This window comes from Roseomonas elaeocarpi (assembly GCF_042433915.1).
Taxonomy (GTDB): Bacteria; Pseudomonadota; Alphaproteobacteria; order Acetobacterales; family Acetobacteraceae; genus Roseomonas; species Roseomonas elaeocarpi.
On the sequence record NZ_JBHLUN010000008.1, the window covers coordinates 237,100 to 291,932 of the forward strand.

Here is a 54,833-nt window from a genome sequence, read left to right on the forward strand (position 1 = left end):
CGTGGACGAGGGCGCACTCCGGCAGATCCTGCACGGGGTGGTGGATGCCCTGCCCTCCCCGCGGCGCGCCGGGGCAACGCGGGACGCGGCATGAAGCGGGCGCTGCTTTTCTCGCTGCTGCTCCTGGCCGTGCCGGCCGCGGCGCAGGACACCCAGCCGGCGCCGCCGCAGGACACGCAGTGGATCCCGATGCGCAATGCCAAGCTGCAGGCGCTGGACAAGGTGACGGCGCGCGTGACGGTGCTGGAAACCCCGGTCAACAAGCCGGTGCAGTTCGGCACGCTGACGGTCACCGTGAAGGCCTGCGACGCCCGGCCACCCGACGAGGTGCCGGACGCAGCGGCCTATCTCGAAGTGGCCGACAAGCTGGCCAAGCCCGGCACGCCGCTCGCCTTCCACGGCTGGATGCTGGCCAATGCCCCGGCGGTGAACATGCTGGAGCACCCGGTCTACGACCTGCGGATCCTCGAGTGTAAGTAACGCCGCGCGGGGTTTCCCCGCACGGCGCGACGGCCCGGGCCTTCGGCCCAGGCATCGGGAGGGCCGGAGCCCTCCCCTAGGGTTCAGTTCTTCGCCTTGTCCACCAGCGCGCCCTTGGTGATCCAGGGCATCATGCCGCGCAGCTTGGCGCCGACTTCCTCGATCTGGTGCTCGGCGTTGCGGCGGCGGGTCGCCTTAAACGAGGCCTGGTTGACCTTGTTCTCCAGCATCCAGTCGCGGGTGAACTTGCCGCTCTGGATGTCGTCCAGCACACGCTTCATCTCGGCCTTGGTTTCGGGCGTGATGATGCGCGGGCCGGTGACGTACTCGCCGTACTCGGCGGTGTTGCTGATCGAGTAGTTCATGTTGGCGATGCCGCCCTCGTAGATCAGGTCCACGATCAGCTTCACCTCGTGCAGGCACTCGAAATAGGCCATCTCGGGGGCATAGCCGGCCTCGACCAGCGTCTCGAAGCCGGCCTTGATCAGTTCGACGAGGCCGCCGCACAGCACGGCCTGCTCGCCGAACAGGTCGGTCTCGCACTCTTCCTTGAAGGTCGTCTCGATGATGCCCGAGCGGCCACCACCCACGGCGGAAGCATAGCTCAGCGCGATCTCCAGCGCGTTGCCCGACGGGTCCTGATGCACGGCCACGAGGCAGGGCACGCCGCCGCCCTTCTGGTATTCGCCGCGCACGGTGTGGCCGGGGCCCTTGGGCGCGATCATGAACACGTCCACGTCGGGGCGCGGCTCGATCAGGTTGAAGTGGATGTTCAGACCATGCGCGAAGGCGATCGCGGCGCCCTCGCGCAGGTTGTCGTGCAGGTGCTCGCGGTACAGGTCACCCTGGTTCTCGTCGGGGGTGAGGACCATCACCACGTCGGCCCACTTCGCGGCCTCGGCCGGGGACATGACGCGGAAGCCGGCGGCCTCGGCCTTCTTGGCGGAACCGCCCGGGCGGAGGCCGATCACCACGTCCCCCACGCCGCTGTCGCGCATGTTCATCGCGTGGGCATGGCCCTGCGAGCCGAAGCCGATGACGGCAACCTTCTTGTTCTTGATCAGGTTCACGTCCGCGTCGCGGTCGTAGTAAACGCGCATGATCCGCGTACTCCTCCTCGTGGTGGAAAATTCAGGCCGAAAGGCTGCGGGTGCCGCGCGCGATGGCGACGGCGCCGGTGCGGCTGACCTCGGCCAGACCCAGCGGCCGCATCAGCTCGACGAAGGCGTCGATCTTCTCGGCGGAGCCGGTCATCTCGAAAACGAAGCTCTCGTTGGTCGCGTCGACCACGCGGGCGCGGAAGGCATCGGCCAGGCGCAGCGCCTCCATCCGGTGCTCGCCCGCGCCGGCGACCTTGATCAGCGCCAGCTCGCGCGCGAGGTGCGGGCCTTCCAGCGTCAGGTCCGCCACCTTGTGCACGGGCACGAGGCGGTCGAGCTGCGCCTTGATCTGCTCGATCACCATGTCGGTGCCGGTGGTCACCACGGTGATGCGCGACAGCCGCCGCCCATCATCCACCGGCGCCACGGTCAGGCTGTCGATGTTGTAGCCGCGGCCGGAAAACAGGCCGATGACGCGGGCCAGCACGCCGGCCTCGTTCTCGACCAGCACGGCGATGGTGGCGGAGCGCTGCGGCTCCGTCTGGGTCGCTGACATCGCTCTCGCTTCCCTCAGACCAGCACGCGGCCGGCGTCGGTCACGGCGGCCGCGCGGCCTTCCTGGCCCGGGCCCAGGATCATCTCGTTGTGCGCGGCGCCCGACGGGATCATCGGGAAGACGTTCTCCTTCGGGTCCACGGCGATGTCGGCGATCACCGGGCCGTCGATGCGGATCATCTCGCGGATCACGTCATCCAGCTCATCGGCGCTGGTGGCGCGCAGGCCGCGGCCGTGGAAGCTTTCGGCCAGCTTCACGAAGTCCGGCAGGGCCGCGGAGTAGCTCTCGGAATAGCGCGAGCCGTGTAGCAGCTCCTGCCACTGGCGCACCATGCCCATGTACTCGTTGTTCAGGATGAACACCTTCACCGGCAGCCGGTACTGCGCCAGCGTCGCCATTTCCTGGATGTTCATCAGGATCGAGGCCTCGCCGGCGATGTCGATCACCAGCGCGTCCGGGTGCGCGACCTGCACGCCCGAGGCCGCCGGCAAGCCGTAGCCCATGGTGCCGAGCCCGCCCGAGGTCATCCAGCGGTTCGGCTTCTCGAAGCCGAAATACTGCGCGGCCCACATCTGGTGCTGGCCGACTTCGGTGGTGATGAAGGTGTCGCGGCCGGTTTCGCGCGTGATCTCATACAGGCGCTTCACCGCGTGCTGCGGCTTGATGATCTTGCCTTCCTGGACGTAGCGCAGGCACTTCGTCGCGCGCCACGCGTCGATCTGGCGCCACCAGGCGGTCAGCGCCTCGCTGTCCACCCGGCGCTCATCCGCCTCCCAGGCTTCGATCAGGTCACGCAGCACCGCGCCCGCGTCACCCACGATCGGCACGTCCACGGCCACGTTCTTGTTGATGTTGGACGGGTCGATATCGGCGTGGATCTTCTTGGCGGTCGGGCAGAAGGCATCCAGGCGCCCGGTCACGCGGTCGTCGAAGCGCGCGCCGATGTTGAGCAGCACGTCGCAGCCGTGCATCGCGAGGTTGGCCTCGACCGTGCCGTGCATCCCCAGCATGCCCAGGAAGTTCGGGTCGCTCGCCGGCACGCAGCCCAGGCCCATCAGCGTGTTGGTGACCGGGAAGTTCGTGGCGCGCACGAAGCGGGTCAGCAGCTCGCTGGCCTCGGGCCCGGCATTCACCACGCCGCCGCCGGTGTAGATCATCGGGCGCTTGGCACCTTTCAGCAGCGCCACCGCTTCCGCGATGCGCGCCGCGTCGGGCTCGGTGCGCGGGCGGTAGGAACGGTGCGGCGTCGAGGGCGCCGCCTCGTAGGGCGCCGGCTTGATCAGGATGTCCTTGGGCAGGTCGATCACCACCGGGCCCGGGCGGCCGGAGCGCGCGATCAGGAAGGCCTCGTGCACCGTGCGCGCCAGCTCGGCGGAACGCTTCACCAGGTAATTGTGCTTGGTGGCGGGCCGCGTGATGCCGGTGGTGTCGGCCTCCTGGAAGGCATCGTTGCCGATCAGCTGCGTCGGCACCTGCCCGGTCAGGCAGACCAGCGGCACGCTGTCCATCAGCGCATCCAGCAGGCCCGTCACCGCGTTGGTGGCGCCGGGGCCGGAGGTCACCAGCACGCAGCCCACCTTGCCGGTGGAACGGGCATAGCCCTCGGCCGCGTGGACCGCTGCCTGCTCGTGCCGAACCAGGACGTGGCGGATCGCGTTCTGCTGGAAGATCGCGTCGTAGATCGGCAGCACGGCGCCGCCGGGATAGCCGAAGATGACCTCTACGCCCTGTTCCTTCAGCGCGCGGAGGACGACCTCGGCACCGGAGGCGGTGTCGGTCTGGGTCTCGGCGGGAAGGGTCGTAGCGGACATGCGGCTCGGATCCGTTTGCTGTGCCGCGGCGTGGCCAGGTGGGGTCACGGTGCGGCGCGGTTTGCCGATCTAGGGGGTCGAGCGGGGCACGTCAACGCGCAGCATCAATGAACGATAAGATTTCCTGCTTCAGGCTTTCCGAAAGTTGCTCCTCACCCGCAAACCGCGCATGGATCGTATGCGCACGCGTCGGACTGAGGGCGTGGTGGCGGAACCAGGTGGCCTGCCGCTTCGTGTAGCGGCCGATGTTGTTGCAGGCCCGCTCCCCGGCCTCCGCCAGGGTGAGGTCGCCGCGCAACACAGCCGCCAGCTCCGGCACGCCGTGCGCGCGCATGGCCGGCAGGGCGGGATCGAGGCCGCGCGCGACGAGGCGGCGGACCTCCTCGACGGCGCCCTCGCGCAGCATGATCTCCCAGCGCGCCCGGAGCGCGGCCCGCAGCGCATCCCGCGGCGGATCAAGCAGGATCGAGAGCACGGGACACCCCGTCAGCGCCCCTTCCGCCGGTTGCTGCTGCCACTGCGCGAGGCCGCGCCCGGTGCCGCGCCAGACCTCCCAGGCGCGGGCGATGCGCTGGGAGTCGCCGGGGCGTAGCGCCGCAGCCGTGTCCGGGTCCACCTCCGCCAGGCGGGCGTGCAGCGCGGGCGCGCCCAGCTGCTCCAGCATCGCGCGGGCCTCGGCGCGCGCCTCCTCCGGGATTTCCGGCACTGGGGCCAGGCCATGCAGCAGGGCCTGGAAGTACAGCCCCGTGCCGCCGCACAGGATCGGGACGCCGGCGGCCCCCGCAATCGCGGTCTTCGCCTCGCCGAGCCACCAGGCCGCGCTGGCCGCCTCGCCGGCATCGCGGATGCCGTAGAGCCGGTGCGGCACCTGCCGTTCCTCGAGCTCGGTGGGACGGGCTGTCAGCACGCGCAGGTCGCGATAGACCTGCATGCTGTCGGCGTTGATGACGGTGCCGCCCCCCTGCCCCCGCAGGATCGCCGCGAGGCTGAGCGCGAGCGCGGACTTGCCGCTCGCGGTCGGGCCGGCAACGAGGATCAGGGGCGGTTGCTGCACGCGTGGCATCCGGGCAAAGGTCGCCCCAGCATGTCGCACGTCCTGACCCTCGTCGCAGCCCCGGGCGGGCTCGACCGCTCCCTTCTCACCCGCGTGACGGAGGCCCTCACCGCCCTCGGCGGCACCGTGGATGCGCCGGACTGGCTGGCACCGGGGGCGGCGGCGGACCTGCCCTTCTCCGGCCTCGCCGCGGATCAGGCGGATGCGGCCGCGCGGCAGGTGCTCGGCGGCACCGCGGTGGATGCCGTGGCACAGCCGGCCGAGGGGCGCCGCAAGCGCCTGCTGGTGGCCGATATGGACAGCACCATTGTCCAGAACGAAACGCTGGACGAGCTCGCCGCCTACGCCGGCTTCGGCGAGAAGGTGGCCGAGATCACCCGGCGCAGCATGAACGGCGAGATCGACTTCGCGGCCGCCCTGCGGGAACGCGTGGCGCTGCTGCGCGGGCTGGAGCTCGGCGCGCTGGAAGCGACCTGGCGGCAGACCAGGCTGATGCCGGGCGCCGAGGCCCTGGTGCGGACCATGGTGGCGAATGGCGCGCACTGCGCCCTGGCGTCGGGCGGCTTTACCTTCTTCACGGGCCGGGTGGCGGCGCTCTGCGGCTTCACCTCGCACCACGCCAACATCCTGCTGGACGATGGCAGCCGCCTGACCGGCCAGGTGGAGGAACCGGTGTTCGACCGCGACAGCAAGCTGGTCGTGCTGAAGCAACTGGCCAGCGAGAACGGGCTGGCCCTGGCGGAAACCCTGGCGGTCGGCGACGGCGCCAACGACCTGGCGATGCTGGGCGCGGCCGGGCTCGGCGTTGCCTTCCATGCCAAGCCGATCGTGGCCGCCGCGGCGCGGGCGCGGGTGGAGCACGGTGACCTGCTCGCGCTGCTCTACCTCCAGGGCTACCGGCAGGCGGAGATCCTGGGCCTCGTGTGACGGAGCGTATCGGCACGTGGCGGGAGGCGCCCCGCCCACCAAGCTGAGCTGCTGAATCTGCTGGTCACGCATTCTCTATGTTGCGGTGCAGGACGAGCGGCCGCGTCGCGTGTTCTCTGGATGAAGGTTTGTCCATCTTTGGGCAAGCCAACCATCCGGAGCCATCGCCATGAACACCGTGATCGACGGGGCCGCCCGCTTCCGCTGCGACGTTTTCCCTGAACAGGAAGGCCTTTACCGCCGCCTGTCACGCGAAGGGCAGCAGCCCAGCGCGCTGGTGATTTCCTGCGCCGACAGCCGCGTGATCCCGGAACAGATCATGCAGTCCGGCCCCGGCGAGATCTTCGTGTGCCGCAACGCCGGCAACATCGTGCCCGCCACGGCGCAGGTGCTGGGCGGCGTGTCCGCCTCGATCGAGTACGCCGTCGTGGTACTGGGAGTGCGCGACATCGTGGTCTGCGGCCATTCCGACTGCGGCGCGATGAAGGCGCTGCTGAAGCCGGAAAGCCTGGTGGGCATGCCCAACGTCCAGGCCTGGCTGCGGCACAGCGAGGCCGCGCGCTGCATCGTCTGCGACGCCTACCCGAACAGCGAGGGGCCCGAGGCGGTGCGCGCCCTGGCGATGGAGAACGTCGCGCTGCAGCTGAACCACCTGCGCACGCACCCTTCCGTGGCCTCGCGCATCGCGCGCGGCGAGATCACCCTGCACGGCTGGTTCTTCGACCTGGAGACCGGCGGGATCATGGCGCTGGACGGGCAGCTCGGGCGCTTCGTGCCGATCGACGGGGCGGACACCATGCCGGTCGCCCTCGCCGCCTCGCCGCGGCAGGTCACCACGATCGCGGCCGCGGCGGAGTAGGCCGCGGCCCGGCCGATCAGCCGAGCTCCTCCAGCGCGGCGCAGACGGTGGCCACCTGCGCCGCCGTCAGCTCCGGAAACATCGGCAGGCTGAGCACCTCGCGCGCCGCGAGCTCGGTCTCGCGGCACCCCGCCGGGCCCAGCGCCACGCGGCCGCGATAGGCCGGCTGCGCGTGCACCGGCACCGGGTAATGCACCGCCGTGCCGATGCCGGCCTGCCGCAGCCGCGCCTGCAAGGCTTCGCGCCCGGGCGCCCGCAGCACGTACTGGTGGAAGACGTGGGTCGCACCTTCCCGGCACACCGGCGCGGCGAGTGTTCCCCCGGCTAGCGCGGCATCGTAGGCCCCCGCGATTTCCCGCCGACGGGCATTCCCCGCGTCGAGGAACGGCAGGCGGGCGCGCAGCACCGCGGCCTGTACCTCGTCGAGGCGGGAGTTGATGCCCGGCCCGTCCGACACGTAGCGCTCGCGCCAGCCGTACTGGCGGATCGCCGCCATGCGCTCGGCCAGATCTGCGTCCGCGGTGGTGACCACGCCGCCATCGCCCAGCGCACCGAGGTTCTTGGTGGGATACAGGCTGAAGGCGGCAGCGACGCCGAAGGTCCCCAGGCGCCGCCCGTCCAGCGCCGCGCCATGCGCCTGGGCGCAGTCCTCGATCAGCGCCACGCCGGCCGCGCGGCAGGCCTCCAGCATGGGCCGGAGGTCGCAGGCCTGCCCGTAGAGGTGCACCGCGACGGCCGCGCGGATCGGCGGCAGGCCGGGCGGCGGATCGTCCAGCACGGCCGCCAGCTCATCTGCGTCCATGGTGTAGGTGTCGGGATCGATGTCGAGCAGCAGCGGCGTGGCGCCCACCATCTCGATCGCGGCCACGGTGGCGACGGCGGTGTGCGACACGGTGGCCACCGTGCTGCCGGGGCCGATGCCGAGGCCGCGCAGGATCAGCACGATCGCGTCGGTGCCGTTGGCGCAGCCGACCGCCCGCTGCGCGCCCGACGGGTCCAGCCAGGCGGCGAACTCGCGCTCGAACGCCCGGCCCTCCTCGCCCAGGATGTACCAGCCCGAGGCCAGGGCGCGCGCCACCGCCGCATCGATCTCGGCCTTGCGGGCGCGGTAGCCGGCACCGGGATCGGCCTGCGGCACGGTAATGACGGGCGGGGGCGGGTTCGCCACGGCGGTGGCGGGCGGGTTCATCCGTCGGGTCTCGCTCACAGGTATTGCGTCAGGCGCGGGCGGAACCAGTCCAGCGTGCGCCGCAGCCCGTCGCGCAGCGGCACCCGCGGCTCCCAGCCCGTGGCGGCGCGGAAGGCCCTATCGTCCGCGTGGAAGGAGCCGATGTCGATGGCGCGCTTGTCCTCGGGAAACTCCCGCACGTCGTAGCGCCCTGCCCCGGCCGTCTCGATCAGCAGGTCGGCCAGGGCCAGCAGCGACATCGGCGCATCGCCGCCGATGTTGAACACCCGGCCGTTGCAGCCCTGCGCATCCGGCCGGTCGAGCCCGCCCAGCAGGCAGGTGCCGGCCAGCATGAATGCCTCCACCACGTCGTCGACGTAGGCGAGGTCGCGCAGCTGCTCGCCGCCCCAGACCTCGAAGGGATCGCCTTCCAGCACCCGCCGGATCCAGATGCCGAGAAAGGTCTGCCGCGCATCCTTCACCCGCAGCCGCGGGCCGTAGCAGTTGGTCAGCCGCAGCGAGGTCACCGGCCGGTCGCGCACGCGCTGTTCCAGCAGCCAGTACTGCTCGCCCGCCCATTTCGACACGCCGTTGGCGTCGGGCGGCACGATCGGGTGCCGCTCATCCACCGGCAGGTATTGCGGGCGGCCGTAGAACTGCCGGGTCGAGGCGTGCACCACCGCGGCCCGGGGCGCCACCTGGCGCATGGCCTCGATCAGGTGCAGCTGAATGGTGGTGTTGATCGTCAGGTCCAGCAGCGGATCGTGCATGCTGCCGGCGTGCGAGGTCTGGGCCGCGAAGTTGAACAGCACCTCGGTGCCGTCGCACAGCTCCCGCAGCAGCCGGTCGTCGGAGCGCAGGTCGATCTCCACCAGCCGAGCGCCGCTGCCTTCAAGGTTGGCCGGGTTGGCGCCCATCTGCGGCAGCATGGCGTCGAGCGCGGTGACCTCCGCCCCGCGCCGGCCGAGCACGTGGCACAGGTTCGAGCCCAGGAAGCCCGCGCCGCCGGTCACCAGGACCTTGCGCCCCCGCCAGATCATCAGAGCCCTTCCCGAACAGCCACGCCCCTCACCCAGCGGTGGGAGGCGGAACAGCCCGCACGATCACGCGATCGTGCGGCGAAGGCTTCCTTGTAGCGGCAGCTTCGGGGCCGCGCGCGGGCGGCTTTGCGGCATTCCCTGGGCGAAACCGATCGTCCCGACGCAGGTGCCGACCTGGCCGCCCGTCGGCGCGGCTCGTGCCCGGCCCGGTGCCGGGGTGACCGCCCTCAGGCGGGGGCCAGCGCCGTGCCCGTGATCTCCACCTTCCAGTCCGGGTTCACCAGCGGCGCCTGGATCGTCATGCGCGCGGGCTTGGCCGAGGGGTCAAGCCAGCGGTCCCAGGCCCGGTTCATCGCGGGCGCGTCGGCGATGTCGGTCAGCACGACGGTCACCGACAGCAGCGCGCGCTTGTCGGTCCCGGCCTCGGCCAGCAGGGCGTCGATCTGCCGCAGGATGTCGGCGGTCTGCCCTTCGGCGTCGAGCGTGGCGTCGTCCGCCACCTGCCCGGCCAGAAAGATCAGCCCCCCCGCCCTGCGTGGCGCCGGACAGGCGTTCCTCTTCCGCGAAGCGTCGGATGGTCATGCTGTGAACTCCTTCTGAGGCGATCGACACCGCGCCAAGCAGCGGCGCGCGGGGATGCCGGCCTTTCAGCCGGCGAGGTGCGGGCGGCGTAACAGGCGCGGCAGCAGCCCGTCCACCGGCCCGGCCAGCACCGAGAACGACCAGAGCAGCCCGGCGGCGAGAACGATCGCGGGGCCGGTCGGGATGTCGAGGTGATAGGAGGCCAGCAGCCCCGCGACGGAGGCCAGGACTGCCAGCACGGCGGAGGCGGTGACAAGCCCACCCACCGCCCGCGACCAGTGCCGAGACGCCACGGCCGGCAGCATCATCAGCCCCACCGCCATCAGCGTGCCGAGCGCCTGAAAGGCCGCCAGCACGTTGAGCACCACGAGGCTCAGGAACAGCAGGTGCCAGGCGCCACCCCGCGCGCCCTGGGCCGCGGCGAACTGCGGGTCGAAGCATTCCAGCACCAGCGGCCGCCAGGCGGGCGCCAGGGCCAGCAGCGTCACCGTGGCGACGCCCGCCATCAGCAGCAGCGCCGGATCGTCCACGCCCAGCACGCTGCCGAACAGCAGGTGCGTCAGGTCCACCGCCCCGCCGCGCACCGACACCATCGCCACGCCCAGCGCCAGCGCCACGAGGTAGAGCGCGGCCAGCGTCGCGTCCTCGCGCCCGCCGGTGGCCCGCGACAGTGCGCCGGCGCCGAGCGACACGGCGAGCCCCGCCACGAGGCCGCCGAGCGACATTGCCGTGACCGAAAGCCCGGCGATCCAGAAGCCGGCGGCGATGCCGGGCAGGATGCCATGCGCCAGCACGTCGGCCGACAGGCTCATCCGCCGCAGCATCAGGAACACGCCGAGCGGCGGGGCGGCGAGGCTCAGCGCCAGGCAGCCGATCAGGGCCCGGCGCATGAAGCCGAATTCAAGAAAGGGGGCGAGCAGCAGGTCGTGCGCCGTCATGCCAGGACCTTCCCCGGCGCGAGGAGGCGGAAGCGGAGCATCGGCATGTCCAGGATGGTTGTTTCGCCCAGCGGCGCCATGCCGAGGCGGCGCACGACGCCGAGCGAGGCCTCGTTGCGCGGCATGACGAAGGCATCCAACTGCGCAAGGCCCAGGGTCGCGAAACCCCAGCGGCACGCTGCTTCCGCCGCCTCGGTGGCGTAGCCCTGCCGGCGATGGTGTCGGTGGATCATCCACATCACTTCCGTGGTGCCGCCCTCGAAAGGCAGCCAGCGAAGGCCGGCGGCCCCCAGGAAGCAGCCATCCCCGCGACGCTCGACGGCCCAGGGCGCGTAGCCCGGGTGCCCTTCTTCCCAGGCACGGCCCCAGAGCGAGGCCAGCGACCCGGCCTCGGCCGAGGCGCGCTCCGGCGCCGCGGCCGCCTCGCCGCCGGCCATGAAGCGCATCGTCGCGGGATCGGCGCGGAGATCGGCCAGCGCCGCGACGTCAGCGGCCCGGAACGGGCGCAGCCGCAACCGCGCGGTGTGGAGGATCATGCCGCGGCGGCCGGGCCACTCCGCCGCGGGTCGCAGTTCCCGGCGTCCTCGTCCCAGCCTTCCGCCATCATGCGGGCGCGCAGGCGGTTGGCGGGCGACAGCACCTCGGCGGTCGGACCCCAGGCGATCGGCTCGCGCGCCAGCAGCAGGCAATCGGGAAACTCGCGCCGCACCAGGTCGAGGTCGTGCAGCACCGCCAGCACCGTGCGGCCCTCGCCGTGCCAGCTCTGCACGAGGCGCAGCAGGTCGGCGGCGGTGCGGGCGTCCACGGCGTTGAAGGGCTCGTCCAGCAGGATCACCGGCGCGTCCTCCACCAGCAGGCGGGCAAAGAGGAGGCGCTGGAACTGCCCGGCGGACAGCGAGCCGACCGGGCGCCGCTCGAAGCCGCCGAGGCCCACCGCCAGCAGCGCTTCCCGCGCGGCGGTGCGATCCGTCACGGCGGCGCCGCGCAGGGCGCCAAGGCGGCTCCAGTGCCCCAGCATCACCACGTCGAGGCAGCTGATCGGAAAGGCGCGGTCCAGCGAGGTCATCTGCGGCAGGAGCGCGATCCGCCCCGCCCCGCGCCGGATCGCCCCTTCCTCCGGCGCGTGGAGGCCGGCGATGGCGCGCAGGAGGCTGGTCTTGCCGGCGCCGTTGGGGCCGACCAGCGCGGTCAGGCTGCCACGGCGGAAGGTGCCCGAGACGTGGTGCACCGCGGGCCGGCGGCCATGCGCCACGGTCAGGTCCCGCAGCTCGATCACGTTGTCGCCAGCAGCCGCGCCACCGGCCGGACCGTGCCCCGTCTGCGCGCTCATGCCGCGAAGGCCCAGAACACCCCGACCCACAGCAGCGCCGACAGGAGGGCGGCCAGGATGAGGCGCGGCACGGCGCCGGTGGACAGCGCGAGCGGGTTAGAAAGGCTGGGCATCGCGTTACGACATAACATTCCCGGCGGTCTGGACAAGCATCCTCTTGCCCGCCAATTGCGCGCCCGATGCAGGACAGCCCCGCCCCGATCCCTCCGCCCGCCGCCGCTTTCCTGGCTCCGGGCCATCACGAGGAGGCGCTGCGCAGCAATCTCCGCCGCTATCGCCGCTTCGCCACGGGGCTGCTGGTGGGCATGGCGGGGGTGACGGTGGGCGCCTACGCGCTGCCGCCCGGCTGGTGGACCGACCTGCTGCAGGCCAGCGCCAAGGCCGGGCTGGTGGGCGGCATCGCCGACTGGTTCGCGGTCACGGCGCTGTTCCGCCACCCGCTCGGCCTGCCGATCCCGCACACCGCCATCATCCCGCGCCAGAAGGAGCGCCTGGGCGCCGCGCTCGGCCGCTTCGTGGCGGACCACGTCTTCACCGAGCGCGAGGTGGCGCGGGTGATCGAGCGGCTCGACCTCGCCACCGTGGTGGGCAACGTCCTGGCCGACCCGGACACCACGCGCCCCGCGGCGCAGGCGGTTGCGGCTTCCGTGCCGCGGCTGTTGTCCAACCTGCAGGAAGGCCGCGCCCAGAAGCTGGTGCTGCGGATCCTGCCGCGCCTGGCGGACGGGCCGGCGGCGACGCGGCTGCTGGCGCAAACGCTGCGCACGCTGGTGGAAGGCGGCAAGCACCGCGACGTCTTCGCCCTGGCCCTGGGCGAGGTGCGGGAGATCCTGCGCAACAAGGAGCAGTCGCTGCGCGACGAGGTCGAGAAGCGCGTGCGCGAGCAGGGCGGCTCGGTGGTCGGCTGGGTGGCCGGCGCCTACCTCGCGCGCCGGGTGGTGGCCTCGGTCAACAGCGCGCTGGACGAGGCGCTGAACTCCGAGAACGCCGAGAGCGGGCTGCGCGCGGCCTTCGACGAGTGGGTGATGCGCGAGCTCGACCGGCTGGAACACGACCCGGAGCGCGCGGCGCAGATCGGCGGCGCCCTGCGCGCGGCGCTGCGGCACGGGGTGGTGTCGGGCTGGCTCGACGACGCCTGGCACCGGCTGCGCTGGGCGGCGGAGCTCGACGCCGCGAAGCCGGACGGCCGGATCGCCGCGATCGCGCAGGCGGCGCTGCGCAACGCCGGCACCATGCTGGCCGAGGATACCGGTGCCCGCGCGAAGCTGAACGGGGCGCTGGAGCGGATGCTGCTGACGCTGCTGCCCTCCGCTCGGCAGCGCCTGTCGGGTTTCGTGTCAGGCGTGGTCGGCAACTGGGACGCCGCCACGGTGACGGAGCGCATCGAGCTGCGGGTCGGCCGCGACCTGCAGTTCGTGCGGATCAACGGGACCGTGGTGGGCTTCCTGGTGGGCGGCGCGCTGTTCGCGATCCTCAGCACCCTGTTCGGCCACGTCGCCTTCTGAGGGCGAGTTCCGCGCCGCCGGGCGGGCGGCGCGGCCGGGCCAAAACTCAGTACCGCTTACTCAGTACCGCTTGCGGTCCTCGTTCGCGTGCCACTCCTGGAACACCTCGATCGCCTCAGCGCGCAGCAGGGAGCGCAGCGGAAGGGCGCGCTCCGGGATCGGGCGGCACACCTCCTCGTAGATCGCGGCATCGTCGAAGCCGATCGCCGCGGCGTCGGTGCGCTCGTTGGCGTAGTGGATCGTGCTGATCCGCGCCCACCAAGTCGCCGACAGGCACATCGGGCAAGGCTCGCAGCTCGTGTAGAGCACAGCGCCCGACAGGTCGTGCGTGCCCTCGCGGCGGCAGGCGTCGCGGATCGCCACGACCTCGGCATGGGCGGTCGGGTCGGCATCGGGCACCACCCGGTTCGCCCCCTGCCCGATCACCCGCCCTTCGCGCAGGATCACCGCCCCGAAGGGACCGCCGCCCGAGGCCACGGTGTCGCGCGACAGCCGGATCGCGAGGCGCATCGCCTCCTCGTGGCTCAGGATGGCGTCGCCGGGATCGCTGTCGGAATGGAGGCTGGACATGCGCGGGGGTTCTTTCGACGGGGATGGAACAACACCATTTCTGCGGCATGGCGATGCCCTTTTCCAATCCCGTCCTGTCCATCCTCGACCAGTCGCCGGTGCTGGCGGGCCGGACGCCCGCGCAGTCCATTGCCGACACGCTGGCGCTGGCCCGCCGGGCCGACGCGCTCGGCTACCGCCGCTACTGGGTCAGCGAGCATCACAACAGCGGCGCCCTGGCCGGATCGGCGCCGGAAATCCTGGTTTCCGCCATTGCCGCCACGACGGAGCGCATCCGGGTGGGTTCGGCCGGGGTGATGCTGCCGCACTACAGCGCGCTGAAGGTGGCCGAGCAGTTCCGCGTGCTCGACGCCATCGCGCCAGGGCGGATCGACCTGGGCCTCGGCCGCGCGCCGGGCTCGGACGGGCGGACCGCCTACGCGCTGAACCCGCTCAATGCCCGGCAGAGCGAGGACCTGTTCCCGCAGCAGCTGCGCGACGTGATGGGCTGGCTCGGCGACGGGCTGCCGGTGGACCACCCCTTCGCCGCGATCCGCGCGCAGCCCGAGGGCGCGACCCGGCCGGAGGTCTGGATGCTGGGCAGCAGCGACTACGGCGCGCAGGTGGCGGCCTATTTCGGCCTGCCTTACTGCTTCGCCTACTTCTTTGCCGATGGGCGCGGGGCGGATCAGGCCATGGCCCTGTATCGCGATGGCTTCCGCCCCGGCGTGCTGCGCGAACCCCGCGCCGCCATCTGCGTCTTCGCCGTGGCCGCCGAGACCGAGGAGGAAGCGCGCCGCCAGTTCCGCTCGCGCGAGCTGCAGCGCACGATCCGCGAGCGTGGCGAGTTCGTGCCGGTGCCCCCGGTCGAGGAAGCCGAGGCTTTCGCCTACACCGAGGCCGAGCTGGCCCGCATCGAGCGGATGCACGCGAAATCCGCGGTCGGCACGGGGGAACAGGTCTGGGAAAAGCTGCGTGCCCTGTCGGCCGAGCTCAGGGCGGACGAGGTCGCGGTGGTCACCGCCTGCCACGACCCGATGGCGCGGATAAGGTCTTACGAGCTGCTGGCGGCCGCCGCGGGCCTGGGCTGGCCGGTCAGGGCGGCGGCGGGAAATCGGGCGGTCGGCGCCGATGCCGCCGGCGCCCGGATCGTCCGGCGCGCAGGATCACCGGCGGTGCCAGTAGCAGCGGCGCCGAGAGAAGCGGCAACAACCCGAACCAGGGCCCGATCCAGCGCGGCAGCGCGAGAAAGGCCGCCACCGACAACAGGATCGTGACGGCGTTGATTCCCAGCGTCGCGATCCACCAGCGGCGGGCAAGGCCGAGCCGCCGCGCGACGTGCTCGGGGTCGGGCGGCACCTCGGTATAGGGGGTTCCGTCCGGGTGGACGTCGTAAAGGCGCGCGGGGTCCGGTTCAAAGGAGGGCGGTGCCCTCAGCGGCGCATCACCACGAAGGCCGGTCGCCCGTGGCGGCGCATCTGACGCAGCCGCCACCACAGCACGCCGGCACCGATCGCCCCGGCCACCACCACCACGGGCAGCAGCAGGCCCACCACCACGAAGCCCAGCGCCGCGACCACCAGGGCCAGCGCCACGCCGGCCACGAGGATGGCCACGCCGCCCAGGCGCATCAGCACGCGCTCGAAGCGGTTGGGCGGGGCGGGAGTGCGGAACTCGCCTTCCGGGGTCATGTCGATGACGGGAGGGCGGCGCGGATGGTCGCTCATGGGGCAGGATGTTGCCCCGCGCCCCCCGCGCTTCAAGCCGCCCCGCCGTCAGGTTGCGTCGTCAGTCCGCGCCGTCTTCGCCGCCCGCTAAGCGTGCCGCCGCTTCCGCCCCTCCAGCGGCGTCATGGAGCATGTGGTCCATGGTCAGCGCCGGCAGGAAGCCGTGCTGGCCCACGATCCGCGCCGGCACGCCGACGGCGGTGCTGTAGGGCGGCACGGACTGCAGCACGATGGAGCCCGCGCCGATGCGTGCCCCTTCCCCGACCTCGATCGGGCCCAGCACCTTGGCGCCGGCGCCGATCAGCACGCCGCGCCGGATCCGCGGGTGACGCGCGCCGAGGTCCTTGCCGGTGCCGCCGAGCGTCACGCCCTGCAGCAGCGACACGTCATCCTCCACCACCGCGGTCTCGCCGATCACCACGCCGGTTCCGTGGTCGAGCAGGATGCCGCGTCCGAGGCAGGCGGCCGGGTGGATGTCCACCGCGAAGACCTCGGCGGCGCGGCTCTGCATCGTCAGCGCCAGGTGGCGCCGGCCGCGCGACCACAACGCGTGCGCGATGCGGTGCGCCTGGATCGCCAGAAAGCCCTTGAAGTGCAGGAAGGGGGTCAGCAGGTCCGGGCAGGCCGGGTCGCGTTCGCGCACGGCCAACAGGTCGGCGGTGGCGGCGGCCACGATCGCCGGGTCCGCGAGAAAGGTTTCGCAGCCCAAGCCGGCCAGGGCGGCGGCATCGAGCTCCGCATCCGCGAGCTTGCGGGCCAGCCGGTGGCTCAGCGCCTGGGCAAAGGACACGTGCCGCAGCACCGCCACCGCCATGGGCTGCGCCAGCAGGGCATCGCCCGCCGCCGCCTCGACCGCATCGGCACGGAGCTGTTCCCAGATCTGGCTGGTGGGGGTGGTGAGGAGGGAGCCTCCCGGCACCACGGCGAGGCAGTTGGATCGCATCGGGGCAGGCTCCTGTTGCCCGGGTTACATAGCGTCGCCCCCCCGCCGCACCAGCCCCGCCGGCGCAGCCTTGCCCTGCGGCACGGGCGCCACGCGGTGCTTCCCCGGGAGGCGGCGGCGGGGCATGGCGGGACCTCGCAACAAGGTGTTCCCGGCCGCGACAGCACCGCATCAAACCTGCCGCGCAACGGCCAGGGGAGGTCAGGCGACGGGCTTCGTGCCAGAAACAGCGGGCGCCGGCCCCGCCGCCGCGCCAGCAAGGAGAACAGGATGATGGGCGAGCAGCGTCGGGAGGGTGCCCTGTTCCTCCTGGGGTTCATCCTGACGATCCCCGTCGCGAACTGGATGATCGGGCATGTCGGCACGGTCTGCACCACCGAGGGTCCCTGCGTGATCCCGGTGGGCTTCGGCCAGATGGCCCCGTCCGGCGTGCTGGTGGTCGGCGCCGGGCTGGTGCTGCGCGACCTGGTGCAGCGGCGACTCGGGTTGCGCGCGGCCTTCCTGGCGGTGCTGATCGGCGCCGCGCTGTCGGCGCTGCTGGCGCCGCCGGCGCTGGTGCTGGCCTCGGCCCTGGCCTTCCTCTTGGGAGAGCTGCTGGACCTCGCCGTCTACACGCCGCTGCAGCGGCGCAACCTGGTGGTCGCGGTGCTGCTGTCGGGGCTGGCCGGGCTGGTGGCGGACAGCCTGGCCTTCCTGTGGGTGGCCTTCGGCTCGCTCGACTTCCTGCCGGGACAGGTGCTGGGCAAGGCCTGGATGGTGCTGCTCGCGCTGCCACTGGTGGCGTGGCTGCGCCAGCGCGACCAGCGCCGGGGACTGCAGCCGGCCTGAGCCGGCGCCGTCCTACTCCATCACATTGACGTAGCGGTGCCGCGTGGTGTCGAGCCAGGAGCTCCGCCATTCCACGATGCGGCCCGCGGCGTCCCAGGTCCGGCGCTCCATCACCAGCAGCGGCGTGCCTTCCGCGATTTTGAGGATCCCGGCCAGCTCCGGCGTGGCCCCTTCGGCGCGAAGCACTTCTTCGGACCGCACCACGGTCACGCCGTAGCGCCGCTGGTACATGACGTAGAGCTCGTCCGTCAGCTGCCCGTTCAGGGGCACCTCGAAATCGGGGAAGACCGCGGCCGGCATGGTCGTCTCGTCGAGCATGAACGGCGTGCCTTCCTTGGAGCGCAGGCGGCGCAGCCGGTAGGTCGAGGCCCCCGCGGCGAGCTGCAGGACCTGGGATGCCGCCTCCCCCGCCGGTACAGTGTCGAGCGACAGGGCCACCGCGGTCGGCTCCGTCTGGTGACCCTCGAGATCGCGGATCGGCAGGAAGTGGAACCGGGCGCGCTCGCTGGTCTGGCGGGCGACGAAGGTGCCCTTGCCCTGGCGACGCTCGATCAGGTGGCGTCGCTCCAGCGCGTCCAGCGCCTTGCGAACCGTGCCGTGCGATACGCCGAGCTCCTGCGCCAGCTCCGGCTCGGAGGGCAGCGCGAAGCCGGGCGGCCATTCGCCGGCGGCGATCCGGCCGTTCAGGATGGACTCCACCTGCGCATACAAGGGACGCGCATCGGGGCGCGACGAGTCATTGGGGCGGGCGAAGTCGCTCACTGGATCTCCAGGCTCGGTTCAGGCGGCGTTAAGGCGCGTCTTCTAGCATGTCTGTTCGGGCCTGCCCGGCCGTTCACGCGTTTTCGGGTCGCTGCAACGCAGCAATGCGGCATCCACTGCATGCTGTTTAGGCTGGACGACCGCGAAACGGTCGGCAAGGCGTCTTGTATAAGACAATTGTTGGTGTATAACCCCTTTATCGGTAACCGGTGACGGGCCGAGTTTAGGGACGGAAACATAAGGGGACGGCGCCACGGCGCGGATCGTGCTGATCCTGAAGGGTCAGTGCTCGAGCATCCATCGTGGCGTCGTCACCCTATAACTCCCTCTCTCCCACCTTCCCCACGTAGACGCGCAGCCCCGCTGCCGGGCAAGCTGCGAGTTCCTGTTCTGCCGGAAGGTTCTCATGCGCCCCATCCTCGCGCTCCTGCTGCTGCTCGCACCTCTGGCCGCCGCGGCCCAGGAAGCGCCGCGGCGCGACGCGACGCCGCCGGCCTCCGGGTCGGCGGATTGCGGCTGCGGCTCCGGCACGCAGGCCGGCGGACCGCGCTAGGAACGGCCCAGCGCCGCGTTTCCGGCGGCCCTCCCGGCGCGGCTACTTCGCGGCCGCGTCCTTCACCTCGTCCGTGACGACATCGAAGCTCGCGAGCCTGGCCGAGCCGAAGGCGGTGGAGATCGCCACGTCCGTAGCGTCGCGTCCGCGCGCCATCAGGATGCGGCCGATGCGCGGCGTGTTGTGGCGCGCGTCGAAGGTGTGCCAGCGGCCGCCCAGGAAGACCTCGAACCAGGCCGAGAAATCCATCGGGTAGTCCACCGGCGGCACGCCGATGTCGCCCAGGTAGCCGGTCACGTAGCGGGTCGGGATGTTCATGCAGCGGCAATAGGTGACCGCCAGGTGCGTGAAGTCCCGGCACACGCCCTTGCGTTCCTCGTTGGCCTCGAAGGCGGTCTTGGTGGAACGCGCGTGCTCGTAGCCGAAGGTGATCCGGTCGTTCACGTGGTCGCAGATCGCCTGAACACGCTCCCAGCCCGGCTTGGTGTGGCCGAACAGCGACCAGGCCTGGTCCGACAGCTTGTCGGTCTCGCAATACCGGCTGCCCAGCAGGAACACGAGGACGTCGTCCGGCAGGTCCTCCACCCGGTGCTGCTCGGCGTCGAGCACGACCGGATCGGGCAACCCGCTGTCCTCCACCAGGAAGTCGGCCGACACCGTGAAGCGGCCGGGTGGGGCCACGACTCGCGTCACCACGTTGTTGAAGCCGTCGCGATAGGTGCTGCTGCGCACCGCCGCGCCGTTCGATGACTGGAAGTTCAGCACCTGCGGCGAGCGCAGGTCGGGCTCGCGGTCCGGCACGATGTTGAGCATCAGCAGCATCGGCGTCGGCTGCTGGCAGTCGAAGGCGATGTCGTATCCGGCGCGGATCAGCATGGTGTCGGAGATCTCCTTCGGCTCCTGGAGCCGCGTGGCGGTGGATAGGACGTGCAGCCGTGGCTGCGGAGCAATCATCGGGCCAGAGGCCAGCGGGGTTCATCGGGCGACGGGCCCGCGGGGTTCATCGGGCCAGAGGCCCGCGGGGTTCATCGGGCCATGGACCCGGGTAAGTTCGTGGGGCCACAAGGCCGCAGGTATTTCGCCGGGCCGCGTGCCATCACCGGCCAGCGGACCCTTAAGCGGTTACCGGACCAGCAAGCCCTCGGGCGTTTCCGGCTCCTCGTCCACTCGCACCTCGACCGTCATGCCCAGGCTGTCGCCCGGGAGGCCGGCATAGGAGCCGGCCAGCGGCACGGCCTGTGCCGGTTCGCGCACCGTCGCCACCCGGATCAGGTCGCGTCCGTCGGCGATGGCATTGGTCGGATCGTAGTCGGCCCAGCCGAAACCCGGCAGGTAAACCTGCATCCAGGCATGGGTGGCCCCTGCCCCCTGGTGCTGCCCGGAGGCGCCGCCACGGGGGTTGTGCAGGTAGCCGGACACGAAGCGCGCGGCCATGCCCAGGGCCCGCACGGCCTCCATCATCAGCAGGGCGAAATCCCGGCAGGTGCCCGAAGCCAGGCGCAGCGTTTCCGCCGGGTCCTGCACGCCGCGCTCGTCGCGCTGGATATAGGCGAAGTCCCGACGGATCCGGGCGGCCATGTCGGCCAGGATCAGCGCCGTGTCACCCCCGGCGTGATCCTGCAGCAGGCGCCGCACCCAGCGGTCCACCGCGTGCGCGGGGTCACGGTACTGACGCTCGATGAAGCGGGCGAGGTCGGGCATTTCCTCGGCGCCGTAGGAGAAGGGCCAGAACTGCGCGCCGGGCTCGATGCGGGCGTCCGGGCGGCCCGCGGGCCGCAGCGCCACGCGCAGGTGGTTCTCGAAGCGCAACTCGCGCGCCCGCGCCTCGAAGCGCGCCACGGCGACCTCGTTTCCGAAGGGATCGAAGCGCCAGAGCAGCTCGCTCGGCGCGGGATCGATCACCAGATCCGCCGCGAGAAGCCGCTGGTCGTGGCTGTCGCGCGGGCGGCACATGATCCTGTGCTCACCGAAGCGCACGGGCTGCCGGTAGCGATAGGTCGTGACGTGGCGGACGTTGAGGATCGGCATGGGCCCGTTCTGAATCGACGCCGGAACGGGCGCGCAGTTCGCCTTGAAGCGGCGAGGCCTGCGGAAAGTTTCAGCGTGGCGGGAAGGAAAGCGCGAGAAGGAAAACGGCCGGACCGCTTATTCCCGGTCCGGCCGCTGATCACGGTATCTCGCGGCGGCGTCGGGCCTCAGCCCTCGGCCGGCTCGAAGCGGAGCGCCACGCCGTTCATGCAGTAGCGCAGACCCGTCGGCGGCGGGCCATCGGGAAAGACGTGGCCGAGATGCCCCTGGCAGTGGCTGCAATGCACCTCGGTGCGGACCATCCCGTGCGTGCGGTCGGTGGTGGTCGCCACGCCGCCCTCGACCGGGCGGAAGAAGGACGGCCAGCCGGTGCCGCTCTCGAACTTGGTCACGCTGTCGAACAGCGGAGTGTCGCAGCCGGCGCAATGGTAGGTGCCGGCGCGCTTCTCACCATTGAGGGGCGAGGAGCCGGGCCGCTCCGTCCCGTGCTCGCGCAGCACGCGGTAGGACTGCGGCAGGAGGCAGTGGCGCCACTCCTCCTCGCTGCGGGCCTGCGCGTCGCTCAGTTTTTCCTCGCTCATGCGGCATGCTCCTTCAGGCGGTGGGCGAAGCTTTTGCGGAACTTGGCGACCTTGGGCGCGATCACCGCGCGGCAGTAGCCGGACCAGGGTGTGCGGGCGAAGTAGTCCTGGTGCTCCGCCTCGCCCGGCCAGAACTGCGGCGCCGGCAGCAGGTCGGTCACGATCGGCGCGGCGTAGAGCTGCTCGCGCTCAACCTCGGCCATCACCTCGCGCGCCGTACGCTCCTGCTCGGGGCTCGTGAAGAAGATCACCGAGCGGTACTGCGGCCCCACATCGGCGCCCTGGCGGTCGCGGGTGGTGGGGTCGTGGATGGTGAAGAAGACGCGCAGGAGGTCGGCATAGGAGATCACCGCCGGGTCGAAACTGACCTCGACGACCTCGACATGGCCGGTGCGCTTGCCGCAGACCTGCTCGTAGGTCGGGTTCGGCACGGTGCCCCCGGCATAGCCGGACACCACGGCCGACACGCCCTGGAGGTTGCGGTACACGGCATCAAGGCACCAGAAGCAGCCACCACCCAGGATGGCCTTCTCCGTGGATCGGGATTGGGTTTCGCTCATGCGGGGGATGTGGGGTGGCGGCGACCTTCCGCCAACACCCGACCCGCGCGCCCCGTGCCGCCGCGTCCTCAGTCGCTCCAGCGCGCGGCATCCGGCAGGGCGCCGGGCCGGCCGAACAGGTAGCCCTGCCCGAACTGGACGCCGAGCTCCCGGATCACCTGGGCTTCCGCTTCCGTCTCGATCCGCTCCGCCACCACCGCGGCGCCGAGGCTGGCGGAGAGTTCCACGATCGAGCTGATGAAGCTGCGGTCCCGCTCGTTGTTCAGCGCGCCGCGAACGTAAAGGCCGTCGAGCTTGACGAAGTCGATGTTCAACAGCCTGAGGTAGCGGAACGCCGCCGACCCCGCGCCGAAATCGTCCAGGCAGACCTGCACCTTCCGGTTGCGCAGCATCCGGACCATGGTGACCGCCGCTTCCTCGTCGTTGATCTCGGCGGTTTCGGTGACCTCCACCATCAGCCGCGTGGCCAGGCCCGGAACGCTTTCCAGCATGCGCATGAAGCGCTCACGGAAGTTCACGCTCGCCATGGAATGTCCGGACAGGTTGCAAGCGATGCGGACGTTGCGCGTGCGGGACGCGGCCTGGGCCACCGCTTCCAGTACGGCCCAGTCCAGTTCCTCCACCAGCCCCACGGCCTCGGCGAAGGTGACGAAATCCTGCGTTTGTTCCAGCGGGAAGCCCGGCGCGGGGATGGGTCGCAGCAGGGCCTCGTAGTGATGGGCGCGCCGGTCCCGCAGCCCCACGATCGGCTGGAAGGCCAGGCGGAAGCGACGCTCGGCCAGGATGCGCCGCATCGCCTCGGCCCGGCTGGTGGCGGAGGCCACGAAGCCCGGCAGGCCGCCGGCGAAGCCTTCCTCGAGGATGCTGTCCTCGCCGCCGCGCGCGAAGGCGGCCAGGGCGTAGCGCAGCGCCCGCGTGGCCTGCACCGTGGTCAGCCCGGTATCGGCCAGCGACATCGTGTGGGCCGCCACGGTGGCCTGCATGCCGCCTTTCGACAGCACCGACTGGATGCGCGCCGCGAGGTCGGTCAGGTCCGCCGCCTGCGTGCCCTGCACCAGTCCGTAGCGGCCGTTGGCGAGTTCCCCCGCGATCCTCCCGTCCTGTCCTCCCTCCGTCAGCGCGGCGCCGATCTGGGACACGATGTCCGACCGCGGGGCCACGAGACCGTCCGGCCCGGTCACTTCGAAGAGGCTGAGCGAGTTCGGCCCCGCGCCTTCCTTCAGGCGCATCTCGGCCTGCTGCGCGAAGCTCAGCTTGTCGGGGATCGGCTTGATGGGCGGCGGCGCCGTGGCCATCGAGGCGAGGCAGAGGCAGAACCGCAGCTCACCATCGCCCTGCGGCAGGGGCAGCCCGGTCAGCGACATCGGCCGCTGATCCGCCGTGGCGAGCCGCACACCCTGCGGCAGCACGCGCTGATGTTCCCGCAGCTGGCGAAGGACGGCGGTGATCCGGTCGCGGTCGGGCAGGACCACGAGATCGAGAACCGGGCGCCCGATCCAGCTCAGCGCATCGGTGCCCAGCCGCGCCTCGAAGGTTCCCGCGGCGTAGGTGATCAGGCCCTGCGCGTCGGCCTCGATCAGCAGGTCCGCCGCGGCCAGCGCGAAGGTGACGTAGCGTTCCCGCATCCGCCCCGCCTGCGCGTCGGGTGACGGCGCGGAAAGACCAACGGGGCCCGGCGGCACCGCGACTCCGGCTGCGCCCTCGGTCACTGTTTTCCGCCCATGATCGCGCCCGTCCCCAACCTCCCCCGGCATCCGCAACCCTGAACCCGATCCACCAAAATCTGCACTCCAGCCGGTTCCCGGGACGCCTGACCGGGACTTGACGAGGCCGCGTCGTGGCCTCCCGAAGCCCCTGCAGCCGCCATAGAACCGCAGGAGGGTTGACGAAGTCTGACCATCGCCGCCGCGAATCCCGTCCCCGCGCGCCGAGGTCTCCCTGGACGGGATTTCCGGAGCAGGGTTTTCCGGTGCGCGGTTTCCGGGGCGGGGTTTCCACCGGCGGCGTTCGGACCCAACCTGCCGGGCGATGATCTTCCCGCCGCACGATCCCGCACCCCTTCCCGAAGCGCCCGCCGAGGCGCTGGGCTTCGATCCCACCCGCCTCGCGGAACTCGCCCGCTGGGCCCCGACGCAGGAATCGCCCTTTCCGCGCGACCTGCCGGGCTTCCTGCAGAGCGGCCATTTCGAGCCGCCACCCGGCAACGAGATCCTGGGTCCGGTGGAGCCGCGCGGCGCGCCCAACGGGCTGATCCTGCGCCACGGCCGCGTCGCCGCGCGCTGGGGCGACACGCAACAGGCGGACCGGACCTTCAGCGTCGCCAAGTCCTGCCTGTCGATCCTGGCCGGCATCGCCGTGCTCGACGGGCTGATCCCCGACCTCGACGCGCCGGTGTCGCACTCGGTGTCCGACGCCGCCTTCGCCGGCGCGCGCAACGGCGCGGTGACCTGGCGGATGCTGCTGACGCAGACCAGCGAGTGGGAAGGCACGCTGCACGGCAAGTCCGACGTGCTGGACCGCGGCCGCAACCTCCAGCGCGAGGACGCGGTGCCCAAGGGCTGGGAGCGGCCGCTGGCCACGCCCGGCACCCACTGGGAATACAACGACGTGCGCGTGAACGCCCTGTCGCTGGCGCTGCTGCACCGCTTCCGCCGGCCGCTGCCGGAGGTCTGGGCGGAGCGCGTCCAGCGCCCGATCGGCGGCAGCGAGAACTGGAGCTGGGACGGCTACCGCACCGCCGCCGTCGCGCTGCCCGACGGCCGTACGACGCTCTCGGTCCCCGGCGGCACGCACTGGGGCGGCGGCATGCGCACCCATGCCGAGGATCAGGCGCGCATCGGTCTGCTGATGCTGTCGGGCGGCCTCTGGAACGGACAGCGCATCCTGCCGCCGGGCTGGGTGGCGCTCAGCGGCGCGCCGACGCCGCTGCACGAGGATTACGGGCTGCTGTGGTGGCTCAACCGCTCGGGCCGCTTCCCCGAGGCCGACCGCGAAAGCCTCTTCGCCCAGGGTGCCGGCGGCAACGTCATCTGGATCGAGCCCGCCAGCCGGATCGTGGCGGTGTTCCGCTGGCTCGATCCCGCCGCCCTGCCCGAGACCATCGCCCGAATCGCCGCCGCGCGCCGCATCTGATACCCGATCACGAAACACCGACGATGAGCATGACCGACCAAGACCTCGCCGCCCTGCACGCGGCCCTTCCGACCCTCGACACCCATGTCGACATCCCCTGGCCCGATACGCCCGACCCGCGTGGGGAAACGCCGCGGCAGGTGGACTTTCCGAAGATGGCGGCGGGCGGGCTGAAGGCGGTGGTCTTCATCGCCTATACCCCGCAGGGACCGCGCACGCCGGAAGGCCATGCCGCGGCAGGAGAGCGGGCGGAGGCGATGCTGCGCGCCATCCGCGCCACCGCCGGCGACGGCCAACGCCTGGTCACCACCGCCGACGAACTCGCGCAGGCCCACCGCGACAATGCGAGCGCCGTGCTGCTGGCGGTGGAGAACGGCAACGCCATGGGCCACGACCTCGGGCGGTTGAAGCTGTGGCGCGACCTCGGCGCCTGCTACGTCACGGTGACGCATGACGGGCACAACGACCTGAGCGACGCCGCGCGCCCCCGCCCCGACCTCGGCGACGGCGAAAGCCTGCACGGCGGCCTCAGCGCGCTGGGCCGCGACGCCATCCGTGAGATGAACCGCGTCGGGCTGATGGTGGACACCTCGCACATCGCGCGCACGGCCTTCTTCCAGGCGGCGGAGATCTCGCGCTCCCCGGTGCTGGCGACGCATGCCTGCTGCGCCGCGCTGCGCGCGCATCCGCGCAACGTCGACGACGAGCAGCTCGACGTACTGCGCGACGTGGGCGGCATGCTCCAGGTCACCGCGGTCCCGGCCTTCCTGCGCGCCCCGGGCGAGGACGGGCGCTTCCGCGCCAGCGTGGCCGACATGGCGGACCACGTGGACCACGCGGTGAAGCGCATCGGCATCGAGCATGTCGGGCTGTCGAGCGACTTCGACGGCGGCGGCGGCGTGGAGGGCTGGCGCAACGCCGCCGAGACCGCCGGCCTCACGGCGGAACTCGCCAGGCGCGGCTATGACCGCGGGGCGCTGGAACTGCTCTGGAGCGGCAACTTCCTGCGCGTCTGGCGCGCCGCGGAAGCGGTGGCCGGGTGAACCGGATCAGCCCAGCGCCGCAGCGGCCGCTTCGGCGATCCGCCCGGCGTCGGGCGTGACGCCGGTGTAGAGGATGAACTGCTGCACCGCCTGCAGCACGACGACTTCTCCACCGGTGATCACGGTTTTCCCCGCGGCCCGCGCGGCGCGGATCAAGGGCGTTTCCACCGGCAGCGCCACCACGTCGAAGCAGACCCGCGACGCCTCGATCGCCTCCGCCGGAAAGGCCAGCTCCTCCGCCTCCCGGCCGCCCGCCATGCCGACGGGCGTGATGTTCACCAGCATCGCCGGCCGCGCCTCGCCGAGCTCCGGCTGCCAGCGATAGCCGCAGACCTCCGCCAGGGCGCGGCCGGTGCGCTCGTTGCGCGCCACCACGATGCCGTCGCGGAAGCCCGCGTCGCGCAGCGCCGAGACCACCGCCTTGCCCATGCCGCCACTGCCCCGCGCCGCAAAGGGCGTGTCAGGGGACACGCCGTGCCGTTGCAGCAGCTCCCGCACGGCGCCGTAATCGGTGTTGTGCCCGATCAGCACGCCGTCGGTGTTGACGACCGTGTTGACCGACTGGATCGCCTCGGCCGAGGGCGCGAGGCCGTCGAGCAGCGGGATGCAGGCTTCCTTGAACGGCATCGACACCGCGCAGCCGCGGATGCTCAGCGCGCGGACGCCGCCGATCGCCGCGGGCAGGTCGCGCGTGGTGAAGGCCTTGTAGATGAAGTCGAGCTCCAGCGCCTCGTAAAGGTGGTTCTGGAAGCGCGTGCCGAAATTCCCGGGCCGCCCCGAGAGCGACATGCACAGCACCGTGTCCTTGCTGATGCGACGGGTCATGGCCCTCTCCTCCGATCGCTGCGTCCGGTGTCGTCTTGCCGGCGTGGCGGGGCGCCGTCCAGGCAAGGCGCCCCGGCGGTGTCAGGCGGTCGGGTCGAGGCCGCGCAGGAGGATCAGCTCGATCAGCCGCTGCGTCGCCAGCGCATCCTCGCCCGAGATCGCGGGCGGCCGATCCTCGCGGCAGGCCGCGAGGAAATCGGCGATTACCGCGCGATGGGCGTCGTGCGGGAAGTCCATGATGTTGGCGCCGCTGCCAGTGGGGCCTTCCGCCGCCAGAACCTCGCCGGTGCCGTCGACGTAGCGGACCTCCAGCGTGCCGCCCACGAGGCTGGCGCTGCCGCGACGGCCCATGATCTCGATCCGCTCCGGTCGGCCGGGCGGAAAAGCGGTGGTGGCGCTCAGCGTCGCCGGCGCGCCGTTGCCCAGGCGCAGCAGGGCCGAGACGTAGTCCTCGGTTTCCATGTCGTGCAGCCCGGTGGTGCGGACCTCCGCCGCCACCACCTCGCTGACACCCAGCAGGGAGCGGAACAGGTCCACCGTGTGCACTGCCTGGGTCAGCAGCACGCCGCCGCCGTCGCGCGCCATCGTGCCGCGGCCAGGCTCGTCGTAGTAGCTCTGCGGGCGCCACCAGGGCACGGTGACCCAGGCGGCCTCGACCTCGCCCAGCGCGTCGTCGCGCAGCAGCTCCCGCAACCGGAGGCTGCCAGGGCGGAAGCGGTGCTGGAGCATGACGCCGAGCTGCCGCCCGGCCTCGCGCGCCGCCGTGACCAGCTGCTCGCCCCGCGCGGCGGTCAGCTCCAGCGGCTTTTCCACCAGCACGTGCTTGCCGGCGGCGAGGCAGCGGCCCGCCACCTCGGCATGCGCGGCGGGCGGGGTCAGCACCAGCACGGCGTCGATGCGCGGATCGTTGATCACCTCGTCGAGGTCGGTGATCACCGGGAAAGGGAAGTCCTCGGCGAAGCGCCGGGCGCGCTCCTCGGTACGGCTGGCGGCCCAGATCACCTCCGCCTGATCCTGGAGGTCCAGCAGCGCCCGGGCATGCGGCTGCGCGGCCGGGCCCAGGCCGATGATGCCGACACCCAGCCGCCGTCCGGTGCCGCTCACGATGTCACCCCACCGATGCGCGTGGCGCCCGCCTGGGCTTCCAGCGCGAGGCGCGTGACGGTGAAGACGTGTTCCTGCGGCATCGCCGTGGCAGTGCGCTCCGCCACGTCGCGGGCGAAGTCGCGAAAGTAGGTCAGCGGCTCGCCGCTGGCATCGAGGTGGCGCGTGCCGTGGCGGTCCACCAAGAACAGGTGGTCGGTGCCCGGGCGGCCGTCGAGGTCCACGTATTTGCGCAGCTCGATCGTGCCCTCGGTGCCCAGCAGGAACAGCCGCCCGTCGCCCCAGGTCGGCAGCCCATCGGCGGTGAACCAGTCCACGCGGATGGTGCCGCGGGCGTGGTCGCTCTCGAGCACGATGTCGCCCAGGTCCTCGAAGCGCGGCAGGTCGGGCGTGCCGACGTTGCCGACGCTGCTCGACACCACGCGCGCGTCGGCGGAGCCCGTGAAGAAGAGGAACTGGTCGATCTGGTGCGAGGCGATGTCGGTCAGGATGCCGCCGAAATACGCCGGGTCGAAGAACCAGTCCGGCCGGATCGCCCGGTTGAAGCGGTGCGGCCCGAGGCCGGTGGTGTACACGACCTTGCCGATGGCACCGTCGGCCACCAGCTTCGCCGCCACCACGGTGGAAGGCACCACGAAGCGCTCCGAGAAGCAGATCGAGAAGATGCGCCCGGTTTCCGCCACGACCTGCCGCACGCGGGCGAGGTCGTCGAAGCTGGTGATGCCGGGCTTGTCGCACATCACGTCCTTGCCGGCGCGCATCGCCTGGATCGCGATGGAAGCGCGGTCGCGCGGAATGGCAGCGCAGCACACGGCGTCCACCGTGGGATCATCGAGCAGCCGCTGCCGTTCGACCTCCGGGATCTCCGGGAAGCGCTCCTGAAAGCCCTTCAGCACGCGCGGGTCGGAGGTTTCGGGGCAGTAGCCGACGCAGGTGGCGCCGGCGGCCAGCAGCTCGCCGACCATGTGGTAGATGTGGCGGTGGTCGAGGCCGATCGCGGCGAAGCGGATCATCGCGCGGAACCCGCCGGCCGAACGGGGCACCCGGCTGCCGGACAGGTCTCCGGGGCCTGGGTTCCTTCGGGCACTTGCCCGCGCCGTGCTGCCTGGTGCCGCATCGCCGAACTCCTCCGCTCCTGTGCCGCGCCCTTCCGCCCTGCCGATGCACGGGTCACGGAACGGCGCGCGGGTTTGCCCCGCTTGCCGCCATGCTCGCCCGCGCCGCCCGCCACCGCAACCGCGATCAGGCGCGAAGACGGCCAAATCTCCCTGGCCGCACCGTCGCCGCGCGGCGGGCGGCCAGGGAGATTTGGCCGTTGGCGCCCGAAGCCCTTCCCCCTTCGGGCTCCCCTCCCCCGCGCCTCAGGCCACGAGGCTGGGCCGCGTCGCCCGCACCTCCTCTACTTCGGGGAAGTTGTCGCGCAGCAGAGCCGCCAGCCGCCCCTCCGTCGCGCGGGATGCGCGGGTCAGCGGCAGGCGCGGCGTGGCGTCGCACAGGCCAAGCAGCGCCAGCGCCGCCTTGACCGGCACCGGGTTGCTTTCCGCGAACAGCGCGTCGTGCAGCGGCGCGAGCCTGTCGCGCAGCGCCGCGGCCGCGCGGAACTCGCCGCGCGTCCAGGCTTCGTGCTGCGCCACCAGCAGCTCGGGAACGAGGTTCGCCGTCACCGAGATGCAGCCGACACCGCCCATCGCCAGGTGCGCCAGCGCGGTGGCGTCGTCGCCCGACAGCTGCGGGAAATCCCCGCCACAGAGGGCGCGAAGACGCGGCACGCGCGCCAGGTCGCCGCTGGCATCCTTGAAGGCGGCGATCACGCCGTCCGACCGCAGCCGCGCCACCGTCTCGTCGGCAATGCCGACCCCCACGCGCGAGGGCACGTCGTAGAGGATCAGCGGCAGCCCGCTGCTGGCCGCCACGGCGCGCAGGTGGGCCTGCACGCCGTCCTGCCCGGGCCGGACATAGGGCGGCGACGCCACCAGCAGCGCCGCGGCGCCGCAGCGTTCCGCCGAGCGCGCGAGAACCGCAGCGCCACGCGTGCAGGGCGCGCCGATCCCCGCGATCACCGGCACGCGGCCGCCTGCCGCCTGCACCACGGTGTCGATGGCGCGCGCCTGTTCCTCGGCGCTCATCGCCGCCGCCTCGCCGGTGCTGCCGCACACCACCAGCCCGGCCACGCCGCGCCGCACGGCCCGCGTGGCGAGCCGGTACAGGGCGGCTTCGTCGACCTCGTCGTCGCTTCCGAAGGGTGTCACCAGGGCCGGGATCACACCCTGGATCGTGAAGTTCTGCCGTGTCATGGCCAGTTCCCTTCCCGCTCAGCCCACCACGGGACGGCGGCCGAGACGGCAGGTCAGGACCAGCCCGCGGCCGGAGGACATGGTGGCCCGGATGCCGGCGAAGCCCTGCTGCTGCAGGCGCCGGACCACCTCGCCCACGAGCGGCGCACCGCCAGCGAGGAGGCGCAGCGCCAGCCGCCCGCCCTGCCGGCCGGCGATCAGCGCGCGGCGGGCGCTCGCGGCGACAGATGAGGCGTCCTCCGCAGTCCGGACGTCCGGCGCCAGCACGACGTCGGCGGGTTCCGGATGGGTCGAGGGACGGGCCATGCCGACCGCCGATCGGCAGCCGCGCCGGACGCTGGCGCAGAGGAGGTCGGCGCCGGAGCCTCCGACGATCAGAACGCGATCCTGCGGCCCGGCCCCGGTAGCGTCCAGGAGGTCGTCGCCGGGGTTGGCGGTCACGTGCAGCAGGGTCTGCAGCCGGGCCGAACGCCGAAGCAGGAGGAGACGGTCGGACGGACCCGCAGAGGGCGGGCGGTCATCCGCGTCGGGGTGGGAGGAAGGCTGAAGCGCCTGTGACGCCGTGTGTTCCATGCCAGGACAGTGGAACGGCGGGGCGTAAAACCTCGATGGCGTTGTGTCGCCGGGCCCGCAAAGCGGCGCTAAAAAAAACATTCCGGAAGAAGTACCGGCCATCCTGCCGCAACCGGCGGGATCCGCCCCGCCGGCCGCGCAAACCCCATCCCGCTCAGAACTTCCGGCTGACGGTGAACAGCACGCGCTCGTCGCAGATCTTCTGCCCGCCGCCGCAGTCGCGCTGGTGGATGTCGGTGCCGTAGTAGCCCACCGCCAGCGTGACGCCGCCGGGAATGTCGTGCGCGGCGCCCACGGAATACCAGAGGTAGTCCGGCGTGCCGAAGCGCGGCTCATGCTCGATCCACTGGTAGCCGAGCCGCCCCGAGGCCGTGAAGCCGAGCGGCAGCGCGAGGTCGACGCCGCCTTCCAGGTAAACGCCGGTGCCCGACTGCCCGAAATAGTTCGGTGACAGGTTCACCGCCGCCGACAGGGTGGCAGGCCCGACCGCGCGGCTCGCCTTCACCGCACCCTCGATGTAGTCGATGTTGTAGGCCCCCGGCGCGAGGCGCCGCGAACCGGGATAGCTGTAGTAGATCGCGCCAACATCCCAGTTGATGTCGAGCATCTGGAACCGGTAGCCCGCCAGCGCGTCGACTTCCTGCCGCGCGTTGGTACCGGCGAAGGCGACGTTGCTGAGAAAGGCGCCGACGTAGAAGCCGCTGTCGTGCAGCGCCTCGAAGGTCAGCTGCGCGGCCGGGCGATTGCGTGTCTGGCTGATCCCGCGGAACAGGTAGTCCGTGGCCAGCGTCGGGGTCAGCGTGACCGACAGGTCGAGCGGATCGACGCGGGTCTGGGCGCTGGCCGCCTGCGCGCAGAGCGACGCGGCGGCGGCCAGGCTGGCCGCCGCGAGAAACATCTTCATGGTCTTGCTTTCATTCGGAACAGGACGCCGCGCCGGCGTGGCCGCCGGTCGGGCGAATGGGTCTTCCCTGCGGCCTCAGCTCAGCGCAGGGCATCCAGCGCGAGGTTGAGCCGCAGCACGTTCACGCGCGGCACCCCCAGCAGGCCGAACTCCGGCCCCTCGGTCTGCGCGGCCAGCAGCTCGCGCACCCGCGCCTCGGGCAGGTTGCGCGCCGCGGCGACGCGTGCCACCTGCCGGGCGGCGTTCTCCGGGCTGACATGGGGATCGAGGCCGGAACCGGAGGCGGTGACCGCATCCGCCGGCACCGGTGCCGCACCGGCCTCGGCCAAGCGCCCGCGCACCGCCTCCACCAGCTTCCCGCTGGTGGGGCTGAGCTGCGACGCCGCACCGGCACTGGCGTCGTAGCCGTCGGTGCCGGCCGCCGAGGGGCGCGGGTGGAAGTAGCGCGCCTCCGCGAAGTTCTGCCCGATCAGGGCGGAGCCGATCACCCGGCCATCGCGCTCGATCAGGCTGCCGCCGGCCTGGTGCGGCATCGCCAGCGTTGCGACGCCGGTCATCGCCAGCGGTGCGGCGATCCCGAGAAGGGCGGTGAACATCACCGCCATGCTCAGGGCGGGGCGAAGAAGGGCGGTCATGGCTCAGGCAATCCCCAGCAGGGTCAGGATGAGGTCGATGATCTTGATGCCCACGAAAGGCGCCACGATGCCGCCGATGCCGTAGATCAAGAGGTTGCGGCGCAGCAGCGCGGCCGCGCCGACGGGCGTGTAGCGGACGCCGCGCAGCGCCAGCGGCACCAGCGCCACGATGATCAGCGCGTTGAAGATCACCGCCGACAGGATGGCGCTCTCGGGGCTGGTCAGGCGCATCAGGTTCAGCGCCTGCAGCTCCGGATAGGAGGCCACGAAGATCGCGGGCAGGATGGCGAAGTACTTCGCCACGTCGTTGGCGATCGAGAAGGTGGTCAGCGCACCGCGCGTGATCAGCAGCTGCTTGCCGATCTCCACCACCTCGATCAACTTGGTCGGATCGCTGTCGAGGTCGACCATGTTGCCGGCCTCGCGCGCCGCCTGCGTGCCGGTCTGCATCGCCACGCCGACGTCGGCTTGCGCCAGCGCCGGTGCGTCGTTGGTGCCGTCACCCGCCATGGCGACGAGGCGCCCTTCCGCCTGCGCGTCGCGGATGTAGCGCAGCTTGTCCTCGGGCCGGGCCTCGGCGATGAAGTCGTCGACGCCGGCCTCAGCGGCGATGGCGGCCGCGGTCAGGCGGTTGTCGCCGGTCACCATCACGGTGCGGATGCCCATGCGGCGCAGTGCCGCGAAGCGCTCGCGGATGCCGGGCTTCACGATGTCCTTGAGCTCGATCACGCCGAGCAGCCGGCCATCCTTCGCCACCGCCAGTGGCGTGCCGCCGGAACGCGCCACGCGCTCCACCGCCGCCAGCAGCGTGGGCGAGCCGGTGCTGCCAACGCTTGCCAGCACGGCCTCCACCGCGCCCTTGCGGTACTGCGCGCCGCCCATGTCCAGCCCCGAGATCCGCGTCTGCGCCGTGAAGGGGATCACGGCGGCCTCCGCCGGCAGCGCGGGCGGCACGAGGCCGTAGCGGTCGCGCGCGAAGACCAGCACGGAGCGCCCCTCAGGCGTCCCGTCCGCCAGGCTCGCCAGCACCGCCGCCTCGGCCAACGCCCGCTCCTCCACGCCATTCTCGGCGATGAAGCCGGCGGCCTGACGGTTGCCGAGGGTGATCGTGCCGGTCTTGTCCAGCAGCAGCACGTCCACGTCGCCCGCGGCTTCCACCGCGCGGCCCGAGGTCGCCATCACGTTGAAGCGCACGAGGCGGTCCATGCCGGCGATGCCGATGGCTGACAGCAGCCCGCCGATCGTGGTGGGGATCAGCGTGATCAGCAGCGCGGCCAGCACCGGCACGCCCGGCGGCTGCCCGTTCCAGGACGCGAGCCCCACCAGCGATGCGACCGCGATCAGGAAGATGATCGTCATGCCGGCCAGCAGGATGTCGAGCGCGATCTCGTTGGGCGTCTTCTGCCGCGCGGCCCCCTCCACCAGCGCGATCATGCGGTCGATAAAGGTGGAGCCCGGGGCCGCGGTGATGCGCACCACGATCCAGTCCGACACCACGGCGGTGCCGCCGGTCACCGCGCTGCGGTCGCCGCCGGACTCGCGGATCACCGGGGCGCTCTCGCCGGTGACCGCCGCCTCGTTGACGCTGGCGATGCCTTCCACGACCTCGCCGTCGGAGGGGATGAGGTCGCCCGCCTCCACCAGCACCAGGTCACCGACGCGAAGCTCGGTGGCCGAGCGCGGCTGCCACAGCGCGCGGTCGTCGGCGCGGATCAGCAGCTTGGCCGCGGTGTCGGTGCGCGCGCGGCGCAGGCTTTCGGCCCGTGCCCGCCCGCGGCCCTCCGCCACGGCCTCGGCAAAGGTGGCGAAGAGCACCGTGAACCACAGCCAGGCGGCGATGGCGGCGAAGAAGCCCCAGGGCTGCCCCTCGAAGGCGGCGCGCGCCGCCAGCACCGTGACCAGGGCCGAGATCACCTCGGTCACGAAGATCACGGGGTTCCGCAGCAGCCGCAGCGGGTTGAGCTTGCGCAGGGCGTCGCCGCCCGCACGCAACAGGATGGTGCGGTCCAACAGCGAGGCGTCGTCGCGCGTGCGCCCCTGGATCTGTTCGGGACCGAGAATGGTGTCCGGCATGGTTGCGAAGAGCCTCAGAAGGTCTTGCCGGCGAGCATCACGAAGTGCTCCGCCAGGGGACCGAGAGCGAGGGAGGGCAGGAACTGCAGCCCGCCAAGGATCAGGATCACGCCCGCCAGCAGCCCGGCGAAGAGCGGCCCGTGGGTGGGAAACGTGCCGGCGCTGGCGGGTGCCTTGAGCTTGCTGCCCAGTGAACCCGCGATGGCCATCACCGGCACCACGAAGGCGTAGCGCCCCAGCAGCGTCGAGATCCCCAGCGTGGTGTCCAGCCACGGCGTGTCGGCGGTCAGCGCGCCGAAGGCAGAGCCGTTGTTTCCGGCGGCCGAGGTGAAGGCGTAGAGCATCTCGCTGAGGCCATGCGGCCCGCCGCTCGCGATCGACGACACAGCCGCCGGCAGCACCACCGACACCGCGGTGAAGCCCAGCACCACCGTCGGCAGGATCAGCACCGCCAGCATGGCGAGCTTGATCTCGCGCGCCTGCACCTTCTTGCCGAGGTATTCCGGCGTGCGCCCGACCATCAGGCCCGCCACGAACACCGCCAGCAGCGCGAAGACGATCATGCCGTACAGCCCGGAGCCGACGCCGCCCGGCAGAACCTCACCCAGCTGGATCAGGAACAGCGGCACCAGCCCGCCCAGCGGCGTGAAGGAGGAGAACATCGCGTTCACCGCGCCGCAGGAGGCGCCCGTGGTGGTGGCCGTGAACAGCGCCACCAGCGGCAGGCCGAAGCGGATGTCCTTGCCTTCCATGTTGCCCATCGCCGGATCGACGCCCAGCGCGGTGAGCAGCGGGTTGCCCGCGGCCTCGGCCGCGTAGATCGCCGCGGTGGCGACGACGACGAAGCCCAGCATCACCAGCAGCAGTGCGCGGCCCTGGCGCAGCTCGCCCACGATGTGGCCGAAGGTGAGGCACAGCGCGAAGGGGATCACCGCCTGCGACCAGATCTGCAGCGCCGTCGCCAGCGCGCTCGGCCCCTCGAAGGGATGCAGCGAGTTCACGCCGAAGAAGCCGCCGCCATTGGTGCCCAGGTGCTTGATGGCGATCTGGAAGGCGGCCGGGCCCAGTGCGATCACCTGGCTCCCGCCCTCGAGCGTGTCGGCGGTGACGTAGTCGCGCAGGGTCTGCGGGATGCCCATGGCCACGAAGGCGAGGCCCACCACCACCGACAAGGGCAGCAGCAGGTAAAGGTTGATCCGCGTGAAGTCGGCCCAGAAGTTGCCGAGGTCGCTACCCGCCCGGCGCGCGAAGGCACGGCTCAGCGCAACCGCCAGCGCGATGCCCGTGGCCGCGGACAGGAAGTTCTGCACCGTGAAGCCGGCCATCTGCGACAGGTAGGAGGCCGCGGCCTCACCCGAATAGGCCTGCCAGTTGGTGTTGGTCACGAAGCTCGCCGCCGTATTGAAGGCGAGCCAGGGCGACATGCCGGAAAAGCCGCGCGGGTTCAGCGGCAGCCAGCCTTGCAGCCGCAGCAGCAGGAACAGCAGCAGGAAGCCCGCCGCGTTCACCGCGAGCATCGACAGCGTATAGGCACGCCACCCCTGGCCGCGTGCGGGGTCGATGCCGGCCGCGCGGTAGAAGATGGCCTCCATCGGTGCCAGCCAGCGGACGCGGCCATCCACCACGGCGGCGATGTAGCGCCCGAGCGGCACGGCGGCCGCCACGACGAGCGCGAGGACGAGCGCGATCTGCGCCCAGCCGAAAAGGGTCATGGGATCACAGGTCCTCGGGCCGCAGCAGGGCCCGGAGCAGGTAGACGAGGAGGCCCGCGCACACGGCGCCGCCCAGGATCAGGTCGAACATGCGGCTCACACCCGCTCGCAGGCGAGGAGGTAGGCCGCCATCAGCCCGAAGGTGCCGAGGCCGAGCCCCAGCAGAAGAATGTCGATCATCGAGGTTCCGCGCGCCGTGCCTGTGGCGCTGCGGGATTCCTAGAAACAACCCCTGCAAAGCCGCGATGCGGAAGGCGGGCGACGCCCGTAAAGGCGCCGCAAAAACCGGTCGGGGCATCGCGGGTTTTTACAGGTTCTTTATGGCGGCGGCCCCGGACGCACATGGCGGCTTAGCAGCGGTGCGTGGCACAGGAAGCGTGTGTCAACGCATCCCCGAATCACGAAGCCCAGCGCCAGGTGGCGGGCATGAACGATGAATTCACTTCGGCCGGCGTCGTGTACCTCGGCCTGCTGCTGGATTTCTTCGTGCTCGCCGTCGGGCTGGAACAGCGCCATCGCCCCGCGCGGGCCGTCCGCTGGATAACGGGCAAGTCGGCCGCACCCGTGACACGCCGCCAAGCCGCGGCCCGTTGATGTGGGCCCTTTGACGCGGGCCCACGGCCGCCTTCCGGTGCGCCGTGCCCGCGTGCTTTAACCGACGCGATGGGTGAGGAACCAAGACGTCCCGATCCGGACGCGCTGCTGGCGGCCGCGGCGCGCGAAGGACGCGGCCGGCTGAAGGTCTTCCTCGGCGCGGCGCCAGGTGTCGGCAAAACCTTCGAGATGCTGGGCGAAGCGCGGCAGCGCGCGGCGGGGGGCGCCGACATCGTGGTGGGGCTGGTGGAAACCCACGGCCGCGCGGACACGGCGGCGCAGCTCGGCACGCTGGAAGTCCTGCCGCGCGTCGCGCGGCCCTATCGCGGGCAGGTGATCGAGGAGTTCGACCTCGACGCCGCACTGGCACGGCGGCCGGCGATCCTGCTGCTGGATGAGCTCGCCCACACCAACGCGCCGGGCAGCCGGCACAACAAGCGCTGGCAGGACGTGGAGGAGCTGCGCGCGGCGGGCATCGAGGTCTGGACCACGATGAACGTCCAGCACCTGCGCAGCCTGTCGGACAAGGTGGCGCGCATCACCGGCGTCCGCGTCGCGGAAACGGTGCCCGACCTCGTGCTGGCGGAAGCCGACGCGGTGGAGCTGGTGGACATCCCTTCGGCCGAGCTGCTGCAGCGGCTGCGCGACGGCAAGGTGTACCGGCCGGATCAGGCCGCCCGCGCGCTGAAGGGCTTCTTCCGCGAAGGCAACCTCGCGGCGCTGCGCGAGATGGCACTGCGCCGCACCGCCGAGCGCGTGGATGCCGACGTCACCGGCTACATGCGCTCCAACGCCATCAGCGGCCCCTGGCCTTCGGGCGAGCGGGTGCTGGCGCTGATCGGCAGCGACGAGGCGGCCGAGGGCGTGCTGTGGCAGGCGCGGCGCCTGGCCGACGCGCTGCGCGCCCCGCTCGTGGCCCTGCATGTCGAGCGCCCGGGCGCGCCTGCCAGCGACGATCCGGCCGCCGCGCTGCGCCTCGCGGCCTCGATGGAGGCGGAGGTCGAAACGGTGGTGGCGGGCGACCTGCCGCGCGCGGTGCTGGAACACGCCCGCGCCCACAACGCCACGCAGATCGTGATGGGGCGCGGCCGCCCGTCCCGGCTGCGGCGCATGCTCGGCCGGACGCTGGCGGCGGCGCTGCTGCGCGGCGCCGGGGATTTCACGCTGCACGTCCTGCCCGCCGCGGTGGCGCGGGGCGAGGCCGCGCGCGCCGGCGCCGCCCGACCGGGCAGGCGCCGCGCCCTGCCCCACTGGCTCGACTGGGTGGCGGTGCCGGCGGTGGTCGGGCTCGCCACGGCGATCAGCTTCACCCTCGACAGTCTGGTGCCCGAGGGTGGCCTCGGGATGGTCTACCTCGCGGCGGTGGTGGCGCTGGCCACCTGGATCGGCCCCATGCAGGCGCTGCTGGGGGCGGTGCTGTCGTTCAGCGCCTGGAACTTCCTGTTCCTGTCGCCCCGCTACAGCCTGACCATCTCCAGCGCGCAGGACGTGATGGGCGTGGTGGTCTTCGCGGCCGTGGCGCTGCTGCTGCTGGGTACCACCGGCAATCTCGGCCGTTCGGTCACCGCCGCGCGCGGCCGGCTCTTCGCGCTGCGCCGGCTGGTGGACAGCGCGCGCAAGCTCGCGGGTGCGGGCTCGGGCGGCGACCTGCTGCTGGTGCTGGCGCAGGAAGCGGAGCGCGTGGCCGGCTGCCCGGTCTGCGTTCTGATGCCCCTGGATGGGGAGCCCGTGCCCCGTGCCGCCGTGCCCATCGATGCCGAGCCCGACGCCGATTCCATGGCCGCCGCGCGCTGGGTCTTGGGTGGGGCGCGGCGCGCGGGGGCCGGCACCGACACGCTGCCGGGCGTGGCCTGGCAGTTCCGGCCGATCCGCACGATCCGCGGCCATGTCGGCCTGCTCGGCATAAGGCTCGCCAGCCTCGGCGAGAATGCCGCGCTGGAGGGTGAGCGCGACCGCCTCCTCGATGCGATCCTGGATCAGGCGGCGGTGGCGATCGAGCGGTCGCAGCTGATGGAGGAACAGGCGCGCCACGCCGCGCGGGCGGAAACCGAGACGCTGCGCAACGCCCTGCTGGCCTCGCTGGGGCATGACCTGCGCACGCCGCTCACGGGGATCCGTGGTGCGCTGGAAACGCTGCGCACGGCGGGCCCGGCGCTGTCGCCCGAAACGCGCGAGGACCTGTTGCAGGCGGCGGAGGAGGAAACCGTGCGCCTCAACCGCTACCTGTCCAACATCCTCGACATCGTGCGGCTGGAGGAACAGCAGGTGCGGCCGCGGCGCGAGGCGGTGGAGGTGGCCGAGGCCCTCGAGGCCACGGCGGACCGCGCCGCGCGCGGGAGCGGCCGCCCCGTCCGGGTCACCGCCACCGCGCTGCTGCCGCCGGTGCAGCTCGATCCCGTGCTGCTGGACCAGGTGCTGATGAACCTGCTCGACAACGCCCTGAAGTTTTCCGCGCCCCACGGCACGGTCACCGCCGCCGCCCGGCGCGAGGGCGCAAACCTCACGATCACGGTCGAGGATAACGGCCCCGGCATCCCGCCCGAGCAGCTGAGCCAGGTCTTCGATCCCTTCTTCCGGGTGCGGCGCGGCGACAAGGCGCCCGCCGGCAGTGGGCTGGGCCTGGCGATCTGCCGCGGCCTGACCGAGGCCATGGGCGGGCGCATCACCGCCGAAAGTCCGTTGCGGGATGGACGCGGCACCCGGCTGGTGCTGCGCTTTCCCCTATGACGACGCATCGAACGCGCATCCTGGTGGTGGATGACGAGCCGCAGATCCAGCGCTTCCTGGCGCCCGCGCTGGAGGCTGCCGGCTACGAGCCGTTGCGGGCCGAGAGCGGCGCCGCGGCGCTCGACCTCGCGGCCACGCGCAACCCGGCGCTGGTGCTGCTGGACCTGGGCCTGCCGGATGTTGAGGGGCACGCGGTGCTCACCCGGCTGCGCGCCTTCTCCGAGGTGCCAGTGATCGTGGTGTCCGCCCGCCAGCAGGAGGAGGAGAAGGTCCGCGCCCTGGATGCCGGCGCCGACGACTTCGTGGAAAAGCCCTTCGCCCTGGCCGAGCTGCTCGCGCGCATCCGCGCCACGCTGCGACGCTCCGCCGCGCGCGGGCAGGAAGACAGCAGCCCGCTGATCCGCACCGGTCCGCTGGAGATCGACCTCCATCGCCGCACCGCCCGCCTCGATGGCGGGGAGCCGCTGAAGCTGACGCCGCGGGAATGGGACCTGCTGGTGACGCTGGCGCGCGCCTCGGGCCGGGTGCTGACCCACCGGCAGATCCTGAGCGCCGTCTGGGGCCCAGCGCATGTCGAGGACGGGCAGTACCTGCGCGTCTACGTGGGCCACCTGCGTCAGAAGCTGGAAGGCGCCGCCGGGCTGCTGCGCACCGAGCCCGGCGTGGGGTATCGCTTCGGCGACGGGGAATGACGCCGCGGCTCTAAGGAACCCAGCGCATCTCCATCAGCGAGAAGGACTCGTTGGCGGTCGGCTGGAAGCGCACCGGCCTGCGGGCGGCAAACATCACCACGTCTTGGAACAACGGCACCGCCGGCACGTCGGCGTGAATCTTTTCCAGCGCCGTGCGATAGGCCGCCTGGCGCGCGCCCTCATCCAGCGTGTTGCGGCCGGTCTCCAGCAATCGGTCCACCGCCGGGTCGCTGTACTTCGCCCACTGGCTGGAAGAGTGGAACAGCGGGAACAGCGTCCCGTCCGCGTCCTGACAGCCGCAGGACCAGCGGAAATAGGAGGCCTGCCCCGCCTCGTCCGGGCGGCCCTGCCGCAGGCGCAGGTAGTTCGCCGCGTCCACCGTGCTGATCTTCGCGTCGAAGCCGACATCCACCAGCATCTGCTGCAGGGCCTGCACGATGCGCTGGTCGAAGACCGGCGAGGTCAGGAAGCTGATCGCGGTTCCCGGCGCCACCCCGGCCTCGCGCAGCATGGCGCGTGCCTTGTCGGGGTCGTAGCCGTAGGCCGGCAGGTCGGTGAAGCCGAAGCTCGCCGGCGTCAGCGGCACGTTGACCGGCTTGGCGTAGCCGCGCAGCAGCGCCTCGATGATGGTGTCGCGGTCGATGGCGTGGGCGATGGCCTCGCGCACCTTCGGGTCGCGCGTCGGCCCGTCCTGGGTGTTGAGCATCAGCAGCGTCACGCGCTCGGTCGGCGCCCAGAAGACCTGCATCGCCGCGTCGCTGCGGAGCTGGTCGGCATTGTCGGTGGACAGCAGCCGGGTGATGTCGGCACGGCCGGTGCGGACGTCGGCGATGCGCGTGGACTCATCCGGAACGGGGCGCATCTCGACGCGCGGGAATGGCGGCTTGCCGCGCCAGTAGGTGTCGTTGGCCGCCAGCTCCACCCGCACGCCCTGGGTGCGCGACACGAAGCGGTAGGGGCCGCTGCCCACCGGCTGGGCGTTGAAGTTGGCGCCCTCGCGCTCCACCACCGCCTTGGGCACGATCGACAGCTTGGTCAGCTGCGCCAGCAGCACCGGGTAGGCCGTGCGCGTGGTCAGCCGCACGGTGTGCGGCCCGGTGACCTCGGCCGCGGTGATCTGGTCGAACTGGCTGAGCTGCGGCGAGCGGAAGGCGGGGTCGGTGATACGGCGGACGCTGAAGACCACGTCCTCGGGTGTCAGCGGCGTGCCGTCCTGGAAGCGGATGTCGTCGCGTATCTCGAAGCTGATCTGCGTCGGCGAGTCGTAGTGCCAGGAGGTCGCCACCTGCGGCACGATCTTGCCCGACACGTCGCGCGCCAGGAGGTTGTCGAAAACGTTGCGGTACACCGCGTAGCTGTCGGGGTCCCATTGCAGGTGCGGGTCGAGCGAGGCGGGATCGGTGGCCAGGTCCACCACGAAGAGGTTCGCATCCGCCCGCGCCGGCGCCATCGGGGTGAGCGTGCCGAGCAGCAGGGCGGCGCCCAGCAGGGAACCCATTGAGCGACGCATGAACCCGTTCCTTGATCATGACGGTCGAGGATAGGCGCCGCCGCGCGCGGCTCACAAGCCGGCGGCCGGGGCGGGAAAGCCGCCGGTTCGCCTTACCATCTTACCATCTTACCATCTTACCATCTTACCATCTTACCATCTTACCATCTTACCATCTTACCATCTTACCATCTTACCATCTTACCATCTTACCATCTTACCATCTTACCATCTTACCATCTTACTTCCTTCCCCGGTTACGTCCTCACCGGGGCGGCCACCGTTCCGACGCGGCCAGGCAGGCCGGCCGCGGCAGATGACGCGGCACCCGGTGTGGCGAAAGGAAGCGCGACCTTACCGTGCCCATCGCGGCGCCGACGCGTTGGGTGTGGTGGCTGGCGAGTTCCCTCGGCGGGCAAGTTCGCGTGCCGGTCACGCTGCCGAATGAATCGTGCGGAACGGCAGGCGCCATCCGCAGGAACGACCGCCCGAGTCGGAAAGCTCGAGCCGGACGCAGCGCGCGAATGGCCGACATAAGAATATATTCTTATGTCATGCAGGTCGAGTTGTCAAGGCGGGAGCCGCCTTCACGGGCCTCGAAGCGCCGGGAATTGGCTGGCGTCATGGCTTCGAGTGCGGCGGTAGGCGGTATTCCGGGTGGGGAAAGTGCACCCTGGCGGGCGATGCTCCCGCGCCGATCGTTGCGCGGAGGAAGGGCCGCTCCGTGATGGCGGCGGGCGGGTGCCCGGCGTGGCAGTGGCCAGGCGGGGCGGCAGGCGCGGAGAAGTGCGCCGGAACCCGGGGCAGCGTGGTGGCCGCCCCAGGAAGGCCGCTCAGACAGCGCCGCGGCGCGCCACCATGCGGTAGATGATCAGCAGGATGATGGCGCCGATCACGGAGGCGATGAAGCCCGCGCCCTGGCCGGGCCCGTACCAACCGATGGCCTGTCCGAGGTAGGTCGCCACCACCGAGCCGACGATGCCCAGGATCGTGGTCACGATGAAGCCGCCGGGATCGCGGCCGGGCATCAGGAACTTGGCCACGAGGCCGACGATGAAGCCGATGATGATGGCCCAGATAATGGACATGGAAGGCTCTCCAGGTTCTTTCCGTCTTCGCAGCGCCAGGAGGCGGAAAAGGTTTCTTGTTCCGGACTGGCGCGGAGCGGGTCGTGGCTTTTCGGCCGCAGCCCGGGACCCGGGGGTTGCGCCACCCCCTGGGGACGGCGCGCCGCCCGCAGCCCCGCCCGGGGCCGATGCCCTGTTCCGCCGCTGCCGGCAGGGCGATGCGGACGGCCGCACGCCCCTGCCCCGCCCCCCCCCCTTTCGCGCTACACCACCCGTCTTCCCGCGCGCTACGCCGCCTTCTTCCCGCGCGCTACGCCGCCCGTCTTCCCGCGCGCTATGCCGCGACGCCTAGGTGCCGCAGCGCGCCTTCCGCGGCGGCGAGGCCGGTGCTGAAGCAGGCCTGCAGCAGGTAGCCGCCGGTGGGCGCTTCCCAGTCCAGCATCTCGCCCGCCACGAAGGTGCCGGAACAGCGGCGCAGGGCGAAACCCTCGTCCACCTCGTCCCAGAGGATGCCGCCGGCCGAGGAGATCGCCCGCTCGATCGACGGGATGCCGGTGAGGCGCAGCGGCAGGGCCTTGATCAGTCCGGCCAACTGGTCGGGCTCGTTCAGGGCCGCGGCGTTGCCCCCCGTGGCCTCGCGCAGCAGCGCCACGGCCACCGGCGGCATGGCGGCGGCGCGGCGGAGGAAGTTCGACAGCGACTGCGCCCGGCGCGGGGCGGAAAGGCGCCGGCGCAGCTCCTCGCGCGACAGGTCGGGGCGGAGGTCCAGCGTCGGGCGCGCTTCGCCCTCGGCCGCGATGCGGTCGCGGATCGGGGCCGACAGGGCGTAGATCACGCCGCCCTCGATGCCGCTGGCGGTGACCACCGCCTCGCCGCGGACAGTGCGACCGTCCAGCGTCAGTGCCACGCGCTTGAGCGGCTCGCCCTCGGCGCGCTCGCGGAAGGCGGGGCTCCATTCGGCGGTGAAGCCGGTGTTGCTCGGGCGCAGCGGCGCGACCTCCACACCGCGCGCCCGCAGGATGGAAACCCAGTTGCCGTCGGAGCCCAGCCGCGGCCAGGAGGCACCGCCCAACGCCAGCACCGTGGCGTCCGGCCGCAGCGGGTGCGCACCGGCTTCGTCGCGCAGGATCAGCGCCCCGGTCTCGTCCCAGCCGTCCCAGCGGCAGCGGCGGCGAAGCTGCACGCCCAGTGTGTCGAGGCGTGCCAGCCAGGCGCGCAGCAGCGGCGCCGCCTTGAAGGCGGTGGGAAAGACCCGGCCGCTGCTGCCCACGAAGGTCGGCTCGCCCAGTTCCTCGCACCAGCGGCGCAGGGCCTCGGGGTCGAAGCGGCGGATCGCCGGTTCCAGACGGGCGCGCGCCGCGCCGTAGCGGTCGAGGAAGCGCTCGAGCGGCTCGGTATGCGTCAGGTTCAGCCCGCCGCGTCCGGCGATCAGCAGCTTGCGCGCCGGCGAGGGCATCCGCTCGACCACGGTCACGGCGCAGCCGGCGGCCGCGAGGCGCTCGGCCGCCATCAGCCCGGCGGGACCGGCGCCGATCACCGCCACGGTGGGCCGGTGCGCGGCCGCGCCGGAACCATCGCGAGCGGCAGCGGGTGGCAGCGGGGCGGCGTCGCCGGGCCCGGCCATCAGCGCGCCTTGTTCGCCGTCACAGCCCCAGCACGGCCCGTGCCTCGCCCACCACCTCGGCCAGCGCACCCGGCGCGAAGGGCGAAGCGAGGCCGGCGGAACGCACCAGCTCCCCGAAGGGCGCCGAGCCGCCGCGGCCGCAGAGTTCCACGTAGGTTTCCAGCGTACCGGCGTAGTCGCGGCGTGACTTCACCCAGAACTGCAGCGCGCAGCACAGGGCCAGCGTGTAGTCGATGTAGTAGAAGGGCGAGCGGTAGATGTGGTGCTTGGCCTGCCAGCGGCCGCCCTTCGCCGGGTAGGCGAGGTCGCCGTAGTCGGTCCAGGGCATGTAGCGCCGCTCCAGCCGCTGCCAGATCGCGTGGCGCTCCTCCGGCGTGGCCTCGGGGTTGGCATAGACCTCGTGCTGGAAGTGATCGACGCAGACGCCGTAGGGCAGGAAGGCCAGCGAGGTGATCAGGTGGAGGCGCCGGAAGCGGTCGGCGGCGCCGGGCTCCACCATCAGCTCCATCTGCGGCCAGGTGAGGAATTCGAGGCCCATGGAGTGGATCTCGGCCGCTTCCATGGTGGGCCAAAGGTAGTCGATGCCCGGCTGGTCGCGGCTTTCCCAGTTCTGGAAGGCGTGGCCCATCTCGTGCGTGAAGACGCCGATGTCGTGGTTGGTGCCGTTGAAGTTGGCGAAGATGAAGGGCACGCCCACGGTGGGAAACGAGGTGCAGAAGCCGCCGCCCGCCTTGCCCGCGCGGTTGGCGAGGTCGAGGAAGCCGCCGGCCTTCATCATGCGATAGAAATCGCCCAGGCGCGCGTCCATGTTGTTGAACATGGTCTGCGCGCGCTCCACCAGGATCGCTTCCTCGCCGGCCGGCTTGGCGTTGCCCAGCGGGTCCACCAGCGGCTCGTCCCAGAAGCGCAGCACGTCCCAGCCGTTCCCCGCCCGCTGCGCTTCCATGACGCGCGACACCAGCGGCACGACGTGGGTCGCGACCTCGTCACGGTAGCGCGCCACGTCGTCCGGGCCGTAGTCCACGCGGCGCATGTTGCGGTAGCCCAGCGGCGTGAAGCTGTTGTAGCCCAGCTTGCGCGCCATGCCGTGCCGCAGCCGCACCAGCCCGTCGTAAAGGCTGTCGAGCTCGGCGCCATTGTGCTCGAAGAAGCTCCAGCGCAGCGCCTCGGCCCGGTGGCGCGTGTCGCGGTCCAGGGATTCCGCGTAGGGGGCGAGGCCCGACAGGTTCACCGTCTTGCCGTCGATCTCGAAGCGCGCCGAGGCCAGCAGCTCGGTGTAGCGCGCCCCGAGGCGGGATTCTTCCTCGAGGTCGGCGGCGATCGCGGGCTCGAAGGTGGTGACGTCGGTTTCCCACAGCCGCACCGCGTGCGCGCCGGCGAGCTGCTCGACGCCCGCGCGGTCGGGCTCGGCCAGCAGGCGGCGCTTGAGCGCGATCTCGTGCTCGGTGGCCACGGGCGCCAGCGCGTCGGCGTATTCGCGGGCGGCCTTGCGGTCGGCATCGGTGGTGTCCTGCGAGAAGCGCAGGTGCACCAGCGCGCTCCAGCTGTCGTATTCGCGACGCAGGACGTCCCAGCGTTGCAGCGCCTCGGCACGGTTGCCCGTGCCGGGCTGGTCCAGCAGCGCGTTGATGGCGCCGTATCGCTCGGCCAGCGTTTCGCGCGTCGGTTGTTCCGCCGCGATGTCGTCGAACCGTAGCTGCGCCATGCTGCTGCTCCCACCGGGTGGCCGCGCGCCGCCCTCCCCTGCTTGCGAGGGGATACGGGGCGCGGCCGGCGCATTATGCCCCGGGATGGGGCCGGCGCCAAAAGGGCACCCGCCCCCTGCCACCCGCCCCTGCCACCCGCCCCGGCCGCCCGCCCTGGCCACCCGTCCTGGCCGCCGCGCCTCAGGCGGCGCGAGCCACCGGCTGCCGCATGCCGTCGAGGAAGCCGTCCACCGCCTGCCGCAGCGTGACCGACTGTTCCGACAGCAGCACCGCGGCGCGCTGCACCGTGGCGGCCTGCTCGCCCGCTTCCGCCGCGACCTCCTGCACCCCGGTGATGTTGCGGGTGGCATCGCCCGCACCCTGGGCCGCTTCCTGGACGTTGCGGGCGATCTCCTGCGTGGCGGCGCCCTGCTCCTCGATCGCGGCCGCGATGGAGGCGGAGTTGTTCTCGATCTCGCTGATCGTGCTCGCGATGGCCTGCATGGCAGCACTGGCCGCCTGGCTGCCGGACTGGATGGCGCCCACCTGGGCCGCGATCTCCTCGGTGGCCTTGGCGGTCTGCGCCGCGAGGTTCTTCACCTCCGACGCCACCACCGCGAAGCCCTTGCCCGCCTCGCCCGCGCGCGCCGCCTCGATCGTGGCGTTGAGCGCGAGGAGGTTGGTCTGGCCGGCGATGCGCTCCACCAGGCTGATGATCTGGCCGATCTGGTTCGCAACCCCCGCCAGCCCGACCATCGCGCTGCTGGTTTCCGCCGCCTGGGTGGAGGCCCGCCGGGTGATCGCGGTGGAGGCGCTGACCTGCCGGGTGATCTCGTTGATCGAGGCCGAAAGCTCCTCGGCCGCCGCGGCCACCATCTGGATGTTGCCCGAGGCGCTTTCCGCCCCCAGCGCGGCGCTGGTGGAACGCTCGGTGGTCAGGCGGACCGTGCCGCTCATGCCGTTGGCGCTTTCGCGCAGATCGGTGGCGGCGTTCTCGGCGGCCTCGACCACGCCCTTCACCTCGGCCTCCAGCTGGTCGGCCATGGCCAGCAGCCCCCGGCGGCGCGCTTCCTCGGCCTCGGCCGCCTGCGTCGCCTGTTCCGCTTCCATGGCCCGCATGCGCAGGCCGTTCTGCTTGAAGATCTCGACCGCGCGCGCCATCGCGCCGATCTCGTCGCGCCGGCGGGTATCGGGCACGTCGGCCGAAAGGTCGCCCTCGCTGAGGGTGCGCATGGTGCCGGTCAGCCGGGTGATGGGGCGGCTCAGGCTACGGCCGAACAGCCAGGCGGTCAGCAGCGCCGCCAGCACGGCCAGCAGCGACACCGTCAGGCCGATCCGCAGGGCACTCTGCGCCCCTTCCTTGGCGTCGTTGCCCGCCCGCGTGAACTGCTGGGCGATGTTGTCGATGGTGGCCAGCGTCGCCTGCACCATGGCCGCGCCGCCGTCGCGGCTCTCGTTCGTGACCTGCAGCACCAGCGAGGCGGCCTCGGCGAGGCCAGACGCCGCCGTGGCCGCGCGTTGCCCGTGGTTCAGCAGGGCTGCCATGGCGGCGTCGCTGCCGGCGGGCAGGCCGTCGCCTGCGCGCAGGGCCTCCAGCTCGCGCGTCACGCGCCCGGTTTCGGCCAGCAACACGTCACGGTCGCTGCCCGCCAGGCTGTCGTTGAAGCGGGCGGCCGCCCTCATCTCGGCCGCCAGGGCGCCGTTGAGGCGCAGCAGGCCGGGAAAGGCGCCGAAGGGCTCGTCCGCGGCGTTGCCCAGCAGCATGGTGGCGATGTTGTTGGCGGCGGTGGCCTGGGCGAAGAGCGTCCCGAACACCGTCTGCTGCTTCGCCACGGCCTGGGCGATGCGGTCGATGATGGCGGCGTAGCTGTCCATGCTCTGGCTCAGCTTCGCGACCAGCTGCGGATTTCCCTTGGCGAGCGGCACAAGGTCCTCGCGCGCGCCGGCGAAGATCTTGCGCAGGGCGAGGAGGTCGCGCGCGGCGCCGGTGCGCAGGTACACCGAGAAGGTGCGGCGAGCCTCGCCGATGTCGGTGTTGAGCTGCGCGGCCTGGCGCGACTGCTCGCTTGCCAGAAGAAGGTCGTCCACCTGCCGGCTCATCTCGACCATGCGCAGGTGATAGGTTCCCGCGGCGGCGCTGCTCAGCAGCAGCACTGCCGCGAAGCTCGCGTAAACCTTGGTGCGCAGGCTGCCGGCCAGGATCTTGGGCATAGTAGGCATCGCGGAAATCCTTAAGCGGCGGCGTTGCGGATGGTGTCGAGGCGCCCCTGGCCGAAGCGCGGGGCGAGCGAGGCGGTGAAGCCGGTCAGCGCCGCGGTGAAGGCGCCGCGGTCGACGTCGGCCGCCACGGTCATGCCCGCCTTGCGCAGGCGCTCGATGCCGTCGCGCTCGGCGGCCTCGGACACGTCGCGCGTCACCTGCGCCGCCTGGCGCGCGCCCTCGGTCAGCGCGGTGCGCGTCGCGGGCGACAGCCGGGCGGCGGTGCGTCCGGACAGCGCGAAGAGGCAGGAGGAATAAGCGTGGCCGGTGAGCGAGAGCGTCTTCTGCACCTCGAAGAAGCGCGACCCTTCCGCCACCGTGATCGGGTTTTCCTGCGCGGCGACCTGGCCGGAGGCGAGCGCGGTGTAGAGTTCCGGGAAGGGCAGCACCACGGGCTTGCCGCCCAGCACCGTGAAGCCGCCCGACAGCACGTCCGAGGCGGGGATGCGGATGGTCAGGTCGCGCAGGTCCGCGGGGCTGCGGATCGGCTGCGTCGACGTCATGTGGCGCATGCCGTTCTCGCCCCAGGCGAGGCCCACCACGCCCTTGGGCTCCAGCCAGCCGATCGCCTCGCGCCCGAGTGGCCCGTCCATCACCGCGCGGCCGTGCCGGGCGTCGCGGAACAGGAACATGGCGTCGAACAGGCTCATCATCGGCGCGATGCCGCTCAGGGCCGATACGTTGAGGATCGCGAGATCGATGCTGCCCAGCGTCAGCGCCTCGGTCAGTTCCGCCTCGCCGCCGGCGCTGCCGTAGAAGTAGGATTCCACCCGCAGGGGGGTGCCCAGCCTGCCGACCGCCTCGGTCAGCGCCGCGGCGCCGCGCCCGGTGGCGGAGTTCGGCGCGCCGGTGGTCGCCAGGCGAAGCACGGTGGTTTCCGCACGCAGCGCGGGCGCGCAGAGCACGGCCCCCATCCCACCCAACAACACTCTTCGCCGCATGCTCATGCTCCATACTGACAGAGCATCGGAGTGTCGGCGCAACGGTCTGTTATTCCGTTAAGAACGGCGCCCCTGCCCCTCGCCGCGTGCGGGGCACCCATGTCGGGGGACGGATGCGCAACGGCCGGGTTCGCCGGTCAGGCGTCGCCGTGCAGCGCGCCGCCGATCAGCGCCAGTCCCTCGGCCACCGACACGAACTCGCTGCCGCCCGCGACCTTGCCCGCGCCAAAGCGGCGGTCGAACAACGCGCGCACGGCGGGCACCAGCGAGGTGCCGCCGGTCAGGAAGACGCGGTCGATCTCGGCCTCGCGCAGGTTCGCGTCGAGGAGCGCGCGGTCGATCGTGGCATCGAACTGCGCGAGCTCGGGCGCGATCCAGCGCTCGAAGCTCGCGCGCGGGATGTTTTCGGCGAAGCGGAAGTCTTCGTGCTCGAAGCTGAGCACCGCCTCGTCGGCGCGCGACAGCGCCGCCTTGCAGCCCGACACCGCCTGATAAAGCGCGTAGCCGGCCTCGTCCTCGATGAAGCGGACGAGGTGTTCGAGGCGCTCGGGGTGCGAGGCGGTGCGCGCGACCTCATTGATCTCGCGCAGGGTGCGGGGGGCGCGCATCAGCGACAGCCGGTGCCAGCGCGCGAAGTTGCCGTACCAGCCGGGCGGCACGGGCAGGTCCTTGCCCATGATGCTGTAGCTGGTGTTCTTGCCTAGGCGGGGCGAGACCACGTTGTCGATGATGCGGTAGTCCAGCGCGTCGCCCGCCACGCCCACGCCGGCATGGCCCAGCGGGGTCACGCGGCGCGGCGGGCCGGGCTCGAAGCGCAGGATCGAGAAGTCGCTGGTGCCGCCGCCGAAGTCGCCCACCAGCACCGTGGCGGCGCCGTCCAGCGTGGAAGCGAAGCGGTAGCCGGCGGCCTCGGGCTCCATCGCGACGTGGATGTCGCGGAAGCCCGCGGCGCGGAAGCCGTCGCGCAGCCGCTGCTCGCCCAGCGCGTCGTCGGCCGTTTCCCCCACGAAGCGCACCGGGCGGCCGGCCACGAGGCGCGCGGCCGTGGGCAGGCCGCCGGCGGCGCCGAACAGCTCGCCCAGCAGGAGCGCCACGAGCTGTTCCAGTCCGTAGGAGCGGCCGAGCACGCGCGTTTCCGCCAGCGAGCGCTGCGCCAGGTAGCTCTTGATCGACATGATCAGCCGGCTGGCGAGCGGGTCCTCCAGGTAGGCCTCGATGGCCTCGGGCCCGGCGGCGTGGCGGGTGAGACCACGGCCCGAGGCGCCCTGTTCCTGCCAGAAGCACAGCACGGAGCGGAAGGTGTCGAACTCGGCCCTGCCCACGGCGTAGCGCGCGGTGGCCACGCTGCCGTCGGGCTGGAGGATGGCCACGACGCTGTTGGTGGTGCCGAAGTCGACGCCCACCACGGCGCGGTCGGGCGTGGCGGCAACGGGGCTGCGCGCCGGCGGCGTGGCCGCGGCGGGCGCGTCGGTCGGGGTCATTCGGGGGCGCTCCGGCGGCGGGAGGTGATGGGGGCGTGAGGCGGGGGGCGCGTCTTAGAGCCGCCCGGGGCGCCGAAGGCAAGATGGCTGGAGGCCGGGATGGTTGGAGCGCCGCCGCCGCGGGCGGCACGGTGCTGGAGGCCGGTGGCGCCGCGCGACGGGCAGGATGCCACCGCGCGGCAGGCGGGGCGTCGCCGCGCTGGGCTGGACTCGCCCTCAGCAGGGCCCGCCGGCGATCCAGCCGGCGATGCGCGGCTGGTAGGCGGCGAAGCCCGGCGGGGTGGAAACCTCGACCAGGGTGCGGTTGCCCTGGTCCAGGATCACCGAGCGGCCGGAATAGCCGCCCGGGTTGGGGTTCAGCGTGACGTAGCGGAACTCGGTGCGCAGCGGCTCCGAGGTCGGCACCACCTGCGTGGCGCGGGACCGGAACTCGCCCGTGCCGTCCCAGCAGCGCCGGCTGTTCTCGAGCACCGTGGTGTAGGCCTGCGGGAAGGGCTGTTGCAGCACCAGCGTCGCGTGCGCGGCGCCGGGTTCGTCGAAGCTGTCGGCGGATTGCGGCATCGTGGCGCAGCCGGAACACAGCAGCAGGGCGGCGGCGGGCAGCGGCAGCAGGCGCATGGGAAACCTCGCTCTCGGTGGCCCGGCATCGCGGCGGGGCGGCTTCTTCGGGCAGGCAAGGCCGCAGGCGGGCGTTGGTTGCACCGGCCGCCGTGCGCGGGCCTTCCCCTGGACCGCCATCCCTGGGGTGCCTGGCCGGAAGCCCGCCGGGTTGCCCGGTGATGCGCCCGCTGCAGCACCGGCGGCCGGCCCCTCGGCGCGTGCCGCGGCTTAACGCCGTGCCTCGCCCGGCGGGGCGCCGTCTCGTGTCACGCTCCGAAGTGTCCGGCGGCCCGGGCTCAGCGCAGGAGGCCCGAGGGCGGCGGCCGGTCCGAGAACCGCACCGGCGCAACCATGGTGTAGGTTTCGCGGTCCTGAAATAGGAAGGCGGGTGGCGTTGGCAGGGGCGCCGTCGCCAGCACCGCGGTCAGCGCCGCGCCGTCAAAGAGCGCCGCGCCGGAACTCCGCTCGATCTGCGGCGTGTAGATCTGCCCGGCCCGGTTGAACGTGAACCGGACCATGGCCGGCATCTCGGGCGCGGGCGTCGGCCGCTCCGGGTCGCGGGGGAAGTAGGCCTTGCTGCGGAGCTTTTCGCTGACGCCGGCCGACCAGCGCGCCATCTCGGCCCGCTGTTCCGCGGTCCAGGGACTGCCGGAGGCTGCGCAGGCAGCAGGCAGGGTCAGGGCCGCCAGCAGCCAGGCACGGCGCGCAACAGGCTTCACGTCGATTCTCCCGGTGGCATCGGCCACGGTTCCGGATAGCGCGGCGCGGGCCCGGCGGGTACCGCCCGGTTTCCGGGTCATGGCGAGGCGGACCGGACCTCCGGGTACATCGGGCGGAAGGGCACCGACGGCCGGCTTGCTGCGCCTCCGGGCGCGGTGCCATGCTCGCGCTCCCGTATCCGGAGCCTTGCATGAGCCGCACCCTTCGCGTCGTGACCCTGTGGGTGCTTCTGCCCCTCACCCTCGCGGCCACGGGCTGCGCCAGCCGCGAGGAGCGCATGTCCACCAGGGCCCGCAAGACCTGCGTGGACAACGGCTACGGCCTGGGCACGGCGGCCTTCAACGAGTGCTTCAGCACCGCCTACGGCGCCAACATGGGCGTGCCGCTCGGCAGCACCGTCCGCATGGGGCAGCCGCAGCAGTAGGCGCGGGCGCGGGAGGAGCCTTCCCGCAAATCCGCCCCACCTTCGTGCCCTGGCCGGGTCCGGGGCGGAGGCGATGCGAGGCGCGGCAGAACCGTACCGGCCCCGCGTGATCGGCCGGTGCCGCCGAGGCCCGGCGACCGAGCCCGGCTTCCGCCGCCGGCCATCCGAAGACCCGTCCGCCAGAACAATCTCCGGCGCCATCATCCGGGAACGGCCACCTGGGAACCGCCACCCGGGAATCATCGCTCGGGCACCATGCGGAGGCATCGCGCGGGGAAAACTGTGCCGGACAGCGTGAACGCGCGAGGCGATGCGCCGTTATCAGCAGAGCCGCCACGCTTCGGGCCTCCGGTTTCCGACCCGGGACAATCCGCCAGGACAGGAAACCCGACTTCGAAGTGAAAAGAAGTCGCGGGTATCGCTTCACTCAATACCGTATCAGGCGGTATATCGTTCTGCTGACCACAACTTAAGATGGTATTCGGAGGGCGAACGGATGACCGGGATACCGACTGAGTTCCGGACCACGCAGGACATCCTGGAAGATGGCGTAACCCTGATCCTGTTCAGCGAGGGGGATCAGGTTCTGGCGGAAGTCATCGGCCCCGGGAATCACGAGGACGCGGTGATGGAGATGCCGGCGGCGATCGGCTTCGCCTGCGGCCGCCTCGGCGCGGGCGACGGGCTGGCCATCCTGGATGACGAAGCCCTTTGGCAGGCGCACTGGGGCAGGCTGCTCGACGAGAAGCCGGCGCTGAGCCCCGGTCAGGTCTAGGCTTTCCGCCGGGCCGGACCCGGCGTCAGCCCGGGCGGCCGAGCCGCCATTGATGGCGCCCGGTCCGCAGGACGTCGCCGCGACGTTCGGCGGGCGCGAGCGTGCGCAGCAGCGCGCTCTTGCGCAGGCCGGTCATCTCCGAGAATTCCGCCAGGCTCAGCGGCAGGTCGTGACCCTGGAGCTGGATCAGAACCAGGCTGAGCCGCTCCGATGCCTCCGCATGGTCCGAACAGGCCATCTTTCGCGTCGGCACGCTCTCCGGGATCATCAATAGAAGTATTACCTTGAAGGCTGGGGAGCGTGCATCGTTGCTTAGCCTAGGTGAGCGCACAAGGTAGGGTCAAGCGAGTGGCCATCACGGCACCCGCTGGCACGGGCAATCCCACGGCAACCACGTCACGGCTCGAGAACAGCACGACATCCGGTTTTTAGCCCCCTCGCGGCCGGTCCACGGCGCGCGTGACATCCCATGGCTGATCGTGGGGCTCCGGGCAGGGCGCCACGCATCGCCGCCTCGGGTCGGCCGCGCTCGTCAGCATCTTCAACAAAACAGGAGGGTCGCTAAACCCTAGGTTGCAACGATCTATTCTCCGGATAATTCTTTCTGACAGAACCATTCGGATCATATCCGAAGGGTGCGGGAAACGGCGACCGGGCCGTGACGGGAAAAACCCGCGCGACGCGGTCTTCCGGTGGGCGCGGGGCCTTCCGGGGAAAGCATCTGGGGAGATCGACCATTGGGCACTCCGTTAAACGTTAATGCCCTTTCGACCACGACCGTGGACACCTCGGGCGACTACAACGTTTCGCTGGGCATCGGCTCCTCCATCGTGGTGGGGCGGGACGCGGGCACGCCAACGGGAGACCCGGTCTCGGTGACCTTCGACACCGTGTCCGCCACGGCCCTGGCCTCGGTCACGGTGCAGCACGGCACGCTGGAGGTCGACGGCATCCTCGGCCTGAGCGCCCTGACCAGCTACACGATCGGCGACGGCGGGCACCTGGTTCTGTCGGACACCCTGGGGGCGAGCCTCCTGTCCCCCATCAACTTCGACGGGACGGGTGGGATCCTGACGCTGGATTCCGACCTTGCCCTGAGTGTCGGCAGCGGCATCACGGGCTTCGGGACCGGCGACGTCATCTCGTTCAGCGACGTGCCGGCCGCCACGAGCGTGAGCTACAGCAACGGCCAGATCACCCTCTACAACGGCAGCGCGGAGGTGGCCCAGGTCGCCGTGTCGGGCGACTTCGACGCCACGGGCCTCGGCTTCCAGTCCGACGGGCAGGGCGGGATCAGCGTCGGCCTGGGCCTGGGCAATGGGGGCGGGCGCGCCGACGACGTGTTCACCACGGGCCTGCATGACGAGTACATCGTCGCGCGCACGCCGCTGGGGCAGCTCTACCTCCAGGATGAGATCGCGGGCCGCGACCAGACGCAGACGATCTCGGACGGCCACTTCATCCTGTTCGCCGACGGCGTCGGGCGCTTCGACGCCAGCGGCACGGCCGAGGAGGTCGCGCACCTCTACAAGGCGGCCTTCGACCGCACCCCCGATGCCGGCGGCCTCGACTACTGGAC

General features: G+C 71.7%; 54 protein-coding genes and 1 pseudogene (2 of these 55 only partly in view). 16 read left to right on the forward strand and 39 right to left on the reverse strand.

The genetic code is table 11. The annotated features are described in order from the left end of the window. Together ACFFGY_RS12535 and ACFFGY_RS12540 are read left to right on the forward strand one after the other, a co-directional pair. Window positions 1-94: the 3' end of a hypothetical protein gene (locus ACFFGY_RS12535; protein WP_377044834.1), read on the forward strand. Its footprint begins 149 nt before the window's first position; 94 of the gene's 243 nt are visible here — the last part of the coding sequence; the start codon falls outside the window, past its left edge; its stop codon occupies window positions 92-94. Then, complete coding sequence (locus ACFFGY_RS12540; protein WP_377044835.1) at window positions 91-480, forward strand: DUF2155 domain-containing protein; 390 nt, start codon at window positions 91-93, stop codon at window positions 478-480. The genes ACFFGY_RS12535 and ACFFGY_RS12540 overlap by 4 nt, the downstream gene beginning before the upstream one ends. A gap of 83 nt (window positions 481-563) precedes the next feature. Here the strand turns inward: ACFFGY_RS12540 and ilvC are convergent, their stop codons facing one another. The 4 genes from ilvC to miaA form a co-directional block, all read right to left on the reverse strand. Beyond that, window positions 564-1,580 carry a ketol-acid reductoisomerase gene (ilvC, locus tag ACFFGY_RS12545; protein WP_377044836.1) on the reverse strand — a complete coding sequence of 339 codons (1,017 nt, stop codon included), beginning with the start codon at window positions 1,578-1,580 and terminating at the stop codon, window positions 564-566. 31 nt (window positions 1,581-1,611) lie between these two features. Further along, on the reverse strand, window positions 1,612-2,136 hold the full coding sequence (gene ilvN, locus ACFFGY_RS12550) for an acetolactate synthase small subunit (RefSeq protein WP_377044837.1): 525 nt from the start codon (window positions 2,134-2,136) through the stop codon (window positions 1,612-1,614). A gap of 14 nt (window positions 2,137-2,150) precedes the next feature. Then, on the reverse strand, window positions 2,151-3,947 hold the full coding sequence (locus ACFFGY_RS12555) for an acetolactate synthase 3 large subunit (RefSeq protein ID WP_377044838.1): 1,797 nt from the start codon (window positions 3,945-3,947) through the stop codon (window positions 2,151-2,153). Between the two features lie 91 nt (window positions 3,948-4,038). Continuing rightward, entirely contained in the window at window positions 4,039-5,001 is a 963-nt protein-coding gene (gene miaA / locus ACFFGY_RS12560) for a tRNA (adenosine(37)-N6)-dimethylallyltransferase MiaA (RefSeq protein WP_377044839.1), read from the reverse strand. A gap of 30 nt (window positions 5,002-5,031) precedes the next feature. Between miaA and serB the strand changes: the two genes are divergently transcribed. Both serB and ACFFGY_RS12570 read left to right on the forward strand, forming a co-directional pair. Continuing rightward, a complete protein-coding gene (serB, locus tag ACFFGY_RS12565; protein WP_377044840.1) occupies window positions 5,032-5,928 on the forward strand; it encodes a phosphoserine phosphatase SerB in 897 nt (298 codons plus the stop codon). Between the two features lie 169 nt (window positions 5,929-6,097). Further along, window positions 6,098-6,787, forward strand: a complete 690-nt coding sequence (locus tag ACFFGY_RS12570; protein ID WP_377044841.1) for a carbonic anhydrase — start codon at window positions 6,098-6,100, stop codon at window positions 6,785-6,787. A 16-nt stretch (window positions 6,788-6,803) separates the two neighbouring features. On the opposite strand, the gene ACFFGY_RS12575 is transcribed toward ACFFGY_RS12570, so the two are convergent. The 6 genes and pseudogenes from ACFFGY_RS12575 to ACFFGY_RS12600 form a co-directional block, all read right to left on the reverse strand. Then, complete coding sequence (locus tag ACFFGY_RS12575; RefSeq protein WP_456316163.1) at window positions 6,804-7,994, reverse strand: DegT/DnrJ/EryC1/StrS family aminotransferase; 1,191 nt, start codon at window positions 7,992-7,994, stop codon at window positions 6,804-6,806. Further along, window positions 7,991-8,995: an NAD-dependent epimerase/dehydratase family protein gene (locus ACFFGY_RS12580; protein WP_377044842.1), complete on the reverse strand. Its 1,005-nt coding sequence runs from the start codon at window positions 8,993-8,995 to the stop codon at window positions 7,991-7,993. Before ACFFGY_RS12580 ends, ACFFGY_RS12575 begins: the two co-directional genes overlap by 4 nt. A 227-nt stretch (window positions 8,996-9,222) precedes the next feature. Further along, window positions 9,223-9,577 (reverse strand): annotated as a pseudogene (locus ACFFGY_RS12585) (RidA family protein). 65 nt (window positions 9,578-9,642) lie between these two features. Then, window positions 9,643-10,515 carry a metal ABC transporter permease gene (locus ACFFGY_RS12590; RefSeq protein WP_377044843.1) on the reverse strand — a complete coding sequence of 291 codons (873 nt, stop codon included), beginning with the start codon at window positions 10,513-10,515 and terminating at the stop codon, window positions 9,643-9,645. Then, window positions 10,512-11,051, reverse strand: a complete 540-nt coding sequence (locus ACFFGY_RS12595) for a GNAT family N-acetyltransferase (protein ID WP_377044844.1) — start codon at window positions 11,049-11,051, stop codon at window positions 10,512-10,514. Before ACFFGY_RS12595 ends, ACFFGY_RS12590 begins: the two co-directional genes overlap by 4 nt. After that, the gene (locus tag ACFFGY_RS12600) at window positions 11,048-11,845 is read right to left on the reverse strand and encodes a metal ABC transporter ATP-binding protein (RefSeq protein WP_377044845.1); all 798 of its coding nucleotides are present in this window, start codon (window positions 11,843-11,845) and stop codon (window positions 11,048-11,050) included. Before ACFFGY_RS12600 ends, ACFFGY_RS12595 begins: the two co-directional genes overlap by 4 nt. Before the next feature lie 179 nt (window positions 11,846-12,024). Here ACFFGY_RS12600 and ACFFGY_RS12605 point away from each other — a divergent pair, with 179 nt between their 5' ends. Then, entirely contained in the window at window positions 12,025-13,350 is a 1,326-nt protein-coding gene (locus ACFFGY_RS12605) for a DUF445 domain-containing protein (RefSeq protein WP_377044846.1), read from the forward strand. 60 nt (window positions 13,351-13,410) lie between these two features. Here ACFFGY_RS12605 and ACFFGY_RS12610 read toward each other — a convergent pair whose 3' ends face one another. Then, a complete protein-coding gene (locus tag ACFFGY_RS12610; RefSeq protein WP_377044847.1) occupies window positions 13,411-13,920 on the reverse strand; it encodes a nucleoside deaminase in 510 nt (169 codons plus the stop codon). 23 nt (window positions 13,921-13,943) lie between these two features. Between ACFFGY_RS12610 and ACFFGY_RS12615 the strand changes: the two genes are divergently transcribed. Continuing rightward, complete coding sequence (locus tag ACFFGY_RS12615) at window positions 13,944-15,176, forward strand: LLM class flavin-dependent oxidoreductase (RefSeq protein ID WP_377044848.1); 1,233 nt, start codon at window positions 13,944-13,946, stop codon at window positions 15,174-15,176. A gap of 156 nt (window positions 15,177-15,332) precedes the next feature. Here the strand turns inward: ACFFGY_RS12615 and ACFFGY_RS12620 are convergent, their stop codons facing one another. Together ACFFGY_RS12620 and cysE are read right to left on the reverse strand one after the other, a co-directional pair. Beyond that, the gene (locus ACFFGY_RS12620) at window positions 15,333-15,626 is read right to left on the reverse strand and encodes a hypothetical protein (protein WP_377044849.1); all 294 of its coding nucleotides are present in this window, start codon (window positions 15,624-15,626) and stop codon (window positions 15,333-15,335) included. 61 nt (window positions 15,627-15,687) lie between these two features. Continuing rightward, the gene (cysE, locus tag ACFFGY_RS12625) at window positions 15,688-16,569 is read right to left on the reverse strand and encodes a serine O-acetyltransferase (RefSeq protein ID WP_377044850.1); all 882 of its coding nucleotides are present in this window, start codon (window positions 16,567-16,569) and stop codon (window positions 15,688-15,690) included. A 270-nt stretch (window positions 16,570-16,839) separates the two neighbouring features. Here cysE and ACFFGY_RS12630 point away from each other — a divergent pair, with 270 nt between their 5' ends. Continuing rightward, window positions 16,840-17,397, forward strand: coding sequence for a VUT family protein (locus tag ACFFGY_RS12630; RefSeq protein WP_377044851.1), 558 nt, complete (start codon window positions 16,840-16,842; stop codon window positions 17,395-17,397). Between the two features lie 12 nt (window positions 17,398-17,409). Here the strand turns inward: ACFFGY_RS12630 and ACFFGY_RS12635 are convergent, their stop codons facing one another. Next, the gene (locus ACFFGY_RS12635) at window positions 17,410-18,159 is read right to left on the reverse strand and encodes a GntR family transcriptional regulator (protein ID WP_377044852.1); all 750 of its coding nucleotides are present in this window, start codon (window positions 18,157-18,159) and stop codon (window positions 17,410-17,412) included. Between the two features lie 406 nt (window positions 18,160-18,565). On the opposite strand from ACFFGY_RS12635, the gene ACFFGY_RS12640 reads away from it, so the two are divergent. Beyond that, window positions 18,566-18,712: a hypothetical protein gene (locus ACFFGY_RS12640; protein ID WP_377044853.1), complete on the forward strand. Its 147-nt coding sequence runs from the start codon at window positions 18,566-18,568 to the stop codon at window positions 18,710-18,712. 42 nt (window positions 18,713-18,754) lie between these two features. Here the strand turns inward: ACFFGY_RS12640 and ACFFGY_RS12645 are convergent, their stop codons facing one another. The 5 genes from ACFFGY_RS12645 to ACFFGY_RS12665 form a co-directional block, all read right to left on the reverse strand. After that, on the reverse strand, window positions 18,755-19,588 hold the full coding sequence (locus tag ACFFGY_RS12645; protein ID WP_377044854.1) for a transglutaminase-like domain-containing protein: 834 nt from the start codon (window positions 19,586-19,588) through the stop codon (window positions 18,755-18,757). A gap of 246 nt (window positions 19,589-19,834) precedes the next feature. Beyond that, a complete protein-coding gene (locus ACFFGY_RS12650; RefSeq protein ID WP_377044855.1) occupies window positions 19,835-20,740 on the reverse strand; it encodes a transglutaminase family protein in 906 nt (301 codons plus the stop codon). Window positions 20,741-20,907: 167 nt separating this feature from the next. After that, window positions 20,908-21,321, reverse strand: coding sequence for a peptide-methionine (R)-S-oxide reductase MsrB (gene msrB, locus ACFFGY_RS12655; RefSeq protein WP_377044856.1), 414 nt, complete (start codon window positions 21,319-21,321; stop codon window positions 20,908-20,910). Further along, complete coding sequence (msrA, locus tag ACFFGY_RS12660) at window positions 21,318-21,881, reverse strand: peptide-methionine (S)-S-oxide reductase MsrA (RefSeq protein WP_377044857.1); 564 nt, start codon at window positions 21,879-21,881, stop codon at window positions 21,318-21,320. Before msrA ends, msrB begins: the two co-directional genes overlap by 4 nt. Before the next feature lie 68 nt (window positions 21,882-21,949). Next, the gene (locus ACFFGY_RS12665) at window positions 21,950-23,590 is read right to left on the reverse strand and encodes an EAL domain-containing protein (RefSeq protein WP_377044858.1); all 1,641 of its coding nucleotides are present in this window, start codon (window positions 23,588-23,590) and stop codon (window positions 21,950-21,952) included. A 319-nt stretch (window positions 23,591-23,909) separates the two neighbouring features. Here ACFFGY_RS12665 and ACFFGY_RS12670 point away from each other — a divergent pair, with 319 nt between their 5' ends. Both ACFFGY_RS12670 and ACFFGY_RS12675 read left to right on the forward strand, forming a co-directional pair. Next, window positions 23,910-25,013, forward strand: coding sequence for a serine hydrolase domain-containing protein (locus ACFFGY_RS12670; RefSeq protein ID WP_377044859.1), 1,104 nt, complete (start codon window positions 23,910-23,912; stop codon window positions 25,011-25,013). Between the two features lie 29 nt (window positions 25,014-25,042). Further along, a complete protein-coding gene (locus ACFFGY_RS12675; RefSeq protein ID WP_377045047.1) occupies window positions 25,043-26,056 on the forward strand; it encodes a dipeptidase in 1,014 nt (337 codons plus the stop codon). 6 nt (window positions 26,057-26,062) lie between these two features. On the opposite strand, the gene ACFFGY_RS12680 is transcribed toward ACFFGY_RS12675, so the two are convergent. The 10 genes from ACFFGY_RS12680 to kdpF form a co-directional block, all read right to left on the reverse strand. After that, window positions 26,063-26,881: a shikimate 5-dehydrogenase gene (locus ACFFGY_RS12680; RefSeq protein WP_377044860.1), complete on the reverse strand. Its 819-nt coding sequence runs from the start codon at window positions 26,879-26,881 to the stop codon at window positions 26,063-26,065. A gap of 81 nt (window positions 26,882-26,962) precedes the next feature. Beyond that, window positions 26,963-27,985 carry a Gfo/Idh/MocA family protein gene (locus ACFFGY_RS12685; RefSeq protein WP_377044861.1) on the reverse strand — a complete coding sequence of 341 codons (1,023 nt, stop codon included), beginning with the start codon at window positions 27,983-27,985 and terminating at the stop codon, window positions 26,963-26,965. After that, window positions 27,982-28,998 (reverse strand): Gfo/Idh/MocA family protein, encoded by a 1,017-nt coding sequence (locus tag ACFFGY_RS12690; RefSeq protein ID WP_377044862.1) that lies wholly within the window; start codon window positions 28,996-28,998, stop codon window positions 27,982-27,984. The genes ACFFGY_RS12685 and ACFFGY_RS12690 overlap by 4 nt, the downstream gene beginning before the upstream one ends. A 348-nt stretch (window positions 28,999-29,346) precedes the next feature. Beyond that, a complete protein-coding gene (gene dapA / locus ACFFGY_RS12695; protein WP_377044863.1) occupies window positions 29,347-30,279 on the reverse strand; it encodes a 4-hydroxy-tetrahydrodipicolinate synthase in 933 nt (310 codons plus the stop codon). 18 nt (window positions 30,280-30,297) lie between these two features. After that, window positions 30,298-30,720 (reverse strand): hypothetical protein, encoded by a 423-nt coding sequence (locus ACFFGY_RS12700; protein WP_377044864.1) that lies wholly within the window; start codon window positions 30,718-30,720, stop codon window positions 30,298-30,300. Window positions 30,721-31,006: 286 nt separating this feature from the next. Next, on the reverse strand, window positions 31,007-31,756 hold the full coding sequence (locus tag ACFFGY_RS12705; RefSeq protein ID WP_377044865.1) for a TorF family putative porin: 750 nt from the start codon (window positions 31,754-31,756) through the stop codon (window positions 31,007-31,009). A gap of 80 nt (window positions 31,757-31,836) precedes the next feature. After that, window positions 31,837-32,391 carry a potassium-transporting ATPase subunit KdpC gene (gene kdpC, locus ACFFGY_RS12710; protein ID WP_377044866.1) on the reverse strand — a complete coding sequence of 185 codons (555 nt, stop codon included), beginning with the start codon at window positions 32,389-32,391 and terminating at the stop codon, window positions 31,837-31,839. Window positions 32,392-32,394: 3 nt separating this feature from the next. Then, window positions 32,395-34,464 carry a potassium-transporting ATPase subunit KdpB gene (kdpB, locus tag ACFFGY_RS12715; protein ID WP_377044867.1) on the reverse strand — a complete coding sequence of 690 codons (2,070 nt, stop codon included), beginning with the start codon at window positions 34,462-34,464 and terminating at the stop codon, window positions 32,395-32,397. A gap of 14 nt (window positions 34,465-34,478) precedes the next feature. Then, a complete protein-coding gene (kdpA, locus tag ACFFGY_RS12720; protein ID WP_377044868.1) occupies window positions 34,479-36,176 on the reverse strand; it encodes a potassium-transporting ATPase subunit KdpA in 1,698 nt (565 codons plus the stop codon). Between the two features lie 4 nt (window positions 36,177-36,180). After that, complete coding sequence (gene kdpF / locus ACFFGY_RS12725) at window positions 36,181-36,267, reverse strand: K(+)-transporting ATPase subunit F (RefSeq protein ID WP_377045048.1); 87 nt, start codon at window positions 36,265-36,267, stop codon at window positions 36,181-36,183. A gap of 335 nt (window positions 36,268-36,602) precedes the next feature. On the opposite strand from kdpF, the gene ACFFGY_RS12730 reads away from it, so the two are divergent. The 3 genes from ACFFGY_RS12730 (at window position 36,603) to ACFFGY_RS12740 (ending at window position 40,189) form a co-directional block, all read left to right on the forward strand. Next, window positions 36,603-36,770 (forward strand): hypothetical protein, encoded by a 168-nt coding sequence (locus tag ACFFGY_RS12730; protein WP_377044869.1) that lies wholly within the window; start codon window positions 36,603-36,605, stop codon window positions 36,768-36,770. Between the two features lie 69 nt (window positions 36,771-36,839). Next, window positions 36,840-39,497 (forward strand): ATP-binding protein, encoded by a 2,658-nt coding sequence (locus tag ACFFGY_RS12735; protein ID WP_377044870.1) that lies wholly within the window; start codon window positions 36,840-36,842, stop codon window positions 39,495-39,497. Continuing rightward, window positions 39,494-40,189, forward strand: a complete 696-nt coding sequence (locus tag ACFFGY_RS12740; protein ID WP_377044871.1) for a response regulator — start codon at window positions 39,494-39,496, stop codon at window positions 40,187-40,189. Before ACFFGY_RS12735 ends, ACFFGY_RS12740 begins: the two co-directional genes overlap by 4 nt. A gap of 10 nt (window positions 40,190-40,199) precedes the next feature. On the opposite strand, the gene ACFFGY_RS12745 is transcribed toward ACFFGY_RS12740, so the two are convergent. The 9 genes from ACFFGY_RS12745 to ACFFGY_RS12785 form a co-directional block, all read right to left on the reverse strand. Beyond that, on the reverse strand, window positions 40,200-41,699 hold the full coding sequence (locus tag ACFFGY_RS12745; protein ID WP_377044872.1) for an ABC transporter substrate-binding protein: 1,500 nt from the start codon (window positions 41,697-41,699) through the stop codon (window positions 40,200-40,202). 812 nt (window positions 41,700-42,511) lie between these two features. Beyond that, the gene (locus ACFFGY_RS12750) at window positions 42,512-42,766 is read right to left on the reverse strand and encodes a GlsB/YeaQ/YmgE family stress response membrane protein (protein ID WP_377044873.1); all 255 of its coding nucleotides are present in this window, start codon (window positions 42,764-42,766) and stop codon (window positions 42,512-42,514) included. A gap of 313 nt (window positions 42,767-43,079) precedes the next feature. Beyond that, window positions 43,080-44,369: a BaiN/RdsA family NAD(P)/FAD-dependent oxidoreductase gene (locus ACFFGY_RS12755; protein ID WP_377044874.1), complete on the reverse strand. Its 1,290-nt coding sequence runs from the start codon at window positions 44,367-44,369 to the stop codon at window positions 43,080-43,082. 19 nt (window positions 44,370-44,388) lie between these two features. Continuing rightward, window positions 44,389-46,074 (reverse strand): M3 family oligoendopeptidase, encoded by a 1,686-nt coding sequence (locus tag ACFFGY_RS12760; protein ID WP_377044875.1) that lies wholly within the window; start codon window positions 46,072-46,074, stop codon window positions 44,389-44,391. Between the two features lie 181 nt (window positions 46,075-46,255). Then, entirely contained in the window at window positions 46,256-48,274 is a 2,019-nt protein-coding gene (locus ACFFGY_RS12765; protein ID WP_377044876.1) for a methyl-accepting chemotaxis protein, read from the reverse strand. A gap of 11 nt (window positions 48,275-48,285) precedes the next feature. After that, window positions 48,286-49,218, reverse strand: a complete 933-nt coding sequence (locus ACFFGY_RS12770) for a TRAP transporter substrate-binding protein (protein ID WP_377044877.1) — start codon at window positions 49,216-49,218, stop codon at window positions 48,286-48,288. A gap of 173 nt (window positions 49,219-49,391) precedes the next feature. Continuing rightward, on the reverse strand, window positions 49,392-50,735 hold the full coding sequence (locus tag ACFFGY_RS12775) for an Hsp70 family protein (protein ID WP_377044878.1): 1,344 nt from the start codon (window positions 50,733-50,735) through the stop codon (window positions 49,392-49,394). 216 nt (window positions 50,736-50,951) lie between these two features. Beyond that, window positions 50,952-51,353, reverse strand: a complete 402-nt coding sequence (locus ACFFGY_RS12780) for a hypothetical protein (RefSeq protein ID WP_377044879.1) — start codon at window positions 51,351-51,353, stop codon at window positions 50,952-50,954. 278 nt (window positions 51,354-51,631) lie between these two features. Continuing rightward, window positions 51,632-52,054, reverse strand: coding sequence for a TonB family protein (locus tag ACFFGY_RS12785; protein WP_377044880.1), 423 nt, complete (start codon window positions 52,052-52,054; stop codon window positions 51,632-51,634). A 191-nt stretch (window positions 52,055-52,245) separates the two neighbouring features. On the opposite strand from ACFFGY_RS12785, the gene ACFFGY_RS12790 reads away from it, so the two are divergent. Then, on the forward strand, window positions 52,246-52,479 hold the full coding sequence (locus ACFFGY_RS12790; protein WP_377044881.1) for a hypothetical protein: 234 nt from the start codon (window positions 52,246-52,248) through the stop codon (window positions 52,477-52,479). 496 nt (window positions 52,480-52,975) lie between these two features. Then, on the forward strand, window positions 52,976-53,254 hold the full coding sequence (locus ACFFGY_RS12795) for a hypothetical protein (protein WP_377044882.1): 279 nt from the start codon (window positions 52,976-52,978) through the stop codon (window positions 53,252-53,254). A gap of 25 nt (window positions 53,255-53,279) precedes the next feature. On the opposite strand, the gene ACFFGY_RS12800 is transcribed toward ACFFGY_RS12795, so the two are convergent. Beyond that, window positions 53,280-53,522 carry a hypothetical protein gene (locus ACFFGY_RS12800; RefSeq protein WP_377044883.1) on the reverse strand — a complete coding sequence of 81 codons (243 nt, stop codon included), beginning with the start codon at window positions 53,520-53,522 and terminating at the stop codon, window positions 53,280-53,282. Window positions 53,523-53,991: 469 nt separating this feature from the next. Between ACFFGY_RS12800 and ACFFGY_RS12805 the strand changes: the two genes are divergently transcribed. Further along, on the forward strand, window positions 53,992-54,833 hold the 5' portion of the coding sequence (locus tag ACFFGY_RS12805; protein WP_377044884.1) for a DUF4214 domain-containing protein. It continues 640 nt past the right edge of the window; only the first 842 of its 1,482 coding nucleotides appear in the window; the start codon lies at window positions 53,992-53,994; its stop codon lies beyond the right edge, outside the window.

Bases quoted from the DNA above. Each gene is read 5' to 3' on its own strand.
- ACFFGY_RS12540 (WP_377044835.1), top strand. From the start codon at position 91: ATGAAGCGGGCGCTGCTTTTCTCGCTGCTGCTCCTGGCCGTGCCGGCC.
- ilvC (WP_377044836.1), bottom strand. From the start codon at position 1,580: ATGCGCGTTTACTACGACCGCGACGCGGACGTGAACCTGATCAAGAAC.
- ilvN (WP_377044837.1), bottom strand. From the start codon at position 2,136: ATGTCAGCGACCCAGACGGAGCCGCAGCGCTCCGCCACCATCGCCGTG.
- ACFFGY_RS12555 (WP_377044838.1), bottom strand. From the start codon at position 3,947: ATGTCCGCTACGACCCTTCCCGCCGAGACCCAGACCGACACCGCCTCC.
- serB (WP_377044840.1), top strand. From the start codon at position 5,032: ATGTCGCACGTCCTGACCCTCGTCGCAGCCCCGGGCGGGCTCGACCGC.
- ACFFGY_RS12570 (WP_377044841.1), top strand. From the start codon at position 6,098: ATGAACACCGTGATCGACGGGGCCGCCCGCTTCCGCTGCGACGTTTTC.
- ACFFGY_RS12580 (WP_377044842.1), bottom strand. From the start codon at position 8,995: ATGATCTGGCGGGGGCGCAAGGTCCTGGTGACCGGCGGCGCGGGCTTC.
- ACFFGY_RS12590 (WP_377044843.1), bottom strand. From the start codon at position 10,515: ATGACGGCGCACGACCTGCTGCTCGCCCCCTTTCTTGAATTCGGCTTC.
- ACFFGY_RS12595 (WP_377044844.1), bottom strand. From the start codon at position 11,051: ATGATCCTCCACACCGCGCGGTTGCGGCTGCGCCCGTTCCGGGCCGCT.
- ACFFGY_RS12600 (WP_377044845.1), bottom strand. From the start codon at position 11,845: ATGAGCGCGCAGACGGGGCACGGTCCGGCCGGTGGCGCGGCTGCTGGC.
- ACFFGY_RS12605 (WP_377044846.1), top strand. From the start codon at position 12,025: ATGCAGGACAGCCCCGCCCCGATCCCTCCGCCCGCCGCCGCTTTCCTG.
- ACFFGY_RS12610 (WP_377044847.1), bottom strand. From the start codon at position 13,920: ATGTCCAGCCTCCATTCCGACAGCGATCCCGGCGACGCCATCCTGAGC.
- ACFFGY_RS12615 (WP_377044848.1), top strand. From the start codon at position 13,944: ATGGAACAACACCATTTCTGCGGCATGGCGATGCCCTTTTCCAATCCC.
- ACFFGY_RS12620 (WP_377044849.1), bottom strand. From the start codon at position 15,626: ATGAGCGACCATCCGCGCCGCCCTCCCGTCATCGACATGACCCCGGAA.
- cysE (WP_377044850.1), bottom strand. From the start codon at position 16,569: ATGCGATCCAACTGCCTCGCCGTGGTGCCGGGAGGCTCCCTCCTCACC.
- ACFFGY_RS12630 (WP_377044851.1), top strand. From the start codon at position 16,840: ATGATGGGCGAGCAGCGTCGGGAGGGTGCCCTGTTCCTCCTGGGGTTC.
- ACFFGY_RS12640 (WP_377044853.1), top strand. From the start codon at position 18,566: ATGCGCCCCATCCTCGCGCTCCTGCTGCTGCTCGCACCTCTGGCCGCC.
- ACFFGY_RS12645 (WP_377044854.1), bottom strand. From the start codon at position 19,588: ATGCTGATCCGCGCCGGATACGACATCGCCTTCGACTGCCAGCAGCCG.
- ACFFGY_RS12650 (WP_377044855.1), bottom strand. From the start codon at position 20,740: ATGCCGATCCTCAACGTCCGCCACGTCACGACCTATCGCTACCGGCAG.
- msrB (WP_377044856.1), bottom strand. From the start codon at position 21,321: ATGAGCGAGGAAAAACTGAGCGACGCGCAGGCCCGCAGCGAGGAGGAG.
- msrA (WP_377044857.1), bottom strand. From the start codon at position 21,881: ATGAGCGAAACCCAATCCCGATCCACGGAGAAGGCCATCCTGGGTGGT.
- ACFFGY_RS12670 (WP_377044859.1), top strand. From the start codon at position 23,910: ATGATCTTCCCGCCGCACGATCCCGCACCCCTTCCCGAAGCGCCCGCC.
- ACFFGY_RS12675 (WP_377045047.1), top strand. From the start codon at position 25,043: ATGACCGACCAAGACCTCGCCGCCCTGCACGCGGCCCTTCCGACCCTC.
- ACFFGY_RS12680 (WP_377044860.1), bottom strand. From the start codon at position 26,881: ATGACCCGTCGCATCAGCAAGGACACGGTGCTGTGCATGTCGCTCTCG.
- ACFFGY_RS12690 (WP_377044862.1), bottom strand. From the start codon at position 28,998: ATGATCCGCTTCGCCGCGATCGGCCTCGACCACCGCCACATCTACCAC.
- dapA (WP_377044863.1), bottom strand. From the start codon at position 30,279: ATGACACGGCAGAACTTCACGATCCAGGGTGTGATCCCGGCCCTGGTG.
- ACFFGY_RS12705 (WP_377044865.1), bottom strand. From the start codon at position 31,756: ATGAAGATGTTTCTCGCGGCGGCCAGCCTGGCCGCCGCCGCGTCGCTC.
- kdpC (WP_377044866.1), bottom strand. From the start codon at position 32,391: ATGACCGCCCTTCTTCGCCCCGCCCTGAGCATGGCGGTGATGTTCACC.
- kdpB (WP_377044867.1), bottom strand. From the start codon at position 34,464: ATGCCGGACACCATTCTCGGTCCCGAACAGATCCAGGGGCGCACGCGC.
- kdpA (WP_377044868.1), bottom strand. From the start codon at position 36,176: ATGACCCTTTTCGGCTGGGCGCAGATCGCGCTCGTCCTCGCGCTCGTC.
- kdpF (WP_377045048.1), bottom strand. From the start codon at position 36,267: ATGTTCGACCTGATCCTGGGCGGCGCCGTGTGCGCGGGCCTCCTCGTC.
- ACFFGY_RS12730 (WP_377044869.1), top strand. From the start codon at position 36,603: ATGAACGATGAATTCACTTCGGCCGGCGTCGTGTACCTCGGCCTGCTG.
- ACFFGY_RS12735 (WP_377044870.1), top strand. From the start codon at position 36,840: ATGGGTGAGGAACCAAGACGTCCCGATCCGGACGCGCTGCTGGCGGCC.
- ACFFGY_RS12740 (WP_377044871.1), top strand. From the start codon at position 39,494: ATGACGACGCATCGAACGCGCATCCTGGTGGTGGATGACGAGCCGCAG.
- ACFFGY_RS12745 (WP_377044872.1), bottom strand. From the start codon at position 41,699: ATGCGTCGCTCAATGGGTTCCCTGCTGGGCGCCGCCCTGCTGCTCGGC.
- ACFFGY_RS12750 (WP_377044873.1), bottom strand. From the start codon at position 42,766: ATGTCCATTATCTGGGCCATCATCATCGGCTTCATCGTCGGCCTCGTG.
- ACFFGY_RS12755 (WP_377044874.1), bottom strand. From the start codon at position 44,369: ATGGCCGGGCCCGGCGACGCCGCCCCGCTGCCACCCGCTGCCGCTCGC.
- ACFFGY_RS12760 (WP_377044875.1), bottom strand. From the start codon at position 46,074: ATGGCGCAGCTACGGTTCGACGACATCGCGGCGGAACAACCGACGCGC.
- ACFFGY_RS12765 (WP_377044876.1), bottom strand. From the start codon at position 48,274: ATGCCTACTATGCCCAAGATCCTGGCCGGCAGCCTGCGCACCAAGGTT.
- ACFFGY_RS12775 (WP_377044878.1), bottom strand. From the start codon at position 50,735: ATGACCCCGACCGACGCGCCCGCCGCGGCCACGCCGCCGGCGCGCAGC.
- ACFFGY_RS12780 (WP_377044879.1), bottom strand. From the start codon at position 51,353: ATGCGCCTGCTGCCGCTGCCCGCCGCCGCCCTGCTGCTGTGTTCCGGC.
- ACFFGY_RS12790 (WP_377044881.1), top strand. From the start codon at position 52,246: ATGAGCCGCACCCTTCGCGTCGTGACCCTGTGGGTGCTTCTGCCCCTC.
- ACFFGY_RS12795 (WP_377044882.1), top strand. From the start codon at position 52,976: ATGACCGGGATACCGACTGAGTTCCGGACCACGCAGGACATCCTGGAA.
- ACFFGY_RS12800 (WP_377044883.1), bottom strand. From the start codon at position 53,522: ATGATCCCGGAGAGCGTGCCGACGCGAAAGATGGCCTGTTCGGACCAT.